Annotated in this window: 53 protein-coding genes (1 of these 53 running past the window's edge); 26 read left to right on the top strand and 27 right to left on the bottom strand. The window is 66.4% G+C overall.

Annotated elements, in window-relative coordinates; genetic code table 11:
• From NWF34_RS20305 to NWF34_RS20280, 6 genes are all read left to right on the top strand, one after another.
• Positions 1-1,182, top strand: partial view of an MlaD family protein gene (locus tag NWF34_RS20305; protein WP_258325960.1) — the 3' portion only. 90 nt of this gene lie to the left of the window's left edge; only the last 1,182 of its 1,272 coding nucleotides appear in the window; its start codon lies beyond the left edge, outside the window; it ends in the stop codon at positions 1,180-1,182.
• 54 nt (positions 1,183-1,236) lie between these two features.
• Positions 1,237-2,016 carry a hypothetical protein gene (locus NWF34_RS20300; RefSeq protein WP_258325959.1) on the top strand — a complete coding sequence of 260 codons (780 nt, stop codon included), beginning with the start codon at positions 1,237-1,239 and terminating at the stop codon, positions 2,014-2,016.
• Positions 2,017-2,117: 101 nt separating this feature from the next.
• Complete coding sequence (locus NWF34_RS20295; RefSeq protein ID WP_258325958.1) at positions 2,118-3,266, top strand: ecdysteroid 22-kinase family protein; 1,149 nt, start codon at positions 2,118-2,120, stop codon at positions 3,264-3,266.
• A gap of 260 nt (positions 3,267-3,526) precedes the next feature.
• Positions 3,527-4,513 carry an oxygenase MpaB family protein gene (locus NWF34_RS20290; protein WP_258325957.1) on the top strand — a complete coding sequence of 329 codons (987 nt, stop codon included), beginning with the start codon at positions 3,527-3,529 and terminating at the stop codon, positions 4,511-4,513.
• A 75-nt stretch (positions 4,514-4,588) separates the two neighbouring features.
• Entirely contained in the window at positions 4,589-4,897 is a 309-nt protein-coding gene (locus NWF34_RS20285; protein ID WP_258325956.1) for a helix-turn-helix transcriptional regulator, read from the top strand.
• Between the two features lies 1 nt (position 4,898).
• Complete coding sequence (locus NWF34_RS20280) at positions 4,899-5,294, top strand: VOC family protein (protein ID WP_258325955.1); 396 nt, start codon at positions 4,899-4,901, stop codon at positions 5,292-5,294.
• A gap of 63 nt (positions 5,295-5,357) precedes the next feature.
• Here the strand turns inward: NWF34_RS20280 and NWF34_RS20275 are convergent, their stop codons facing one another.
• Positions 5,358-6,491 carry a DUF2235 domain-containing protein gene (locus tag NWF34_RS20275; RefSeq protein ID WP_258325954.1) on the bottom strand — a complete coding sequence of 378 codons (1,134 nt, stop codon included), beginning with the start codon at positions 6,489-6,491 and terminating at the stop codon, positions 5,358-5,360.
• A gap of 97 nt (positions 6,492-6,588) precedes the next feature.
• On the opposite strand from NWF34_RS20275, the gene NWF34_RS20270 reads away from it, so the two are divergent.
• From NWF34_RS20270 to fadD5 (NWF34_RS20250), 5 genes are all read left to right on the top strand, one after another.
• Positions 6,589-7,107: a M15 family metallopeptidase gene (locus NWF34_RS20270; protein ID WP_258325953.1), complete on the top strand. Its 519-nt coding sequence runs from the start codon at positions 6,589-6,591 to the stop codon at positions 7,105-7,107.
• A 91-nt stretch (positions 7,108-7,198) separates the two neighbouring features.
• Positions 7,199-7,576 carry a YciI family protein gene (locus NWF34_RS20265; RefSeq protein WP_006438243.1) on the top strand — a complete coding sequence of 126 codons (378 nt, stop codon included), beginning with the start codon at positions 7,199-7,201 and terminating at the stop codon, positions 7,574-7,576.
• The gene (locus NWF34_RS20260) at positions 7,573-8,820 is read left to right on the top strand and encodes an RNA polymerase sigma factor (protein ID WP_258325952.1); all 1,248 of its coding nucleotides are present in this window, start codon (positions 7,573-7,575) and stop codon (positions 8,818-8,820) included. Before NWF34_RS20265 ends, NWF34_RS20260 begins: the two co-directional genes overlap by 4 nt.
• A gap of 165 nt (positions 8,821-8,985) precedes the next feature.
• Positions 8,986-10,590 carry a fatty-acid--CoA ligase FadD5 gene (gene fadD5 / locus NWF34_RS20255; protein ID WP_258325951.1) on the top strand — a complete coding sequence of 535 codons (1,605 nt, stop codon included), beginning with the start codon at positions 8,986-8,988 and terminating at the stop codon, positions 10,588-10,590.
• Between the two features lie 92 nt (positions 10,591-10,682).
• Positions 10,683-12,290: a fatty-acid--CoA ligase FadD5 gene (gene fadD5 / locus NWF34_RS20250; RefSeq protein WP_258325966.1), complete on the top strand. Its 1,608-nt coding sequence runs from the start codon at positions 10,683-10,685 to the stop codon at positions 12,288-12,290.
• An 82-nt stretch (positions 12,291-12,372) separates the two neighbouring features.
• Here the strand turns inward: fadD5 (NWF34_RS20250) and NWF34_RS20245 are convergent, their stop codons facing one another.
• From NWF34_RS20245 to NWF34_RS20220, 6 genes are all read right to left on the bottom strand, one after another.
• A complete protein-coding gene (locus NWF34_RS20245) occupies positions 12,373-13,038 on the bottom strand; it encodes a hypothetical protein (RefSeq protein ID WP_258325950.1) in 666 nt (221 codons plus the stop codon).
• Between the two features lie 30 nt (positions 13,039-13,068).
• Complete coding sequence (locus tag NWF34_RS20240; protein ID WP_258325949.1) at positions 13,069-14,223, bottom strand: FAD-dependent oxidoreductase; 1,155 nt, start codon at positions 14,221-14,223, stop codon at positions 13,069-13,071.
• On the bottom strand, positions 14,220-15,128 hold the full coding sequence (locus tag NWF34_RS20235; protein WP_258325948.1) for a DUF1295 domain-containing protein: 909 nt from the start codon (positions 15,126-15,128) through the stop codon (positions 14,220-14,222). Before NWF34_RS20235 ends, NWF34_RS20240 begins: the two co-directional genes overlap by 4 nt.
• A 25-nt stretch (positions 15,129-15,153) precedes the next feature.
• The gene (locus NWF34_RS20230; protein WP_258325947.1) at positions 15,154-15,630 is read right to left on the bottom strand and encodes a glutathione peroxidase; all 477 of its coding nucleotides are present in this window, start codon (positions 15,628-15,630) and stop codon (positions 15,154-15,156) included.
• A 67-nt stretch (positions 15,631-15,697) separates the two neighbouring features.
• Positions 15,698-16,414, bottom strand: coding sequence for a ferredoxin reductase (locus NWF34_RS20225; RefSeq protein WP_258325946.1), 717 nt, complete (start codon positions 16,412-16,414; stop codon positions 15,698-15,700).
• The gene (locus NWF34_RS20220; RefSeq protein ID WP_258325945.1) at positions 16,411-17,007 is read right to left on the bottom strand and encodes a sulfite oxidase-like oxidoreductase; all 597 of its coding nucleotides are present in this window, start codon (positions 17,005-17,007) and stop codon (positions 16,411-16,413) included. Before NWF34_RS20220 ends, NWF34_RS20225 begins: the two co-directional genes overlap by 4 nt.
• A 138-nt stretch (positions 17,008-17,145) precedes the next feature.
• On the opposite strand from NWF34_RS20220, the gene NWF34_RS20215 reads away from it, so the two are divergent.
• Both NWF34_RS20215 and NWF34_RS20210 read left to right on the top strand, forming a co-directional pair.
• Entirely contained in the window at positions 17,146-18,063 is a 918-nt protein-coding gene (locus NWF34_RS20215) for an ABC transporter ATP-binding protein (RefSeq protein WP_258325944.1), read from the top strand.
• Positions 18,064-18,065: 2 nt separating this feature from the next.
• The gene (locus tag NWF34_RS20210; protein ID WP_258325943.1) at positions 18,066-19,658 is read left to right on the top strand and encodes an ABC transporter permease; all 1,593 of its coding nucleotides are present in this window, start codon (positions 18,066-18,068) and stop codon (positions 19,656-19,658) included.
• A 69-nt stretch (positions 19,659-19,727) separates the two neighbouring features.
• Here the strand turns inward: NWF34_RS20210 and NWF34_RS20205 are convergent, their stop codons facing one another.
• From NWF34_RS20205 to NWF34_RS20195, 3 genes are all read right to left on the bottom strand, one after another.
• Positions 19,728-20,594 (bottom strand): LLM class F420-dependent oxidoreductase, encoded by an 867-nt coding sequence (locus tag NWF34_RS20205; protein WP_258325942.1) that lies wholly within the window; start codon positions 20,592-20,594, stop codon positions 19,728-19,730.
• Positions 20,595-20,642: 48 nt separating this feature from the next.
• A complete protein-coding gene (locus NWF34_RS20200) occupies positions 20,643-21,533 on the bottom strand; it encodes a hypothetical protein (protein ID WP_258325941.1) in 891 nt (296 codons plus the stop codon).
• 93 nt (positions 21,534-21,626) lie between these two features.
• Entirely contained in the window at positions 21,627-22,790 is a 1,164-nt protein-coding gene (locus NWF34_RS20195; RefSeq protein WP_258325940.1) for a beta-ketoacyl synthase N-terminal-like domain-containing protein, read from the bottom strand.
• Between the two features lie 320 nt (positions 22,791-23,110).
• On the opposite strand from NWF34_RS20195, the gene NWF34_RS20190 reads away from it, so the two are divergent.
• From NWF34_RS20190 to NWF34_RS20175, 4 genes are all read left to right on the top strand, one after another.
• Entirely contained in the window at positions 23,111-25,507 is a 2,397-nt protein-coding gene (locus tag NWF34_RS20190; RefSeq protein ID WP_375295694.1) for an EAL domain-containing protein, read from the top strand.
• Between the two features lie 177 nt (positions 25,508-25,684).
• On the top strand, positions 25,685-27,151 hold the full coding sequence (locus tag NWF34_RS20185; protein WP_159405094.1) for a sugar porter family MFS transporter: 1,467 nt from the start codon (positions 25,685-25,687) through the stop codon (positions 27,149-27,151).
• An 18-nt stretch (positions 27,152-27,169) separates the two neighbouring features.
• The gene (locus tag NWF34_RS20180) at positions 27,170-28,183 is read left to right on the top strand and encodes a nitronate monooxygenase family protein (protein ID WP_258325938.1); all 1,014 of its coding nucleotides are present in this window, start codon (positions 27,170-27,172) and stop codon (positions 28,181-28,183) included.
• Positions 28,184-28,344: 161 nt separating this feature from the next.
• On the top strand, positions 28,345-31,809 hold the full coding sequence (locus NWF34_RS20175) for a serine/threonine-protein kinase (RefSeq protein ID WP_258325937.1): 3,465 nt from the start codon (positions 28,345-28,347) through the stop codon (positions 31,807-31,809).
• 59 nt (positions 31,810-31,868) lie between these two features.
• Here NWF34_RS20175 and NWF34_RS20170 read toward each other — a convergent pair whose 3' ends face one another.
• Positions 31,869-32,342 (bottom strand): MarR family winged helix-turn-helix transcriptional regulator, encoded by a 474-nt coding sequence (locus NWF34_RS20170; protein ID WP_258325936.1) that lies wholly within the window; start codon positions 32,340-32,342, stop codon positions 31,869-31,871.
• A gap of 115 nt (positions 32,343-32,457) precedes the next feature.
• Between NWF34_RS20170 and NWF34_RS20165 the strand changes: the two genes are divergently transcribed.
• From NWF34_RS20165 to NWF34_RS20150, 4 genes are all read left to right on the top strand, one after another.
• On the top strand, positions 32,458-32,922 hold the full coding sequence (locus tag NWF34_RS20165; RefSeq protein WP_258325935.1) for a DoxX family protein: 465 nt from the start codon (positions 32,458-32,460) through the stop codon (positions 32,920-32,922).
• A 102-nt stretch (positions 32,923-33,024) separates the two neighbouring features.
• Entirely contained in the window at positions 33,025-33,375 is a 351-nt protein-coding gene (locus tag NWF34_RS20160) for a multidrug efflux SMR transporter (RefSeq protein ID WP_258325934.1), read from the top strand.
• Between the two features lie 2 nt (positions 33,376-33,377).
• Positions 33,378-33,698, top strand: a complete 321-nt coding sequence (locus NWF34_RS20155; RefSeq protein WP_258325933.1) for a multidrug efflux SMR transporter — start codon at positions 33,378-33,380, stop codon at positions 33,696-33,698.
• A gap of 153 nt (positions 33,699-33,851) precedes the next feature.
• Positions 33,852-35,366, top strand: a complete 1,515-nt coding sequence (locus NWF34_RS20150) for an acetyl-CoA hydrolase/transferase family protein (RefSeq protein WP_024499252.1) — start codon at positions 33,852-33,854, stop codon at positions 35,364-35,366.
• Between the two features lie 4 nt (positions 35,367-35,370).
• Here the strand turns inward: NWF34_RS20150 and NWF34_RS20145 are convergent, their stop codons facing one another.
• The 7 genes from NWF34_RS20145 to NWF34_RS20115 all read right to left on the bottom strand — a co-directional run bounded on the left by NWF34_RS20145 (position 35,371) and on the right by NWF34_RS20115 (position 42,631).
• A complete protein-coding gene (locus NWF34_RS20145; RefSeq protein ID WP_024499253.1) occupies positions 35,371-36,387 on the bottom strand; it encodes a YihY/virulence factor BrkB family protein in 1,017 nt (338 codons plus the stop codon).
• A gap of 131 nt (positions 36,388-36,518) precedes the next feature.
• Entirely contained in the window at positions 36,519-37,841 is a 1,323-nt protein-coding gene (locus NWF34_RS20140) for an NAD(P)H-binding protein (RefSeq protein ID WP_191834954.1), read from the bottom strand.
• A 141-nt stretch (positions 37,842-37,982) separates the two neighbouring features.
• A complete protein-coding gene (locus NWF34_RS20135; RefSeq protein WP_191834953.1) occupies positions 37,983-38,417 on the bottom strand; it encodes a nuclear transport factor 2 family protein in 435 nt (144 codons plus the stop codon).
• 351 nt (positions 38,418-38,768) lie between these two features.
• Complete coding sequence (locus NWF34_RS20130; RefSeq protein WP_191834952.1) at positions 38,769-39,422, bottom strand: UdgX family uracil-DNA binding protein; 654 nt, start codon at positions 39,420-39,422, stop codon at positions 38,769-38,771.
• A gap of 82 nt (positions 39,423-39,504) precedes the next feature.
• A complete protein-coding gene (locus NWF34_RS20125; protein WP_258325932.1) occupies positions 39,505-40,710 on the bottom strand; it encodes a lipase family protein in 1,206 nt (401 codons plus the stop codon).
• 180 nt (positions 40,711-40,890) lie between these two features.
• A complete protein-coding gene (locus NWF34_RS20120; RefSeq protein WP_258325931.1) occupies positions 40,891-41,472 on the bottom strand; it encodes a hypothetical protein in 582 nt (193 codons plus the stop codon).
• 10 nt (positions 41,473-41,482) lie between these two features.
• Positions 41,483-42,631 (bottom strand): zinc-dependent alcohol dehydrogenase, encoded by a 1,149-nt coding sequence (locus NWF34_RS20115; protein ID WP_024499259.1) that lies wholly within the window; start codon positions 42,629-42,631, stop codon positions 41,483-41,485.
• Positions 42,632-42,794: 163 nt separating this feature from the next.
• On the opposite strand from NWF34_RS20115, the gene NWF34_RS20110 reads away from it, so the two are divergent.
• Together NWF34_RS20110 and NWF34_RS20105 are read left to right on the top strand one after the other, a co-directional pair.
• Positions 42,795-43,589: a hydroxymethylpyrimidine/phosphomethylpyrimidine kinase gene (locus NWF34_RS20110; RefSeq protein ID WP_258325930.1), complete on the top strand. Its 795-nt coding sequence runs from the start codon at positions 42,795-42,797 to the stop codon at positions 43,587-43,589.
• A 139-nt stretch (positions 43,590-43,728) separates the two neighbouring features.
• Complete coding sequence (locus NWF34_RS20105; RefSeq protein ID WP_258325929.1) at positions 43,729-45,204, top strand: NAD(P)/FAD-dependent oxidoreductase; 1,476 nt, start codon at positions 43,729-43,731, stop codon at positions 45,202-45,204.
• Here the strand turns inward: NWF34_RS20105 and NWF34_RS20100 are convergent.
• The 4 genes from NWF34_RS20100 to NWF34_RS20085 all read right to left on the bottom strand — a co-directional run bounded on the left by NWF34_RS20100 (position 45,163) and on the right by NWF34_RS20085 (position 50,141).
• Entirely contained in the window at positions 45,163-46,485 is a 1,323-nt protein-coding gene (locus tag NWF34_RS20100; protein ID WP_258325928.1) for an LLM class flavin-dependent oxidoreductase, read from the bottom strand. The two genes, NWF34_RS20105 and NWF34_RS20100, sit on opposite strands and share 42 nt — an antisense overlap.
• Before the next feature lie 56 nt (positions 46,486-46,541).
• Positions 46,542-47,762, bottom strand: coding sequence for an oxidoreductase (locus tag NWF34_RS20095; protein WP_024499263.1), 1,221 nt, complete (start codon positions 47,760-47,762; stop codon positions 46,542-46,544).
• Positions 47,759-48,670, bottom strand: coding sequence for a haloalkane dehalogenase (locus NWF34_RS20090; RefSeq protein ID WP_258325927.1), 912 nt, complete (start codon positions 48,668-48,670; stop codon positions 47,759-47,761). The genes NWF34_RS20095 and NWF34_RS20090 overlap by 4 nt, the downstream gene beginning before the upstream one ends.
• Positions 48,671-48,926: 256 nt before the next feature.
• Positions 48,927-50,141: a sodium:proton antiporter gene (locus tag NWF34_RS20085; RefSeq protein WP_191834951.1), complete on the bottom strand. Its 1,215-nt coding sequence runs from the start codon at positions 50,139-50,141 to the stop codon at positions 48,927-48,929.
• Positions 50,142-50,312: 171 nt separating this feature from the next.
• Between NWF34_RS20085 and NWF34_RS20080 the strand changes: the two genes are divergently transcribed.
• Positions 50,313-50,741, top strand: a complete 429-nt coding sequence (locus NWF34_RS20080) for a DUF1622 domain-containing protein (protein ID WP_191834950.1) — start codon at positions 50,313-50,315, stop codon at positions 50,739-50,741.
• Between the two features lie 93 nt (positions 50,742-50,834).
• Positions 50,835-51,620: a thioesterase family protein gene (locus tag NWF34_RS20075; protein ID WP_191834949.1), complete on the top strand. Its 786-nt coding sequence runs from the start codon at positions 50,835-50,837 to the stop codon at positions 51,618-51,620.
• 4 nt (positions 51,621-51,624) lie between these two features.
• Here NWF34_RS20075 and NWF34_RS20070 read toward each other — a convergent pair whose 3' ends face one another.
• The 4 genes from NWF34_RS20070 to NWF34_RS20055 all read right to left on the bottom strand — a co-directional run bounded on the left by NWF34_RS20070 (position 51,625) and on the right by NWF34_RS20055 (position 55,267).
• Entirely contained in the window at positions 51,625-52,701 is a 1,077-nt protein-coding gene (locus tag NWF34_RS20070) for a YihY/virulence factor BrkB family protein (RefSeq protein ID WP_159404994.1), read from the bottom strand.
• A gap of 151 nt (positions 52,702-52,852) precedes the next feature.
• Positions 52,853-53,590 (bottom strand): 1-acyl-sn-glycerol-3-phosphate acyltransferase, encoded by a 738-nt coding sequence (locus tag NWF34_RS20065; RefSeq protein WP_258325926.1) that lies wholly within the window; start codon positions 53,588-53,590, stop codon positions 52,853-52,855.
• Positions 53,591-53,704: 114 nt separating this feature from the next.
• Entirely contained in the window at positions 53,705-54,748 is a 1,044-nt protein-coding gene (locus NWF34_RS20060) for an NAD(P)-dependent alcohol dehydrogenase (RefSeq protein ID WP_258325925.1), read from the bottom strand.
• Between the two features lie 147 nt (positions 54,749-54,895).
• Complete coding sequence (locus NWF34_RS20055) at positions 54,896-55,267, bottom strand: TraR/DksA C4-type zinc finger protein (protein WP_006435605.1); 372 nt, start codon at positions 55,265-55,267, stop codon at positions 54,896-54,898.
• 190 nt (positions 55,268-55,457) lie between these two features.
• On the opposite strand from NWF34_RS20055, the gene NWF34_RS25395 reads away from it, so the two are divergent.
• Positions 55,458-55,703: a hypothetical protein gene (locus NWF34_RS25395; protein WP_309148653.1), complete on the top strand. Its 246-nt coding sequence runs from the start codon at positions 55,458-55,460 to the stop codon at positions 55,701-55,703.
• A gap of 100 nt (positions 55,704-55,803) precedes the next feature.
• Here the strand turns inward: NWF34_RS25395 and NWF34_RS20045 are convergent, their stop codons facing one another.
• Positions 55,804-57,309, bottom strand: coding sequence for a YdiU family protein (locus NWF34_RS20045; protein WP_258325924.1), 1,506 nt, complete (start codon positions 57,307-57,309; stop codon positions 55,804-55,806).
• Between the last annotated feature and the right edge of the window lie 362 nt (positions 57,310-57,671).

Genomic DNA, 57,671 nt, shown 5'->3' with positions numbered 1-57,671 from the left:
ATCGCGCTCGCGCTGACTCTCGTTCTCGGTGTCGCCTATCTGCTGTTCGGCGCGTTGCGCATCAACCCGGGCGCCTCGCAGATGACGATTCGCGTCAACCTCCTCAACTCGGGGGGTCTGCTGGCGGGACAGGACGTCACGATGCGAGGTGTCTCGGTCGGTCGCGTCTCCGCTGTCGACCTGAGCGAGTCCGGCGTCGTCGCAGTGGTGCGGGTGTCGACCGACGCGAAGATCCCCGCGGACACAGCGGTCCGGGTGTCGGGACTCTCGCCGGCGGGCGAGCAGTACCTGGACTTCCGGCCCGCGAACGGCGACGGTCCCTACCTGACCGACAACGCCGTGATCGACGCAAAACGCACCACCACACCCACTCCCATCGCCGAGGTACTCGAAAGCCTCCAGGGGACGCTCGATCAGATCAACCCGGAAGAGCTGGAGATCATCGTCAAGGAACTCGGCGTCTCGCCCCAGGGTGTGAAGAAGCTCGACAACATCGTCAACGGTGGGATCTTCCTGCTGTCGACGCTGCACACCGCGCTGCCGAACACCACGTCCCTGCTCAAGTCGAGCAAGGTCATGCTCGGCACGCTGGGGGAGACCGCACCCAGGATCCGGGCGATGTCGGCCGATCTACGGAGCGTGTTCACCGGTGTGGAGAAGATGGACGGCGGATTCCGGCGACTTGTCGACCAGGGACCGGCGACCATGGGTGCGGTCGACGCCCTGTTCGCCGACAATTCGCCGACGATGGTCCAGCTGTTGGGCAATCTGGTGACCATCTCCAAGCTTTCATATTTGAGGGTGCCCGCCCTCGAGGCGATCTGGCCCGATCATCGCGGTTCGGTCCTCGAAGCCATCGGATCGACGTTCCGCGACGGCGGGACCTGGGGCATCGTCGACGTCTACGAACGCTATGTCTGCGACTACGACCTGCCGCGCAAACCGCCGTCGATCCCGGACTATCCCGAGCCCTACCTGTACACCTACTGCAACGACCCCGACCCGGCGATTCTCGTCCGAGGCGCGCGCAACGCTCCGCATCCGGCAGGGGAGGAGTACCTCTCCGGTCCGCCGCCGAACGTGGACCCGCGTGCGACCGCCGACCCGCCCCCGCGTGGGCCGCTGTCCATCCCCACGCCCTATGGAGGACCGAAGGTTCCGCTGCCACCGCCACCGCAGTGACTCGCGGCGTGACCGCACGCCCGGCGAAAACCTCCGCCTCGAGAAAGGATTCACATGAAGACCGACACATCAGCCGAGAACGACGCCGACACAACCGGAACCGGCGTCTCCGAGCAGGACGACACGGCGTCGTCGACGACCGTCGAGAAGGCCACCGACGAGAAGACCACCGACCAGACGGCGTCCGGCTCGGAGTCCGCCGCCGAGGAGTCACCGAAGAAGTCGAAGACGCTGTCGGTCAGCAAGAAGTCGAGAAAGGAAGCCGAATCCTCCGCGGACGAGACCGCCCGGGAGGACTCGACCGGGTCACCCGCCGGCGACGGCGGACGTCCGGTGGGCCGCAAGTCCGCCCGACTCGGCTGGGGCGCAGCAGGCGTGGGTTTGCTGGCGGTCATCACGATCGCGGCATCCGCGCTGGCGATCGTCTTCGGCGTGCAATTGAAGAACCGCATCGACATCGAGCACTCCGGGCAAGAGGCACTACGGACCGCGGAGAGCTATGCGGTCGCACTCACCAGCATCGACACCCGCAACCTCGACCGGGACTTCGCGCGCGTACTCGAGGGTGCCACCGGCGAATTCAAGGACATGTACTCGAGTTCGAGTTCGCAGCTGCGCCAGCTGCTCGTCGACAACCAGGCGACCGGCAAGGGAACCGTGATCGATGCGGGTATCAGGTCGCAGTCCGAGAACAAGGTCGAGGTGATGCTGTTCGTCGACCAGACGGTGACGAACACGGCGAGCCCAGATCCTCGTCTCGACCGCAGCCGCATCCTGATGACGATGGAGAAGGTCGACGGACGCTGGCTGGCCTCCAAGGTCGAATTGCCGTGATCGCTCCGACGAAACCGGTCCCCCCGACATAGGTGACGAAGTAAACTATGTTGCACCGGGGCGTCGGATGTTGACGCCTGCACACAGCGGGAGATCACACCATGCAACAGACCCTGAAGGCCCTGGCCGAGACGTCGCTCGCGATCTCGCCGTGGGCGCCGGCACCCAAACCCACCAGCGTCGGCGAGGTGGACGCTGCCTTCCTCACCAAGGTCTTCGCCGCGAAGGCACCCGGGGCGGTCGCCGAAGGCGTCACCCGACTCGACGGCACGTCGGGAACCACCGACCGCAACCGGCTCGGCATCCAGTGGAACCGCGTCGGCCTCGACGCCGGACTGCCGGCCAGCGTCTTCATCAAGTCGACGCCTCTGAACGCCAAGAACCGGACGATGGTGGCGGCACTCGACATGGCCGTCAACGAGGTGAAGTTCTACGACCAGATCCGTCCGCAACTCGCCGATTCGATCGCCCCGAAGTCGTACTTCGCACATGCCGGCCACGGTGCCCGGCATCTACTCGTCCTCGAGGACCTCGAAGCCGCGGGTGCCACCTTCCCGTTCAGCGTCGAGGAGATCACCCTGCCCGGTGTCGAGGCCATCATGCGAACGCTCGCGCGGGTGCACGCGCAGTTCTGGAACAGCCCGCGGCTCGCGTCGGAGCTGCCGTGGATCGCACCCGAATCCGCACGTCCGGGATTCCCGTTGTTGCTCTGGCAATTCCGCAAGGTGCGCAAGACGATCCTGAACGACGAGAACGTCGAGATCCCGGCCGCCGCCCGGCGGATGGCGGAGTTCGCGAACCAGAATGACAAGGCGCTGCACGCGAAGTGGGAAGAGGGTCCGCAGACGATGCTGCACGGCGACTCCCACATCGGTAACACCTACCTGAAGCCAGACGGTACGGCCGGCCTCCTGGACTGGCAGGTCATCCACCGGGGTCCGGGCCTGCGCGAGGTCAGCTACATGCTCACCCACTCGACGCCTGCGGCCATCCGCCGCGGAAACGAGGAAAAACTCCTCCGCGCGTATCTCGACACCCTCGAGGATGAAGGCGTCGAGGACGCGCCGACCTTCGATCAGGCTTGGGAAGCGCTGCGGTTCTTCGCCTTCGACGCCTGGGACTCGATCGCCATCTGCACGGTGTGGCCGGGGCTGCAACCGGCCGACCGCGTCGAACTCGCCTTCGCGGCCGCGAACTCGATGGTCGAGGATCTCGAGGTCGACAAGGCCATCAAGAAGGCGCTCGCCTGACGCCGAACACCGAATGTCGAACGCACCGTCCCGATCGGGACGGTGCGTTCGACATTCGGTCCGGCCGCCGGGTCGGCGGTGCGTCCCGTGTTCGGCGTTGACGACCCGAATGCGAACACTTGGATCAGACGCCCTGCCACCGCCCGCTGACGAAGCCGAATTCCCCTGCAGTGGAGCGATGTTCACGTTTCGGGGGTCGGCCAGGCAGCTCGCCGAAAGCGAATAGAATACGAATAGTCTGTCGCGTTATTCTCGGTGGCATGGTGATCCAAGACACAGCACGGCCCGCTGTTGAGCCGACCCCGTCGGTCGCGTCTGTTCCACACAAGCGCAGCGTCTTCGACTGGGCCGTGGACAAGTCCTTCCAGTCGATCCGGGACGAGTTCTTCCGGAACGTCCAGTTCACCGAACCGAAGGATGATCCCGGGTGGTTCGGACCCGGGAGCGCCGTCTGGTACGTCCACGAGCACCTGCCGACGGTCCAGATCGCCATGGGTGCCGCCGCGATGATGGAGACCCTGCACCCCGACATGGCCTGGATGGCGTACGAGCACACCCGCGCCCTCGAACGGATCGACGGCGTACCGACCGGCCAGTTCGACGAGAAGGCATTCTCCTCACGTTCCGGACACACCCTGTCCTTCTTCTTCGGTGTCGCCCTGGCGTCGACGCCGGTGGCCGAACGGGTGTCGAAGACGGTCCGGGGAATGCACAACCGCATCGAGGGTGTACGTCCCGACGGCCACGCCTACAAGGCCAGCGACCCCGATCTGCTGACCTGGAACTACTGCACCCAGGCGTGGGCTCTCGCAGCGTCGCACAAGGCCTTCCATCCCGACCCGCTCAGCGACGAACGTCTCGAGGAGTTCTTCCACGACTACGCACGGATGGGTAGTGAGCTGGGCGGAGCGAACGTGCCGACCACGAAGGAAGGTGTCGACAAGTATCTCGCCGACTCGCTGCCGTACCTGGCCGTGACCATGCCGACCGTCGAACTCCTCAATCCGACCGCACCGTGGCGCTACCCCTCGTGGCAGCGTCCAGTGGTGAGCCTCGTCGACTGGGCCATCCAGGATCTCCATCCGGAGTGGGCGCAGAAGCTGATGAACACCAGGCAGTACCCCAAGCCGATCGCCGCGGCTCGTCGCCGCGCGGTGAAGGCACTTCTGGGCTCGTTCCGGGACGGCAAGATGAAAGAGGTCTACGAGTCCTACGAGCGCATGGGCGTACCGTTCCCCAGGGACTGAACTGAACTACTCGACGCGGGTTCGCGGACACTGTCCACGGGCCCGCTTCGTCATCTCTGCAAGTCGGCCGTTGACATGCAAGCAGCGACTTGCCTATGGTCGGGTGTGGCCGACGTGTTCCATGCTCTCGACGATCCAACGCGACGTGCGATCCTCGACGAACTCGCCGACCGCGATGGTCAGACGCTGTTCGAGATCTGCGGACGTCTCACCGCCAACCGGGGACTGAGCCTGACCCGCCAGGCCATCTCGCAACATCTGGCCGTACTGGAGGCCGCCGGATTGGTTCACGCCGAGAAACGCGGACGCGCCAAGTTCCACTACTTCGATCCGACACCGCTGGCAGAGATCGCCAGGCGGTGGCCCGCGCCACGAAAGGCATGACATGAGAATCGCGTTGACCTCGATCTTCGTCGACGACCAGCGAAAGGCATTGGATTTCTACACCGACGTCCTCGGCTTCACCAAACACCTCGACATACCGCTGGGTGAGGACGCCTGGTGGCTCACCGTCGTGTCGCCGGAGGCGCCCGAAGGAACCGAACTCCTGTTGGAGCCGGCCGGGCATCCCGCGGTGAAGCCCTATCGGGATGCACTCGTCGAGGACGGTATCCCGTTGGCGCAGTTCGCCGTCGACGATGTGGACGCCGAGTACAACCGCCTGCGTGAACACGGTGTCGTCTTCACCCAGGAGCCCACCGACGTCGGAACGGCAATCGTGGCCGTCTTCGACGACACCTGCGGCAACCTCATCCAGATCGCCGCGGTCAAGGAGGCCTGACCCGGCCTCCCGGAGGCGTTCGCCCGCGGGTGCTGGTGTTCGGTCTCGATCCGAAGGCTGCTGTCACGCTGTGGCGAGTGGCGCCGAGAGTGGTGGGATCTCGACGACGCGGGCGCGTAACGCAACGGGGTCGCCGTCGAACATGTCGATCCACCATCCGATGTTGGGCGCCTTCCGCCTGCGCCCGTCCTGGTCGGTCTCCCATCGAGTGAGCGCGGGTTCGGCGATCAACAGCGGCGACGCCGGATCCTTCTCGACCTCGAGCCTGCGTCTCTGGCGTCGATGGCGAATTGTGGTGCCGTGCAGTCGAAATGGTCCGATTGCGAGTTTGATGAGGTTGATGACCTGGTATGCGGCGTTCATCGACTTGTTGGCGGCATACTCGGGGCACGCGGGATCGACCGGCTGTCGGATCGCCGTGAACCGGTCGTAGGAGAACTCGAGACCGCGCAGGCTCGCTTCCCGCACCATCCAGGCCAGGGTGAGTTCGGACGGTTCGACCACTTTCAGACCTCCGCCGATGTCGGAGTGCACGCCCTCGAACCAGACCTGCTTCACATCGGTCTCGGTGTTACCGGCGGTCTCCCAGACACACGGGTCGAACGTCAGCCGACACTCGTCGATCGCCAGCGCCTGACGCGCGACCTCGACCTTGTCGCCGAGCTTCACATTGTGGAAGTTGTGCTTGTACCGGGTGATACCGGGAACGCCGAGGGCTCCCACGGTGTCGAACACGCCGATGAACGCGACCGGCACCTCGCGACCGAGGGCGGATCGTTTGTTCTCGTCCCGATACGACTGCAGGGCCTTCTCGAACAGGTTGCTCGCGGGGTTCTCGGCCAGTTGGCGTGGCGTGACCAGCCCGACCTTGCTGATCATCCCGACCAGACTGCGGGCGGTGTACGCGCCTCGACTGAAACCGAAGACGAAGATCTCGTCATCGGGCTCGTAGTTCAGGACGAGAAAACGGTAGGCGTCAACGAGATTCGCGTTCAACCCGCGACCGAAGGCGCCTCCGAGGACACGGTCGGACCACGCGGAGCCCGTCCCGACACCGTTCACGTAGTGAACCAGTTGAACGGCACCGTCGGCTGCATCGGTCTTGACGGCCCGAGCGATCTTCTCCACGTTGGAGACCCGCGGATCCTTCGATGATTTCCACGTGCCATCGCAACAGATGATCAGGCGTTTCCTCATGCAGCCCCTCCATTGCGTCGACGGGCCCGACACATTCGACGGTAATGCCGCACACCGGTCCATGCAGTACACGTCAGTCGTACGGTTTACTGGTCTGATGAGCATCTTCGCGTCTGGACTCACGCGGGTCGTCCTCGCGGTGGCCGGCGCTGCGTGTGCCGTGACCGGTGCGGTGGTCGGCGTCGGCCCGGCGGTGGCAGCGCCCACCGCCCTGGCCCCCGGGACGGCCGGACTCGTACCGGGACTGGCGGCGTCGTACACGCTCGCCGCGAACGACGGCCGCGCCCAAGGGATTCAGATGTACATCACCTCCGGCAAACGGTCCGACGCCGAACAGCGACAGTTGTGGCGGAACGCCATCGCCACCTACGGCAGTCCCGCGGCGGCCCGGCGCTGGGTTCTTCCCGCGGAGGAGTCGCCGCACGTTCGCGGTGAGGCCGTCGACGTCGGCCCGTGGGAGGGCGCTGCCTGGCTGGAACGCAACGGCTATCGCTGGGGGTTGTGCCGGACATTCGTCAACGAGTGGTGGCATTTCGAACTGGCCACGACACCCGGGACAGCGTGCCCGCCGATGTGGCCCGATGCCGCGGTCCGGGCGGATCGCCGCGGAATCTGATCCATCGGCCGTAGGCTGTCGATCGACGGGTCGCACGCTCGTCATCTCCTCACACGGACCGAGAGGCGGTCCGGTGACCAGGAGGTAGACCATGCATTACTCACTTCTGCTGCACTACCCGGAGCAGGACGCCACGACGCTCGGCGAGGACGCCATCCGGTCGGGTCAGGCAGCATTCTCCGCCTACGCCCGGGCATTGCAGGACGCCGGTGTCCTGGTGAGTGCCGAGGTGCTCCAGCATTCGACCGCCACCACCACGCTGCGGAAGGTGGACGGCGAACTCGTCATCCAGGACGGTCCCTTCGCGGACACCAAGGAGCAACTCGGCGGGTCCATCGTCGTCGATGTCGAGGACCTCGACGCCGCCATCGAGTGGGCACGTCAGGCGCCCCCCATCGACTGGGGTGTCGTCGAGATCCGACCCGGGGCCACGTACACCGTGAACGGGGCGTGGACACCGAACGGATGAACCGGCCTGGAGCGCACGCCGTCGCGGAACACGCCGCTCGCGAGGCGTATTCGCGGCTGGTGGCGCTCCTGGCCGCTTCATCGGGCGACCTCGCGCTCGCGGAGGACGCGTTGTCGACCGCCTTCGAACGTGCGCTCGTCACGTGGCCGGCACGCGGCGTACCCGAGAAACCGACCGCGTGGCTGCTCACCGTTGCCCGCAACCACCAGCGCGACGTCTGGAAGTCCGCGTCACACCGGATGTCGGTCGATCTCGACGACCGCGCCGATATCGCCGGGGAGGCCAGCGTGACACCCATCGACGATCTCGACCCCGACGCGATCGGCGACAAGCGACTCGAATTGCTGTTCACCTGCGCTCACCCCGCGATCGACCCGGCCATCCGGACACCCCTGATGTTGCAGGCGGTGCTGGGATTCGAGGCCACTCACATCGCCGCGGCCTTCGCGGTGGCGCCCGCGACGATGGCGCAACGACTCGTCCGCGCCAAGCGACGCATCCGCGACGCCCGCATCCCGTTCGCCGTTCCCGACCGCACGGCGATGCCGGGACGACTGTCCGCGGTGCTCGAGGCCGTCTACGGGTGCTTCGCGATCGCCTGGGAGGACGCGACCGATCGCGGTCCCGACGCCGTCGAATCGATGACGGGGGAGGCGCTGTATCTCGCCGTGACACTCGCATCTCTCCTCGACGTCGAGCCCGAGGCATGGGGACTCGCCGCTCTCATCGCCCTGTCGTTGTCCCGTGCGCCGGCCCGGAACGGACCGTTCGTCCCGCTCGAGGAGCAGGACCCTGCGCTGTGGGACGGCGAACTGATCCGCGACGGCGAGGCGATGCTCCGACGTGCCGCGGCGCTCGGCGCACCGATGGGGCGATTCCAGCTCGAGGCCGCCATGCAGTCGGTCCACGCCGATCGCGCACGCACCGGCGTCGTCGACTGGGCCGTACTCGAGAACTTGTCGACCGCGCTCCTCACCGTCACCCCGACACTGGGTGCACGGGTCGCGCACGCAGCCATCGTGGGGCGCGCGACGTCGCCCGCCGATGGTCTGGCGCTGCTCGGGCAACTCGAGGAGCAGCACGACCTCGACGACTTCCAACCTCTCCACGCCACACGCGCAGACCTCCTGGCCCGCACCGGCGCACTCGACGAGGCACGTCGGCACTTCGAGCGCGCCGCGACGCTCGCCCACGACCCTCGCGTCCGGGAGTACTTGCGGTGCCGGGCGGACCGCATGGGGTGACTCCGTCACGGGGGACACGTGCGCAGACGCCGCCCTGGCGTCGTCCATAGGAGCCGGCTAACCCTTCCATAGGCGCAAATCATCGGCTGCACAGCGTATTCCGTGATAGTCACGACCTAGGCTGGTGAGTCGGACAACGAATGTCCGACGACACGGGAGACCGCAATGACTGCATCCGCCGAGGCCGTCACCGACGTGACCTCCGAGCCCTACCGCTCGCGCCGCAACCACTGGAACAACCATGTCCGACGACACGCCCTGACGACTCCCGACGAACCCGCGATCACCTTCCTCGGCCAGACGCGCACGTGGAGGCAGATCGACGACCGCTCCCGGGCTTTCGCCGCGGCGCTGAGCCGACGCGGTGTGGAGTTCGGCGACCGGGTCATGATGGCGCTGCTCAACCGCACCGAGTACGTCGAAGCGATTCTGGGGGCGACCCTCATCGGTGCGATCGCGGTGCCGGTGAACGTCCGCATGAGTCCCGGCGAGGTCGCCTATCTCATGACGGACAGCGGCGCCGAGGTCGTGGTCACCGAATCGGCGCTGACCGGCGTCGTGGATGCCGCGCGAGCCCTGGGAGGCACCTCCGACACCGTGGTCGTCGTCGGCAAGAGCGACAACCCCGACCATCTATCGTTCGAGGACCTCCTGACCGAGGACTCCTCGGATCTCCCGCCGGTGGACGTCCCCGAGGACGCTGTCGCGATCATCATGTACACCTCGGGCACCACGGGCCGTCTCAAAGGTGCGATGCTGACCCACCAGAACTTTCAGTCGCAGGCCGTCACGTCGATCTCCACGACGAACCCGCAGCGCGGTGACGTCGCATCGATCGTCCCGCCGATGTTCCACATCGCGGGCCTCGCGACCTTCGCGATGGTCTTCTACCGAGGAATCCGGGCGGTCATCCATCCGCTGGGATCCTTCGACCCCGACGTCATGCTCGACACGCTGGAGCGAGAGGGCTCGACATCGGTGTTCATGGTGCCCGCACAATGGCAGGCAGTGTGCGCCGCACAGCAGGCACGTCCGCGCGGCCTGCGTCTGCGTCACCTCAGCTGGGGTGGCGCCCCCGCCTCGGACACCGTGCTCAACGCCATCAACGAGACATTCCCGGGCGTTCTCAACATGACGTCGTTCGGGCAGACCGAGATGTCGCCGGTGACCTGCATCCTCGAGGGCAAGGACGCCCTGCGGAAGATCGGGTCGATCGGCAAGGTGGTGCCTGCGGTGACGGCGCGCATCGTCGACCCGCTGATGAACGACGTGAAGCCCGGCGAGGTGGGGGAGATCGTCTACCGCGGGCCGACCCTGATGAAGGGCTACTGGAACAAGCCCGAGGAGACCGCCGACGCCTTCCGCGGTGGCTGGTTCCATTCCGGTGACCTCGTCCGGGAGGATGACGAGGGATTTCTCTTCGTGGTCGACCGTGCCAAGGACATGATCATCTCCGGCGGTGAGAACATCTACTGCGCCGAGGTCGAGAACGTCCTCTACGGCCATCCCGCTGTGGCCGAGGCGGCGGTCATCGGCCGGGCGGACCAGAAGTGGGGCGAGGTGCCCGTCGCGGTCGTCGTGCTCGCCGACGGTGTAGAGGACCTGACCCTGGCGGAGCTGGGACCCCACCTGAACGACAATCTGGCGCGCTTCAAGCACCCAAAGGATCTCGTGATCATCGACGCCCTCCCGCGAAACGCCGGTGGCAAGGTCACGAAACCCATGCTGCGCCAGCGCTTTGGCAGCAAGGACGCCGGTTTGTCCGATTGACCCGGCGAAATCTGACGAGCAACCCGCCCGGTCTGCGTAGGGTGTGACGCAGACAACAATGTCGACCATCGCACGATCGACACGGGAGCATGATGACCGCAACCACCGACGCCACCGCCGACCTGACCACCGAGCCGTACCGCTCGCGCCGCAACCACTGGAACAACCAGGTCCACCGGCATGCGCTGATGACGCCGGACAACATGGCGATCACATACCTGGACAAGTCCACGACGTGGAAGCAACTCGATGACAGGTCACGAGCTTTCGGCGCAGCATTGAGCCGACTCGGAGTCGAGTTCGGCGACCGAATCCTCATGGTGCTGCTCAACCGCACCGAGTACGTCGAAGCCGTGCTGGGCGCAACGCTGATCGGAGCGATCCCGGTTCCGGTGAACATCCGGATGAGCCCCGCCGAGGTCGCTTATCTTGTCGCCGACAGCGGGGCCAAGGTCATACTGACCGAGAAGCTCCTCGTGCCGTTGGCCGATGCCGTGAGTGCGTCCACCGGCGCGATCGACACCCTCATCGTCGTCGACGGCAGTGAGAACCCCCAGCATCTCGACTATGAAGGCCTTGTCGCGCAGGGGGACTCGGATCTGCCGGCGGTCGATGTCCCGGAGGACACCGTCGCCGCGATCATGTACACCTCGGGTACCACCGGAAAGCCCAAGGGCGCCATGCTGACCCACCAGAATTTCCACGCGCAGGCCGTCACCACGATGGCGACCACCGCGTCGGCCGATGCCGAGGACGTGGCATCGGTCGTACCGCCGATGTTCCACATCGCCGGGCTAGCCGCATTCGCCCCGGTCTTCTACCGCGGCATCCGCGCGGTCATCCATCCACTCGGCGCTTTCGACCCGGACGCCATGCTCGACACCCTGGAGAGGGAAGGCACCACCTCGGTGTTCATGGTGCCCGCACAGTGGCAGGCGGTGTGCGCGGCGCAGAAAGCGCGGCCGCGGAAGCTCCGTCTGCGCAACATCAGCTGGGGGGCGGCGCCGGCGTCGGACACCGTGCTCAACGCCATGGGCGAGGCCTTCCCCGAGGCGCTGAACATGACCGCCTTCGGGCAGACCGAGATGTCTCCGGTGACGACGATCCTCGAGGGCAAGGACGCACTGCGCAAGCAGGGTTCGATCGGCAAGGTGGTGCCCGCGGTGACCGCCCGCATCGTCGACCCGCTGATGAACGATGTGAAACCCGGTGAGGTGGGGGAGATCGTCTACCGGGGCCCCAACCTGATGAAGGGCTACTGGAACAAGCCCGAAGAGACCGCGGAGGCATTCCGCGGCGGGTGGTTCCACTCGGGCGACCTCGTCCGTGAAGACGAGGACGGCTTCCTCTACGTCGTCGACCGCGCCAAGGACATGATCATCTCCGGCGGCGAGAACATCTACTGCGCCGAGGTCGAGAACGTCCTCTACGGCCACCCCGCGATCCTGGAGGCGGCCGTCATCGGTCGCGCACACGAGAAGTGGGGCGAGGTGCCGGTCGCCGTCGTGGTCCTGGCCGAGGGCGTCATCGATCTGACGCTGGCCGAGCTGGAACCGCATCTGAACGAGAATCTCGCGCGGTTCAAGCACCCCAAGGATCTCGTGATCATCGACGAGCTACCCCGGAATGCCGGCGGCAAGGTCGTGAAGCCGAAGCTGCGGGAGAGCTACGGCAGCAAGGATGCCGGCCTGGCCGACTGACCGCCTCCGCCCCCTGAACGGGTCAACCCGCCACCTGCATGAGGTAGCGGGTTGACCCGTTCGGAGTGGGTCTATCCGACCATCACTTCTTCTTGTCCTTCTTCGGGCGCGTCGCCTCGAGTTGTCGTCCACGCCGCCGATAGCGCCAGATGAACCAGCCGACGAGAATCGCGAGAAGGACACCGATGATCACGCCCCACGCGGTGGCGGCGCGGAAGCCCGGGGCTTCGACGTCGAAGATGCGTTCACCCGCATGGGCACCATTGCCGCCGCCGGCGACGACGGAGAGCGTCAACAGGTTGGGGATCGCCACGACGATGCCGGCGACGGCGAACGCGATCGCCGGGACGTTCCGCAACCGGCTGCGGCTCAGGAACGCCAGCGTGAACAACAGGAGCGGAACGAAGGTGCAGAGAACACCCAGGACGAGTCCGGTCCAGACGCCGCTGGCCATCGAACCGTCGACCCGCCTGCCGATCTGCCCGGCCCACCAGCGCGGCAGGAACGCCTCGAGGATGAAGTAGGTGATCACCAGGAGGGCGGCGATGATCAGGCCGATGACGACCTTCCTGACGATCGTGTTCGCACGTTCGGCGGCTGTCGGCTTCAGTGATGCATCGGTCGTCGCGGGGGCTCCCGGGGGTGTCGCCCCAGCCGGTGCCGACGCGGGCGGGACCGGCACGGTGTTCGAACCGGGCGGCGGGTCCACCGGGTCTGTCGGATGGGCCGAGAACTGCTCGTTGCTCATGGGCCGAGTGTAAGCGCGGAAGATGACCTTTCAGGTGCGACGCCGCCGACGATCGGTGCCGGCCGGCGAACCCGCGTCGCGAATCCCGCCGTAGATCCCCCGGCGGACGATCCACGGTTGCAGCACCGTGTCGACCGACCAGGCGGGGAAACGGAACGCGCGACCGTTCGGCGCGAACACCTGCAGACCGTCGCGTTGCACACCGAGAACCGATCCCCACCGTCGGCGGGGCGGCACGTAGCGCCGCGCCCGGTCCGGCCGGCCCGCCAGGTCGACGCGGATGTTGTGGGCGAGAAGCCGGTCGGCACGGTTACGGGCCGAACCACGGAGGGCGTCGGTGGCGGCGATGTCGCCGACGGCATAGACGAGTTCATGTCCCGGAACCCGGAGCTGCGGTGTCACGTAGACGAATCCGCCCGGATCGAGGATCTGCGGGGGCAACCACTCCGAGTTCGGGGTCACCCGACCGATCGCCCACAGCACCGCGTCGGCGTGCACGGCGTCCTGCCCGGTGGTCCAGCGCACGGATCCGCTGGTGATCTCGTCGCAGCCGAAGCCGGCGGGCACCCGGGCGCGGTGTCCGCCGTGCACACCCACACCGAGTGTGCGCAGCCGCGCCGACACGTTCTGCCAGGTCCGCCGATGGTGGCGGGGCAGTGCGCGCTCACCGGGATGGTAGAGATCGATCCGTTTATCCGGCCAGGTCGCTGCCAGGTTCGCCGCCGCGCTCACCGCGGCGGCACCCCCTCCGATCACTGCGATCGAATCCGCGACCGCCAGACGGCGGTGTGCAGCGGCCAGGTCCCGGTCGACGTCGGCCGCGGACTGGAGACCGGCACGTCGCCAGAAGCCGTTGCGGACACCTGTGGCGATGACCAGTGCGTCGAACGGTTCGATGAGATCGGTTCCGTCGGCATTGCGTACGGTGACGGTTCGTTCGACGAGGTCGGCTCCGGTCAGCGACCCGTGGACGGTGCGGACGCGGTCCAGCTTCCGGAATCGTTCGAACGGAATCCGGTAGTCGCGGGCCCAGGTGTCGGGCCGACTCACGCGAAGCCCGAGTTCCTGACCGCTGACCAGTCCGGGCTTCGACGAGATCCCGACGACGTCCGCGTGGCGGGACAGATGGATGGCGGTGAGGATGCCGGTGTCACCGAGGCCGGCGACCACAACGCGTCGAGTCATCCGGGGGTGCGTTCGGCGGAATGCGGCGGAGGGGTTCGGCGAGGTGGGCGGGGTACGAACCGGGACACCCGGTCGACGACATCGGGATAGCCGGGACGTCGGGACAGGTTGCGCTGCTCCATCATCGGAATGCTGGCGCCGAGGAACATCGCCAGCATCACCGCCACACCCACGAGCAGCCACCACCAGTCGGCGGGCGCGGCGGCGATCCCGAACAACGCCATCGCGACCCAGAAACCGAACTCGCCGAAGTAGTTCGGGTGCCGGGACCACGACCACACGCCGGAGTCCAGCACCGACCCAGGCGTGCGGTGTGCGGTGAAATGACGCAGCTGGGCGTCGGCGACGTACTCGAGGGCGATGGCGGCCGATCCGACGACCGCGGCCAGTGCGGTGAGCCAGCCGATCGTCGAATCATGCCGGGTGACTGCGACATACACCGGGACCATGCCGAGGAACACCTGAATGGTGGGGAAGACGTGGATGGCGAACAGGTCGACGACGAAAGCCGCGCCACCTGCCCGGTCCTTGAGCATGCGGTAACGCCAGTCCTCGTGCTGCAGACCCGGCCACCCGATGGCCCAGTTGGCGGTGAGCCGAACCGCCCATACTCCGAGGACGAGAGCGATGACCCAGCAGTGCACCGCGTCGATGCCGACATCACCGGCGGCCCACCAATACACCAGGAGTGCGGGCGGTATGACGCTCCAGTAGGCGTCATACATGCTCGAGTTCGAGTACAGGCGACTGAAGCCGAAGATCACCAGCGTCGCCCAGAGGTCGGCGATGAGGGTGTCGAGCCACAGGTGACCGGTGTCGGGACCCAGCCACAACCATGCGGCGGCGACACCGAACGCCACCAGGTAGGCGAGCACCACGCGCACGAACGACGCTGTCCGGCTCACGAGATCTCGTCCTATCGTCGGCGGGTCACAGCTGCTTCTCGATGGGCCCGACCAATTTCTCGGGTTTGGTGGCCGGTGCGAAGCGTTCGACGACGACTCCGTCGCGGTTCACCAGGAACTTGGTGAAGTTCCACTTGATCCGTCCGCCGAACACTCCTGACTTCTGAGTGCGTAACCACTCGAAGAGGGGATGGGCATCGGGCCCGTTCACATCGACCTTGGCGAACATCGGGAAGGTGACGTCGTAGGTGAGCGAACAGAAGTTCTTGATCTCTTCTTCGTCGCCGGGTTCCTGATGTGCGAACTGGTCGCACGGGAAACCCAGAACACGCAGTCCCTGCTCCTGGTAGTCGCGATGAAGCGTCTCGAGGCCTTGGTACTGGGGTGTGAAGCCGCACTTCGACGCGGTGTTCACGATCAGCAGCGGGTCGCCCCGGAACTGCGAGAGGTCGACCGGGTTGCCGTCGATCCCGGTCGCGGTGAAGTCGTACGCGGAAGTCATGCCGCCACGCTACTTCCGGTCCGTGCGCAACGACACGCATTGGACGGAAACCCGCACTTGTCGCAGATCAGTCGCCGAAACGTTCGGTGCGGATACGGGTCGGGTCGTGGCCGGCGTCGACCATCCACTTCGCACAGTCCTCGACGAACCGGTTGGGCCCGCAGATGTACACGGTCGGTGATCGGGAGGGATCCATGGTGAGTGCGGCCAGTTCCGCCGAGTCGAGGCGTCCGGCCGGTCGCGCCGATCCGGCAGGTGCGTCACGAGTGTGGACGAGATGGAGATCCATGCGATGGTGCTCCCTGAGTTGCCGGATCTCGTCGCGGTAGTAGACGCGTTCCGGACTGCGCACCGAGTACACCAGGGAGAAGGGTGTGAGCGGTGCGTCGACCTCGCGGCTCCGGATCATCGACATGAGCGGCGCGACCCCGGAACCACCGCCGATCAGTTGCACCGGCCGGTCGTCGCCGGAGGCCCAGGTGAAATACCAGCCATGCGGTCCACTGATCTCCAGAGGATCACCGACCTCCACGACATCGACCAGGTAAGGGGACACCTCACCGTCCTCGAGGCGTTCGACGGTGACCTCGAGCGAGCGTGTCTCCCGGGCGTCCGACACCGAGTAGGTGCGGGCGGTGGAGTAGCCGTCCTCGGCGGTGAGCCGGATGTCGACGTGCTGACCGGGCAGCACATGGACGGGTTCGGGCAGCGCGAGACGCAGTGTGCGTGCGGTCGGGGTGATGTCGACGACGGAGGTCACCGTCGTCAGCAGCCAGTCGGTCACGAGTACCGCTGCTCACGCCAGGGGTCGCCGTACATGTGGTATCCGCGTTCCTCCCAGAATCCCGGCGTGTCCTCGGGCATGAACCGAAGGCGCCGAATCCATTTCGCACTCTTCCAGAAGTACAGGTGAGGGACGAGGAGCCGGGCGGGACCGCCGTGTTCGGGTGCCAGCGGTTCCCCGTCGTAGGTGTCGGCAATCCAGCCTCGTCCACCGGTCAGATCGGCGAGCGGGACATTGGTCGTGTACCCGCCGTAGCAGTGCGCCATGACGTACGGGGCGGGTTCGAAGGGCAACGCATCGATCAGCGTGTCGAAAGAGACACCACGCCAGCGCGTCGCGAACTTCGACCACCTTGTGACGCAGTGGATGTCGGTGGTGATCTCGTCGTGGCGCAGCGCCTGGAACCGCTCCCAGGTGTATGTCGTGACCCGGTGCTCAGCCGACTGTATGGCGAGGGACCATCTGTCCAGGGGGACAGACGGTGTCGGTTCGGCCGACAACACCGGGAAGTCCAGGGTCGTGTACTGCCCGGGCGGCAGCCGGCGAGCATCGCGGTCGCGACGGCCCACGAACCCTCGGTTGACGATCGCCATGGTCGCGGAGTCTACGCCCGACCGGTCGGGTCGGCGGCGTGGCCGTAGACGGTAGTGTGACCTCTCGGCGCGTTGCGCCGACAGCGCTTCGGGCGCCATGGAACGATCGTGGCGACTCACCGAGCCCGGAGGTACGCCATGCCCGTAGGGATGCCCGATCTCGTCATCGACGCACGAGGACTACGCAAGTCGTTCGGCCGTTTCGAAGCACTGCGCGGGCTCGACCTCCGGGTCCGGCGGGGGGAGGTCCACGGATTCCTCGGTCCGAACGGAGCAGGCAAGTCGACGACGATCCGCGTGCTGCTGGGATTGTTGCGGGCCAGCGCGGGTGAGGTTCGGATACTGGGCGGCGATCCGTGGCGCGACGTCGTGGAACTCCATCGACGGCTGGCCTATGTCCCCGGTGACGTCGCCCTGTGGCCGTCGATGACCGGCGGCGAGATGATCGATCTCCTCGGTTCGATGCGCGGCGGACTCGACGAGGAGCGTCGTGCCGATCTCGTCCGGCGTTTCGAACTCGACACCACCAAGCGCGGACGCCAGTACTCGAAGGGCAACCGGCAAAAGGTGGCGATCGTCGCCGCGCTCGCATCGGAGGTGGAGCTGCTCATCCTGGACGAGCCGACGTCGGGACTGGATCCGTTGATGGAGAACGTCTTCCAGGAGGTGGTCGGCGAGGCCAAGTCCCGGGGTACCACGGTCTTGTTGTCCAGCCACATCCTCGCCGAGGTCGAGACCCTCGCCGATCGTCTCAGCATCATTCGCGACGGCGTGATCGTCGCGACGGGGACCCTGGCGGACCTACGGGGTCGCACCCGCACATCTGTACGTGCCGAGCTCGAGACCATCCCGTCCGAGGATTTGCTCGGTGAACTGCACGAGGTCGACATCGACGGTCGATGGATCAGTGCCACAGTCGATTCCGACCGCATCGGTGCGGCGATGGAGGTGTTGACATCGTGCGGGCTGCGGTCGCTCACCGTCGAACCGCCGTCGCTGGAAAGCCTGTTCCTCCGGCTCTACGGCGCCGAGGGTTCGGCGTCGGAGGAGGGGTGACCATGGCCGTCGCCTCGATCGCCGGTACGCGACCGCTGCTGACCGCGACGCTGCACCACGAGGCGAGAACGTTCGCTCCGTGGATCGTGCTGCCCACGGCGTTGTCGGTGTCGTCGGTCCTCGTGTACCCCTGGTTGTTTCCCGACCTCGTGGAAAGGCGGGCCTTCGCCGCCACGGTCGGGGCCAACCCGGCGCTGGGTTTGATCTTCGGCCCGGCCTACGACCTGTCGACTGTCGACGGCTTCAACGCCTGGCGCAGTCTCGCACTCGGCGGGTTCATCGCGGCGCTCGGCGCGATCTTCATCGTCGTCAAGGCCAGTCGTGGGCAGGAGGACTCCGGCCAGGCCGAACTGCTGGCTTCAGGTGTTCTCGGCCGGTCGGCACGCCTCCTGACGGCGCTGGTGATGGCCGTCCTGTGCTCGCTGGCGATCGGTGTCGTGGCCGCGGTGGCCACCGGACTGTGCGGCGGCGCCTGGGGGTCGTCGATGTTGCTCGGTGCCGGATTCACCGTCACGGGTTGGATGTTCGCCGCCGTCGCGGTTGTCAGCGCTCAGGTGGGCGCCGACGCCCGTGCGGCGACGACGATCTCGGTGTCGCTGCTCGGCGTGCTGTTCGTCCTGAGAGGATTTCTCTATTCGGTGAGCGCACCGACCTGGACGACGTGGGCCAACCCGCTCGGATGGGTCCAGGAGACGCGGCCGGCAACCGGAGATCACTGGTGGCCGCTGACACTCGGAGTCGCACTCGCGGTTGTTCTCGCCGGAGTCGGCTTCGCACTTCAGGTCTCACGTGATTTCGGCCAGGGACTCGTCCCGTCCAGGCCCGGACCGCCGCGGGGGCGGAACAGAACGCCGATGGACCTCGCGGTCCGCCTCAACCGAGCCCCGATCGCCTCGTGGTCGGTGGCGTTCATCGGTCTGGGCGTCGTCTTCGGTTACTTCACCAGGTCGGTGAAAGGCCTGCTGGAGGCGAATCCGGCGATGGCCGGGGTCTTCGCCTCCGGCGCCGCGTCCCCGGCCGATCTGATCTCCGCGTTCGTCACGACGATCCTCAGTCTGGTCGGGATCATCGCATCGGTCGCGGGCGTGCAGATCGTCAACCGCGTGCGTACCGAGGAACTCGAGGACCGGGCCGAAGCGGTGCTCGCGACATCGGTTGCCCGAGTGCGCTACATCGCCACCAATGTCGCTGTCGCGCTGCTGGCCACGGCGGCGTTCCTGCTGATCGCCGGGGTGGTGGTCGGTATCTTCGCGTCCACCGCAGACATCGGTATCACCTTCGGCGACGCGCTGCTCCAAGCCCTTGCGACGATCCCGGCGACCTGGACGGTCATCGCATTCGCGGTCGCCGTGATCGGCGCCCGACCGGTCGCCCGTCCGGCGATCTGGCTCGGCGTGCTGGTGTCCTTCGTGATGACCATTCTCGGCCCGAGCTTCAAATTGCCCGGGTGGGCACTCGGTTTCAGCCCGTTCCACCATGTACCCGACGTCGTTGCCGCCGGCGCGAACTGGTGGGGCCTTCTGTGGATCGGCATGGTGACCATCGGGTTCCTGGCCATCGGTTTCGCCGGGTTCCGACGGCGCGACATCCCGTGAGGTCAGCCGAATCCGTATGACATCGAGCCCGGTTTCCGGACTCGATGTCATACGGATCGCGGTTCGCGATCAGTTCTGTCGGAGAGCCGCCGCAAGCCGGCGCCACTGCTCGCGCGGGAAGCCGCGGTGGTCCTTCTGGAGCACCTGGACGCACACGTGATCGGCGCCGGCGGAGCGGTGTTCGTCGATGCGCGACAGGATCGCCGACTCGTCGCCCCAGACGATCAGTGCGTCGAACAACCGGTCGCTGACCGTGGTGAGGTCCTCGTCGGTGAAACCGAGGCGACGAAGGTTGTTGGCGTAGTTGGGCATCGCGAGATAACCCGTGAGCCACTTGGTGCCGACCGCACGCGCCTCGTCGCGGTCCGCGGCGAAGATCGCAGTCTGCTCGGGGGCGAGCAGCGGTCCGTCGCCGAGGGTCTCGCGAGCGGTGGCAGTGTGCTCGGGCGTGACCAGGTACGGGTGGGCCCCGAGTGTCCGGTCCGCCGCGAGACCGAGCATCTTCGGTCCGAGTGCCGCGAGGACCCGGCTGTCCGCTGGGACCGGCTGCGGCGCGGCGTCGAGCCCGTCGAGGAATGCGCGGGTGGTGGCGAGCGGCTTCTGGTAGCGGCCGGCCTCCTGCGCGTCGATGAGCGGAGCGTGGCTGATACCCAGGCCGAGCAGGAAGCGCGGACCGAACTCATCGGCGAAACCCGCGTGCGCGGCCGCGACATCCGCGGGTTCGTGCATCCACATGTTGAGGATTCCGGTGGCGACCACCGCCTTCTCGGTGGCACCGAGCAGGTTGCGCACCGAATCGAGAACCGGACCGCCGACGTCGGGAATCCAGAGGGCGGTGAAGCCCAACTCGTCGAGTTCGGCAGCGGCTTCCGCGGCCTCCCCGGCGTCTCCGTATCGTAGTGGCGAACTCCAGATTCCTACCCCGTCGAGATTCATGGTCACGACACTACCGACGGTCCTCGGCGGGGGGCGCGAGTACCGGGTTCATGGCCCTTTCGACGTTCCCGGCACCGTCCTGGCCAGGCGGGTGTCGAACGCAGCGGTCAGCTGACGGAAGACCTTGATTCCGACCGCCCCGACGACGATGACGCCGATCCCGACAGCTGTGCTCAGTTCTTCGGTCAGCAGACCGGCGATCCCGATCGCCAGGACATAGCCGGGCACCCACTCGAACAGGTGGAACATGCTCTGCGGTTCCTCGTCCGTCGGCCACCCCTCACGGACGGCGGCGTGATACGTGGCGTAATCGGGATAGAACTCGGTGAACGCGATGGCGAATACCGTGCCGCCGATCTGGATGATCCAGCCGGTCCAGAAGTTGTTCGGGTCGTCCAACACGATGTCCCCGACGGCGCCCGAGATCGCTGCGACGGCAAAACCGCCGACCCACGCCCAGGTGATGACGTAGTTGATCCGCAGGAACAGCGGACTGGTCCAGTATTCCGGCTCGGTGGTCTCGCGGGCGTACTGGAGGGTGAAGGGTTGCCGCACGAGGATCGAGCCCAGGGCGAAGGCCACCAACGCGACGTTGGTCATCTCGCCGCCCCATTTTTCCAGCCAGTCGATGACATCGTCCGAGGCGAAAAGAGCCAGTGCGGCCATCGTCCCGAAGTAGGCCACATCGAACAATTCGAGCAGTTTGAAGCTGCTCCCGCGGCGATGGGTCCCCACGACCAGCAACAACGAGAGCGCGAAGGCCGACGCCGCTGCCTCCTCGAAGCGGCCCGGTCCCGTCACGAGTGCCATCAGGATCCACGGCGACATACCGGCGAAGGGGGAGTCCAACAGCGCGGTCAGAACACCGCGCGCACCCGACCTCGGTCCGTGCTCCGTAGCGGGTCGGTCGGTCGCCGAGTTCTCCGGCACGTTGGACATCTCTGAATTGTGAGTCTTCGCTGGGGTTTCCGCTTGGATCTCGCCGAATACGTATGGAAAGGGTCAAATCACGCCGCGTCGGCGTGATTCGGGTCAGCGCCGGGGCGCGATCACCAGCGCCGCGTTGTGGCCTCCCATCCCCAGCGAGGTCTTCACGGTGGGTCCAGCATCGAGAGGGGACAGGCCGTCGAGCAGTTGCGGGATACCCTCGGACACCCTCGGCGTCGCCGGGATCTCGCCGCGCTCGTAGCCGAGCAGCGACGCGGCGAGCTCGACCGCACCCGCTGCTCCCTGGCAATGCCCGGCAAGTGGTTTGACGGAGAAGACCTCGCTGTTGGGCAGCATCGTCTCCGCGACCGTCGCCTCGGCGCGATCACACTGCGCGGTACCCGGACCGTGCGCGTTGAGATATCGGATCTCCTCGCCCGCGACGCCGGCGGCCGACAGCGCCTGTTCCACGCAGCCCACGACGTTGGTCAGTTCCGGATCGATCGAGGTGACGTGATAGGCGTCGTGGGACATGGCCCCGCCCAACACATCTGCATAACCGTCAATGGCGCGGTTGGTCATCGTGAAGGCGATGGCGGCCTCGCCGAAGGTGAAACCGCGGCTGCCGGTCTGGAACGGACGGCAGGCGTCGAGTGCGTCGGTGTCGGTGACGGCGACGCCCAGCTGCACGAACATGCCGACCACCTCGGGTTTCGCCGACAGGTCGGTCGCGACGACGAGCACGTCGTCGACGAGATCGGAGTCGAGCCACGACTTCGCGGTCACGATCGCCGCGGACCCCGAGGTGCACATGGCCGACACGTTCATGGCCGGACCGTGAAAGCCATACTCCTGCATGAGGAGCGAGACCGGCGTGGACGGTGTCACGGACAGGTACTGACGTCCCGTGTACTGCCCGACACCGGAGGTGACCATCGGGTACATGTCGAGATCGCCGAGCACACAGGCGTGTACCAGCCCGACGCGAGAGCCCGGACGCCAACCGCGTTCCGACGCATCCTCGATCGCCTCCCGCGCAGCACTTCGCATCGCGCGGGCGAACCGGGTGTTCCCGTCCGCCTGGTCGCCGCCCTCCGGTACTCGCACAATCCAGCCCGGGCCCCCGTGATCGTCGGAACCGAATCCGAAACCCTCGTGCAACGCGGCTGCGGACTTGCCTGAGACGAGGCCGTTCCACAGGGCCTCCCGACCCCATCCGTAGCCGGTCACAGCTCCCACACCGGAAATGGTCGATCTGTTGTTTGTCATTGGTGCACTCCCTTTTCGTGATTTGGAATTGACAGCGATTGTCGAGGTCATCGGACCGAACCCCACCCACAAGAATCCCCCAGAAAGCGGCATTCGACCCATCTCACGGCGCCGGTCGCGACGAGATTTCACGGTGCCGGTCGCGACGAATCTGACTTTGGCACGACTCTGCCGTCGTTTTCGCGCTCCATTTGTCCCCTGTGTGGGGGAATATGAACAGCGGGGGCTCGGAGCAGGGTGGGGGGAGGACTGACGCAGTGCCGGAATCGATGCCGACGGACGGTGGCCACGGTGATCTCGTCGCGCCGCACGCCGAGCCGATGACCCGATCCAGCGACGCGGCGGTGGCGGAACGCTACCGACTCCTCCTCGAACTCAGTCCGGACGCGATCGCCGTACACCAGGACGGTGTCATCGTCTATGTGAACTCCGCGGCGCTCGACTTCGCTCGTGTGACCGACCGGGGTCAGATGCTCGGCCGTCCGATCACCGACTTCGTCCATCCTGACGAACTCGCGCACATGATCGAGCGAATCGTCAGCATGGGCGAGGAGGCCGGAGCGGCGACGTATCCGGAGGAAGTCGTGATGGTCGACGCCCACGGGGTGTCACGTCCGATGGAGGTCACCTCGGTACGCACGGTGTGGCACGACAAGCCCGCCTATCAGGTGATCTTGCGCGACATCACCGCCCAGAAGGCGATCGAGGTGGCTCTACGGCGGCAGGCGGCGTTGCTCGATCACGTCAGCAACGCCGTAATCGCCGTCGACCGGGACATGACCGTGCGGTCGTGGAATCCCGCCGCCGAGCAGATGTACGGAATCAGCGCCGACAAAGCCCTCGGTCGTGAACTGGGTTCGGTCATCGGCGGCACCCTCGACATCAAGGCGGCGATGGCACTGGGTGGCACGGTGGACCAACTCCACCGCCGTGCCGACAACGATCGGACCTTCCTGGCCCACATCTCGGTGACGTCGATGGACGATGGCTTCCTGATCGTCGCCGAAGCCACTCGCAGACCGCTGATCGAACGCCTGGGCACCATCCTGGCCGCCCTGCACCAGGCAGTGATCGTGGTGCGAGGGGACGGCAGAATCGAACTGGCGAATCCGGCCGCCGCGACCATGCTCGGTCCACAAAGCGTGCCCGGTTCGCTCGTCCACGATCTGCCGCTCGACTTCGTCGACGGTGAATCGCCGGTCGTCCGTTGTCTGAGGACCGGGGTCGCGATCACCGATGCGACCGCGACGATCAACACGCCGGGCGGCGAGCGATGGCTGTCGTGCAGCTGCCGGCCGATCGACGACGACACCTCCGACGCGGTCGCACTGGTGTCCTTCGCCGATATCACCGAGCGCTATCGCGAGCGGACCCGGCTGGCGTGGGACGCGGTCCACGATCCACTCACCCAGCTGTACAACCGGGCCGGGATCCTCAAGGAGCTCGAGGCGCACATGGATGCCCTGGCCGAACACGACTCCGGTTGCGTGGCGATCTATTACATCGACCTCGACAATTTCAAACTCGTCAACGATTCGCTCGGTCATGCCGTCGGCGACGAGGTGCTCCACGCCGTCGCCCAGCGGCTCGCGGCGGCGACGCCCCCGGCGGGTGCGGTCGGGCGGATCGGGGGCGACGAGTTCGTCCTGGTCACCACCCACACGAAAGAGAGCACGACCGCCGAGATCGATCGACAGATCGAGTCGGTGCGCGCCGCGATCAGACCTCCCGTGAGGGTGAGCATCCGCAGCGAACCGCTGACGGTGCGGGTGAGCATCGGCGTGGCCACCGTTGCGGCGGGCGAACGGTACACCCCCACGGATCTCCTTCGCGATGCTGATATCGCTCTTTACCAGGCACGCAAGGCATCTCGAGAACCGTACGTCCAGTTTCGGACGCAGCACCGGGAAGAACTCCAGCGCCGCCAGCGGATCGAAGAGGAACTGCGCCGCGCCCTGGACACCGACCGCTCGCAGTTGGAGATCCACTACCAGCCGATCGTCTCCACCGACACTGGAACGCTTGTCGCGCTCGAAGCACTCCTGCGGTGGAATCACCCCGACCTCGGTTCGATCCCGCCGGCCGAGTTCATCCCTCTCGCAGAGCAATCCACGCTCATCGACAAGGTCGGCGCGCACGTCTTGGCAACGGCCTGCGCCGAGGTGGCAGCGACGCCCGAGCTGGCGCAGATCATGTTGTGCGTCAACGCCTCCCGGCGTGAACTCACCAACGGCGAATTCCTCCACCGACTCACGGCGACCTGCGAGCAGACCGGCATGAACCCGCGATCACTCTGCCTGGAGATCACCGAGAGCGCGCTCGCACCGCTCGACGGCGGCCTGCTCAACCTGCTGCGTGAGATCCGGGCACTCGGCATCCACATCGCCCTCGACGACTTCGGCACGGGCGCTTCCTCACTGAGTGAGCTGTATCGACTGCCGGTCAGCATCCTCAAAACGGCCAAGGCGTTTGTCGACGCCCTCGAGGAACGCCCGAGCGCCCGCACGATCCTCGCGGGCATCGTCGACGTCGCGCACGCGATGGGAGTCCGGGTGATCGCCGAGGGCGTCGAGACCGCCGAGCAGGCCGCCACCATCGCCGCCGTCCGGTGCGACCTCGCACAGGGCTACCACTACGGACGGCCGAAACCGCTCGCCGAGATCGTGACCGAGGGCGCGGCGAGCTCGGCCCCCCAAGACGTACGGGACGACTTCTGACCCGCCGGTCCAGACCAGATCGAGACCGACGCGTGTTCGGATGTGCGCCGCGTGGTCTCGCTCCGCGAGTAGATTGGGCGCGAAACCGTCGAAAACGACGGCCATGCAACCGGACAGCGAGGTCACGGACATGTCCCAGGATTCGTGCTGCGACACACCGGCGAGCGGGGTCATGTGATGGCCGACGCGCAACAACGCGAGATCGCCGAACAACACACGGCGAAGGTCATCGGCGTCACCGTTGCCGCGGCCGTCGGCGGATTCCTCTTCGGCTTCGACAGTTCCGTGGTCAACGGCGCCGTCGACTCGATCGAATCGAATTTCGGTCTCGGCAAGCTCATGACGGGGTTCGCCGTCGCGATCGCACTGCTCGGTTGCGCCCTCGGCGCATGGTTCGCCGGGCGACTGGCCGACGTGTGGGGCCGCAAGCGGGTGATGCTGCTCGGTTCGGCATTGTTCACCATCTCGGCGATCGGCACCGCGTACACGCAGACGATTCCGGACCTGCTGCTCTGGCGCGTGCTCGGTGGCATCGGCATCGGTATCGCCTCGGTCATCGCCCCGGCCTACATCTCCGAGATCGCGCCCGCTCGTTATCGCGGCGCACTCGCATCGATGCAGCAACTGGCCATCACCATGGGTATCTTCGCCGCCCTGCTGTCGGATGCCGTTCTCGCCGACACTGCCGGCAGTGCGTCAAACGACCTCTGGTGGGGTCTGGAGGCCTGGCGATGGATGTTCCTCGTGGGTGTCGTACCCGCCGTCGTCTACGGCGTGCTCGCCCTGATGATCCCCGAGTCACCGCGATATCTGGTGGGCCGCAACCGCGATGAGGAAGCAGCCCGCATTCTCCAGGAGGTGACCGGAGAGAACAACCCGCTCGATCGGGTGAAGGAGATCAAGCTCACCGTCAAGCGTGAGTCCAAGTCGTCCATCAAGGACATCACCGGCCCGTCGTTCGGACTTCACCCGCTGGTGTGGGTCGGCATCTGGCTCGCGGTGTTCCAGCAGTTCGTCGGCATCAACGCGATCTTCTACTATTCGACGACGCTGTGGCAGTCGGTGGGATTCTCCGAGAGCGACTCGTTCAAGACATCAGTGATCACGGCGGTCATCAACGTGGCCATGACGTTCGTGGCGATCCTGTTCGTCGACCGCATCGGACGCCGGAAACTCCTCCTGGGCGGATCCGTGGGGATGTGCATCGGACTGCTCATGGCGTGTGTCGCGTTCACCCAGCAGATCGGTGAGGGCGAGAACGTCACACTTCCCGACCCGTGGGGTGTGATCGCGCTGATCGGCGCAAACCTGTTCGTCGTCGCCTTCGCCGCCACCTGGGGACCGGTCATGTGGGTGATGCTGGGGGAGATGTTCCCCAATCGGATCCGAGGTGTCGCTCTCGGCGTGTGCACCGCGGTGAACTGGATCGCCAACTTCACGATTTCGATGCTGTTCCCGCCGATGACCGAGGCCGTGGGACTCGGAATCATCTACGGCTTCTTCGCCTTCTGTGCCGCGGCATCGTTCGTCTACGTGTTCAAGAAGGTCGAGGAGACGAAGGGTCTGGAACTCGAGGACATGGACTCGGTCGCGGAATCCAGGCTGTCCCGGATCACCGCCGCCCGAGCCCCCGAACAGGCATGAGCGGAGGAGTACCGGTCCATGGCTGATCTGCGCGACCTCGACGTGCCGGTCGTCGCGGCACCGATGGCCGGCGGTCCGACGACCCCCGAACTGGTCATCGCCGCGAGCATGGCCGGGGGACTGGGCCAGCTGGCCGCGGGATACCTGACTCCCGAGCGCCTCGCGTCGGACATCGCCGCCGTCCGCGACGGGGGCACCGACACCTTCGGGGTGAACATCTTCGTCCCCGAGGCCGAACCGGTGAATCGGGACGCCGTGGCACGCTACCGCGATCGCCTCCTCGACTACGCCGCCTCTCTCGGCGTGGAACTGCCCGCCATCGAGGAACTCGGCGACGACGACGATCGGTTCGACGCCAAGATCGCGCTGATGTGCGACGAACGAATTCCCTTCGTCTCGTTCGCTTTCGGTTGCCCATCGGCCGACACCGTCGGCGAACTGCGACGCCATGGCTGCAACGTGGGCGTCACCGTCACCACCGAGGACGACGCGAGCAGGGCCGCCGAGGCCGGCGCCGACTGGCTGTGTGTGCAGGGACCCGACGCCGGCGGTCATCGGTCGGTGTTCGACCGTCGGACCGATCCGCCCACCCAACCGCTGGACGACCTCGTCCGGGCGGTGATTGCACGCGTCGATCTTCCTCTCGTGGCGGCGGGCGGTGTGTCGACCCGTGATCGAGCCGGCGAGGTGCGATCCCTCGGTCCGGTCGCGGTGCAGGTCGGCACCGTGCTGCTGCGCACCCACGAAGCCGGAACCAAGCCGGCGCACGCGGACGCGCTGGCCGATCCGGCGCGCACCGAAACGGTGGTGACCCGCGCATTCAGCGGACGCCCCGCACGGGCGCTGCGCAACCGCTTCACCGACGAGTTCTCCGACGCCGCGGTGGCCGAGTATCCGGCGGTCAACAAGCTCACCGGTGGCATCCGGCGCGCCGCCGCCACCGACCCCGACGGCATCAACCTCTGGGCCGGGAGCGGATTCCGCGACGCCGCCGTCGAGTCCGCGGCCGACACGATCCGCCGTCTCGGCTGACCCATGCCGCGGCAATCGCCGCGCCCCGGCGCCTAGACTCTGAGACGACGAGGGGACGCCATGAATGAGCCTGCGGTGCGTCTGTCGGCCGAACCAGACATTCGGAGTTCGCCCGACCAGCCGCGATCGATGACGAAACGATCCGATCTCTAGGACCTGCGATGGCCCGTCGGACAGTCACGCGACCAGCCGATCCCCCGTCCCGGGAGATCGCGGATGATCTGAGCGCGGCGGGCTTCACCAACGCTCGGATCGCGGGGCGTGGCGGGTTCGGGGTCGTCTACCGCTGTCTCCAACCTGCGCTCGACCGTGAGGTGGCGGTCAAGGTGCTGCGGGCCGGCCGCGACGAGACCGATCGCCTCCGGTTCCTCCGCGAACAGCAGGCGATGGGCCGTCTGTCGGGTCACCCCAACATCGTCCACATTCTCGAGGCCGGCGTGACGCGGTCGGGATTCCCGTACATCGTCATGCCCTTCCACGCCCGCGGCTCGCTGGACACGCGGCTCCGTCGCCGAGGGCCTTGCGAGGTCGACGAGGTCCTCGATGTCGGGATCAAGATCGCCGGCGCCCTGGAGACCTCCCATCGGGCCAGCGTTCTGCATCGAGATCTGAAACCCTCGAACATCCTTCTCACCGAGTACGGCCAACCACAGCTGACCGACTTCGGCATCGCCCGGCTCGCCGATCGCGACGACACCACCCGCGGACTGGTCCTCGGCACACCGGCCTACACCGCGCCGGAAGTGCTGCGCGGTGAGTCACCATCGGTGCTCTCCGACGTGTACGGGCTCGGCGCCGTACTGTTCGCGGCGCTGGCCGGCCGACCGGCGTACGGGCGTCGCAAGAACGAGGACCTGGTCGCCCAGCTGTTGCGGATCACCACCGAACCGATTCCGGACCTCCGAGCGCAAGGCATACCGGAGCCCCTGTGGACGGTCATCGCGCGGGCGATGGCCCCCACACCCGCAGACCGCTATGCGACGGCACGCGAGTTCGGTGAAGCCCTGCGGCAGGCCGGCCTCGAACTCGGATATCCCGTACCCGAGGTGCCGGTACCGCTGTTCGCCGACATCGACGGTCCCGCGCCGACCGAGTCCGACTCGTCCACGGACACCTCGGAGTACCCACACCTCGACACCCGCGCCGACGGATCGGATTCGGGGCGTCCGCCCGTCATCACCGCCAAGTACCGGCCGCCGGTCCTGGCCCACGCCACGGTTCCACGCACCCGGTTGCTCGCGCGGCTGACCACCGGCAATCGGGCACGGCTGATCCTGATCCACGGACCCGCGGGATACGGGAAGACCGTGCTGGCCGCCCAGTACGTCCAGGCAGCCGAGACCACCGGCGGAAAGACGGCGTGGTTGGCGATCGACGAGGACGACAACACACCCGCATGGTTTCTGTCGCACCTCGTCGACGCGATCAGCGTGACGTTTCCCGGCCTGGGGAATGAGCTCACCCGCACCTTGGAGGAGTACGGCGAAGGCGCCGAGCGCTACGTGCTGACCACGCTGATCAATCGCGCCCACACGACCGACGAGCACATCCGCATCGTCCTCGACGACTGGCATCGGATCACCAACCCGGCGAGCCGGGCGATCGCGCAGTTCCTGATCGACAACGGTTGCCACCACCTCCAGCTCGTCGTCACCAGCCGCACACGCCGATATCTGCCGCTCAGCAGTCTTCGAGTGAAGAACGAACTCATCGAAATCGACGCCGCGGCACTGCGTTTCGACATCGACGAGTCTCGCGAGCTACTCACCGGGGGAACCGGGCTGCCGATCGACGACACCGATGTCGCCGAGCTCGAGGAGACCACCGACGGCTGGGTGGCCGCCCTGCAGCTGGCGTCCCTGGCGCTGCGCGAGCACGACGATCCCCGCGCGGCGATCCGTCAGTTCTCGGCGAACCACCGCGAACTGGGGGAGTACCTCGCCGAGAACGTCCTCGACAGCCTCGACCCGGACCTCCTCGACTTCCTCCTGGCGACCTCGGTCAGCGAACGGATCTGTGCGTCGCTGGCGGCCGCGTTGACGGGCCGACGCCACACCCAGAGCATGCTCGAGGACATCGAGGAACGTGACCTGTTCCTCACCCGACTCGACCCCGAAGGACAGTGGTTCCGCTACCACAACCTGTTCGCCCACTTCCTGCGTCGTCGACTCGAACGGCAGGAGTCCGACAGATGCGACGATCTCCACCGGCGAGCAGCCGCGTGGTTCGCCGAGCGGCGCATGTTCAGCCCGGCCGTCGACCATTTCCTCGCCGCCGGCGATGAGTCCGAGGCGGTCGACCTGGTCGAACGCGAAGGCTACGACCTGCTCGAACAGTCCAAGATGAGCACCCTGCTCGGCCTCGCCGCCAAGCTCCCGGTGACAACGCGCAGGCAGCGACCGGATCTCCAGCTGGCGCTCGCCTGGGCGCACGCGCTTCTTCACCACCGGGCACCGGCGAACACGGCGCTCGCCTCCATCGATGCCGCACTCCCGGCCGGCGCCGGCCCCGATGGCGATGTCGCCGACATCCGCGCGGAGACCGGACTCATCCGTGCCTTGATGAATGTTCTCGACGATCAACTCGAGGGCGTCGACGAGGCCGTCGGGGCCTGCATGGTGCGCGCCGAGCGCCTGCGTCCGTGGGTTCTGTCCGGCGTCGCCGCTGTCGCATCGTTCCGCGAGATCCAACGGTTCGCCTACGACGAGGCCCGGGAATGGCAGCGCTGGGCACGTCCGCACCACCGCCGGACGAAAGGACCGTTCAGCGTCATCTACGGATACATCCTCGACGGCGTGGCGGCGCGGGAAAAACTGGACTTCGACGCCGCCGAGGCATCGTTCCGGCACGCGATGGGACTCGCTCGTGCCTCCGACGAGGACCGCTCCTACGGCTCCCGGCTCAGTGGCGCGCTCCTCGGGGAGTTGCTGTACGAACGCGGGAATGTGGACGAGGCCCAGCGGCTCCTCGACGACACCTACAACCTCGGCGCCGAGGGGGGCATCGTCGAGATCATGCTCGCCACCTATGTCGTCGGCGCACGCGCGAAACACGCTCTCGGGCAAGATGACCAGGCCGCCGAGCGGCTGGACGAGGGCGAACGGCTGGCACAGGCGCTGAATCTCCCGCGGTTGGCCGCCCACATCACGGCCGAACGCATCCGTTCGGGTATCGGTGCGTCAGCGCTGTCCGCAGATTCGTTCCCGGCCGAGATGCCGCACGACCTTCCGGACGGAATCGTTCAGTTCACCGCCGAGAAGACCGAGGAGGCAGCCATCCGCGCACTCCTGGCCGTCGGTACCACCGACACCCGGAACGCCGCGTGCCGACGGGCACGCGCCCTGGCCGGGTCGATCGACGAGACGACCCGGCCGAGAGCGGAGCTCGACGCCCGGCTGCTCCTGGCCGAATGTCTGGCCGCGAGCGGGTCCCTCGCCGAGGCGGAGGAACTGCTTCTCCCGATCCTCGATCGCTGTGCCCGTCTGGGTCTCGTGCAACCCGTGCTCGATGCGGGATCCGGTGTCCAACACATCGTCCGAAGACTGGGTACAACCGCTCGCGGGGACGTGGACCCGGTGGTCGTCCCGTTCCTGGACAGACTGCACACGTCGCCCCTCACGGAGTGAAGATCGAGTTGCCCGGTGTCGTCGGCACACAGCAGCTGACCGCGAGCCGTGGACGACCGTCAGCGCCTGCCGGGTTCGTCGCTGTCGTTGACGCGTCGCCCGATCGCTGACACCTGACGCAACTGCGCACGGGTCACGCGGTCGACGACGAGCCGACGCACATTGGCGACATAACCGGGCGCAGTAGCCACGACCTTCTCCCAACCCGCTTCTGTCAGAACCGCATTCGTGAAGCGACCGTCCTCCGGGCACTGATGGCGGCGCACCCATTCTCGTTTCTCCAGCCGACCCACGACATGGGAGAGACGCGACAGGGAACCATAGGACATCTCGGCGAGCTCACTCATCCGCAACGTACGGTCGGGCGCTTCGGACAACGCGGAGAGGACCTCGTATTCGAAGTGGGTGAGCTGCGCATCCCGGAGCAGCTGAGCGTCGAGCGCATGGGGGAGCCGAGCCAGCGCCGTGGCCACCTGAATCCAGGCGTCCATCTCCTCGTCGTCGAGCCATCTGGGCTCCTGCTCACCGGACATTCGCGCAGTCTATCCGATCTCCATTACTTGAAGCTTCACTTGACTCATCAACTCATTGGTCCTAGGTTCATCAATTGACACATCAAGTGAATCCTCGAGCTCAAGGCGGTTTTCCATGTCCAGTCCCATCGTCCGCAGCGTGGGAATCCTCCTCGCACGCGTCGCATTCGGCGCCGTTTTCCTGGCCCATGGCCTGCAGAAGTTCCAGCAGAACGGGTGGGCCGGCCCCAAAGCCGGGTTCGAGATGATGGACGTTCCACTGCCCGCGATCTCGGCGTTCCTCGTCACCTGGCTCGAGATCCTCGGCGGTATCGCTCTGATCGCCGGTCTGCTCACCCCGGTCGTCGGCCTGCTGTTCTTCCTCGACATGCTGGGCGCGCTGTTCATCGCCCACATCGACAACGGCATCTGGGCCTCCGACGGCGGCTATGAACTCGTGCTGGCACTCGGCGCCGGCGCGCTTCTGCTGGCCGTGGTCGGCGCAGGCCGTCTCAGCATCGACGCGATCCTCGGCACCAAGGCACCCTGGCTCGCCGTCGACGGCAACCGTCCGGCGACGACGGTCGGCTCCGCCAACTGACCGCACACACACCCGTTTTCGGACCCGCAGCCCAGGCTGCGGGTCCGAGCGGTTGGCGGGGTAGATTTCGCGCGAAGTCCCTCAACCGTCGAAGGAACCCCATTGCCCTGGATCCTCCTCATCGGCGCGATCGTGTCCGAGGTCGCCGCGACGTTGTCTCTCAAAGGCTCGGAATCACTCCCGGTCCTCTACCTCGTGGTGGTCGTCGGCTACGCGACGGCCTTCATGCTGCTGGCCGCAGTCCTGAAGCGGGGGATGGGGATCGGCGTCGCGTACGGCGTGTGGTCGGCGGCCGGCGTCGCCCTGACGGCGGTGCTCGCCGCCCTGATCTTCGATGAGGCGTTCAGTCCCGTCATGGCGGTGGGGATCGTGTGCATCATGATCGGCGTCGTGCTCGTCGAATCCGGGTCCTCGTCCCACGCACCGGTCGCCGCGATGATCGACGAGGCCTGAACGTGGGGTACGTCTTCGTCATCCTGGCGATCGTGGCGGAGGTCAGTGCCACGCTCGCACTCCGCGTGGCCACCGACGGGCGACCGCGGTTCTACGGGATCGTGGTGGTCGGCTATCTCACCGCCTTCGTCGCACTGACAGTCGCACTTCGTCAGGGAATCCCGCTCGGCGTCGCCTATGGGATCTGGGCGGCGGCCGGCGTGGCGGCGACCGCCATCGCAGCCCACTTCCTGTTCCGGGAAAGACTCACCCCCCGGGTGCTGGCCGGCATCGGAGTCATCGTCGTGGGAGTGCTGCTCGTCGAGCTGGGCGCTGTGCACTGAGACCTACCGGACAGGTCAACCGACCAACTCACCCGAGCAACTCACCCGACGCCTCATACCATGCCGCGATCGACATGCCTCGGTCATCCGTGACCGTGATCATTTCGACCTGCGCTTATCCTGAGGGACGTGACCCCCACCGTAGGTAGTTCCGTGCCGTCGGGACGTATTCGCAGCACCGCATACGCGTCGAAGGTGATGTCCGCCGACGACGCAGTGCAGTTCATCCAGCCCGACGACACCGTGGCGATCAGCGGATTTGCCAGTGCCGGAACACCGAAGGTGATCATCCCCGCCCTCGCGGACAAGATCAGGGGAGCCCGGGCGACAGGTTCGAATTTCACCATCAACCTGCTGACCGGCGCCTCGGTCTCGACCGAGACCGAACGCCTCCTCACCGAGGTCGACGGCATCGCACTGCGGATGCCGTACCAGTCGGAGGCCACCGCCCGTAAACGCATCAACGACGGTCGGATGGACTACGTCGACATACACCTGTCCCACGTGGCCCAGCAGGTGTGGGTGGGCTACTACGGCAAAGTCGACGTCGCCGTCGTCGAGGTTGCCGGAATCACCGAATCGGGGGAGCTGATTCCGTCCGCGTCCATCGGCAACAACAAGACCTGGCTCGACGTGGCCGAGAAGGTCATCCTCGAGGTCAACTCGTGGGTACCCGCGGGCGTCGAGGGAATGCACGACGTGTACTACGGCACGGCACTTCCGCCCAACCGCAAGCCGATCCCGCTGACCCGCGTACAGGACCGGATCGGCCAGCCGACCTTCCGGGTCGACCCGGCCAAGGTCGTCGCCGTCGTGGAGACCGACCACCGCGACAGCGCCAGCCCCGTGACCCCGCCCGACGCCATCAGTGAGGCGATCGCCGGTCACGTCCTCGACTTCTTCGACTACGAGGTCCGCAACGGCCGGCTACCCGCCGACACGCTGCTTCCTCTGCAAGCAGGTATCGGCAACGTCGCCAACGCCGTGCTCGGCGGTCTGGACCGCGGCCCCTACAAGGGACTGACCTGCTATTCCGAGGTCATCCAGGACAGCATGCTGCGGCTGATCAAGGACGGGACCGTCTCACACGCGTCGTCGACCGCACTGGCACTGAGCGAGGCGGGTATCGAGGAACTGACGTCCAACATCGACTTCTACCGGAACCACATCACCCTGCGTCCGCAGGAGATCAGCAACCATCCCGAGGTCGTCCGCCGTCTCGGTGTGATCGCGATGAACGGCATGCTCGAGGCCGACATCTACGGCAACGTGAACTCGACGCACGTGATGGGCACCAGGATCATGAACGGCATCGGCGGGTCGGGTGACTTCGCCCGCAACGGTTATGTGTCGTTGTTCCTGAGTCCGTCGACGGCCCGCGACGGCGCGATCTCGTCGATCGTGCCGATGACGCCACACGTCGACCACACCGAACACGACTGCCAGGTGATCGTCACCGAACACGGGTTGGCCGACCTACGTGGCCTGTCGCCGCGACGCCGCGCGCCCCTGATCATCGAGAAATGTGCGCACCCGGAGTTCCGGCCGATGCTGAACGATTACTTCGTCCGCGCCGAGGCGATGCCGGCCGCCGGCCAGACCCCGCACATCCTCGGTGAGGCGTTCAGCTTCCATCAGCGGTACCTGGAGACCGGCTCCATGCGCTGAGGACTCAGCGCGAATCGTCTCCACCCTGACCACCCGGGGCGTCCTCCCCGTTCGTGCGGTCCTCGCGTGGGTTGTCGAAAGTCACGTCGATCGCCTGAAACCCCTTGTTCCGCTGCGCCCTGACCTGCGCCGAGTAGGCGGCCTCGTCGCCTTCGGTGAGGATGACGTTGTCGGTGAACGGTGTCAGCAGCGATCGCGGATACAGGTGATCCACTCGTACGGAATTGGCTTCGAGGCAGAACACCAGCACGATCGAGGTCACATAGAGAAACGCGAGCAGCCCGAGAACGATGGCGAAGACGCCGTTGGTGGAGCTCGCGTTGGCGATGACGCGTGCGACGTACACCGCGCCGAAGGTCTGGATCGCCTGCCAGCACGCCGCGGCCGCCAGCGCACCGGGTAGGACGTCGCGCACCGACAGGGCTCGAGCGGTACCGAAACGGAACGCCACGATGAAGACGGACGTGCTCAGCACGACAGAGCCGAGAATCGCGAACCAGCGTCCGACGACGCCCAGCTCGATACCGGCGGCGAGGCCGTTGACAACGGTCAGTCCGATGACGGCGAGGCCGACCGTCGACAGCAGCACCAGGCCGCGCAGACGCACGAAGATCGGGTCCGGTCGTTCGTTGCGTGGCACTGCCCAGATCGTGTTCATCGCATTCTGGGCCGCGACGGCGACACCCAGACCGCCGTACAGCGAGACGAGCACACCGATCACGAGGGCCGGGATCCCGCCGCTGAGCTTCTCGGGCTCTCCGAGCTGGCTCCCGATGACCGGGATCTGACTCATCGCCGAGTCCAGGATCCGCTCCTGCAGTTCCGGATTGTCGGCGAGCACGATGCCCAGGATCGTCGAGAACAACAACAGCAGCGGGAACAGGGAGATGAACGCGTAATAGGTGCAGAGTGCTGCCAGGTACGCGCCCTGATCGTCGACGAACTTGTAGATCACCGCCAGTGGGAACCCGGTCGCCGGATGACGTCGCTGGAAGTCGTCGATCCGTTCCGACAGCGACACCCGATCACCTTCTGCTCGTCGTCCGCCCGGTCGTGCTGGCACCGCCCGATCGGCGGGTCCGCTGACTGTATCCCGTGAGACGCCCGATCCCCGGTAGCCCGGTCCGTTGGTCGGCGAATCCGATCTGCGCCTCAGTGAAACGGATCCGCGGACGGCACACCGAGTGCGCGAAACGGACCTCCGAGTCGCCAGTAGGCGAGTCCGACGATCCCGTGGGGAAAGAAGCGGCAGGTGGTGGTCACCTCGGTACGTGGGGAATCGCCACCGAGGTCGCGCAACGCGTATTCGATGAACCCGTTCCCGCGTGAGTCCTCGCTCACCCGAACGCGCAGGAACTCGGGACGCTTCTCGCCGACCACCTGCCCGCGCCGCTCGAGGGAATCCCAGATCTCGTCGGCGGATCCGTTCTCGACGGTCGTCGTACTCGTCTCGAACACCTCTTCTCCGGCCCAGTCGGGGTCGGTCGGGATCGGTTCGGAAGCAGGCACATCCGCGGCGGCCTTCGCCCACGTCGCCGGTGCGGCACCACGTTCGGCCCGGTTCAGTGTCTCGGCGACTGCGCGGCTGTACGGCGTCAACCCGCCCGGTGGGCGGGGGATGATCGAGTCGATGTCGCGGTTTCGGCAGACGGCGTCGCATTCCAGCGACTCGATCAGCGGCCGGGCGATCTTTCCCCGGATAGGTGTCACGAAGCGGACCCAACGACTCGCCACCGACGGTGTGAGGAACGGAAGGACGACCATCGTCCGCGGGCGGAGCCCGGCGACCTGTGCGTAGATCCGCATCATGTCGCCGTACTCCAGCACATCCGGTCCGCCGATGTCCCAGGTTCGAGACGACGGGACCTCCGCGGTCGCGGCCTCGACGAGGTAGTGCATCGCGTCGGAGACGGCAATGGGCTGGATCTTGTTGCTGACCCACCGCGGTGTCGTCATCGCCGGCAACCGCTCGGTGAGGTGGCGGATGAGTTCGAACGACGCCGATCCGGACCCGATGAGGGTTCCGGCCTGCAGCGCGACGGCTTCGACCGGCGACTCGATGAGGATGTCGCCGACCTCGGCCCGCGATGCCAGGTGTTCGGACAGTTCGGTTCCCTCTGGATGCAACCCACCCAGATAGACGATCCGGGACACGCCGCACTCCTGTGCAGCTGCCACCACGTTCTCAGCAGAGCGTCGCTCTTCGGTTGCGAAGTCTGCGTCGGTGCTCATCGAATGAACCAGGTGATAGACGACGTCGACGCCGTCGAAGGCCGCCACCAGTGAGTCACGGTCCGACAGGTCACCCTGGACGACCTCTGCACGCGGGTCGGCCGTCCACGGCGCGTCGGCCAGCTTCGACGGTGTCCGGGCCAGCGCACGGACACGGTGACCGCGGTCGAGCAATCGGGGTGCCAGCCGGCCCCCGACGTAGCCGGTCGCTCCGGTGACCAGACAGGTTCGCGTGTCGTTCACATGACTCCTCTGTGTGCCTTCGGGCGTTACCCCTCAGGCTAGGAGCGGAAACCTCGACGCCGGGCCCGTCGCCAGGTGTTGGTGCCGGATCGTTCCCTCTGGCCACAGGTCGGTAACGCCGGACGGCGTCGCGTCGCATCGTCAGTCGTCCTGCGCAAGGGGCGAATTGACGAACCAGAGGCTCTCTTCGTGCAGGCGTTCGCTCCGCCAGCCCGTTTCGGTGCGCACCATCGAGTGGTGATAGTTCCCGCCGCACGTGCTGAGTTCGGTCATCCCCACGAACTGCATGGGGTTGTAGAACATCGCGCGGACCTGGGCGCGGTCGCCCTCGAAGGAGTATTCGATGTTGGTGATGAAGTGTTGGCTGACCGTGACGAATGCGAAGCTCTCCTCCAGCCACGCGGCGATCTCGTCGCGGCTTCCCGATCGACCGGCGGGCGCCGAGGAATAGTCGACCGTGGCGTCGGCAGTGAACACCGAGCGCCACAGATCCCAGTCCTTCGTGTCGACCGCGCGGGCATATCTGTACAGCGTGTCGGCGATCTCGAACCGGTCGGCGATCTCTGAGGTGTTCACGGCTCTCCGTTTCTGTGCGCACCGCCACGGGCGATGCGAGGTCGTGGTCAGTGGTTCGGACGGAAGCCGATCCGCGGTGGGGCAGAGGCACTTCGGTCGTCGGCCCGGCCAATCTGCCACCAGGTCAGACATCTCGAACCAATCGACGGGCGACGGCCGTTCCACCACGTCATGGCCGCACCCTGCCGACTATAGACACCTCCAGACTCCCGTCAGGGAGTTCGGCGCAACGTTCCAGGGACAGGCTTCATGGATTTCATCGTGAGGACCCGAGTTACACAGTGCTGGAGAACGTTTCGCAATAGGTACGCCGCTTCGCTCGATCGTCACCGTTCGGCCGGCGATGGAAGATCAGGGTTGCAGCAGTTCCCGCACCACCCGCAGGTCGGCGACGAACTCGTCGAAGGCCCGGTCACGTTTGTCCGACGGTCCGCGCAGGATCGACGACGGGTGGACGGTCGCCAGCACGTCCACGGCGTAGTTAGGTCCGACATCACCGTCGGCGGCCAGATCGAATCGTTCGCCCCGGTGCCGGGTCAGCCGGAACGTGCTCCCGAGCAACGCCTGGGCCGCGGTCGCGCCGAGGCACACCACGATTCGGGGTGCGACGGCGTCGAGTTCGGCCAGCAACCACGGTCGGCACGCCACCACTTCGGTTCGCGACGGCTTGTCGTGGATTCGACGTTTCTGGCCGGCCGCGCGCGTGAACTTGAAATGCTTCACCGCATTGGTGACGTAGGTGAGTTCGCGATCGATCTCGGCGGCGTCCAAGGCACGATCGAACACCCGTCCCGCCGGACCGACGAACGGTTTGCCCGCCCGATCCTCCTGATCCCCGGGTTGTTCGCCGACGAACATGATCGTCGAACCCGGAGATCCGGCTCCGAAGACGGTCTGATCAGCCGCCTTGTAGAGGTCGCAGCCGCGGCACGTGCGGGCGGCCTCGACCAGGTCGTCGAGATCGTGCGAGTCCGGCAGGAACCGTTCTGCCCCAGGGAATGCCATGACGTTCCTTCCGGCGGCTGTGCGAACGAAAGTGGACATACCCGGAGGCGTAGGACATCACACCTCGGTCATCGCACCTCGGTCACCGCGCGGGCAGGGCGGCTGCCTTGCCGTTCAGCCAGGACAGGGCCGCGAGCTCGGAGGTCAATCCGATCCCGTGTCCGAGGAAGGTCCCCGGCAACACCAGCGGGAGATTCATCGTCTCGACGGTGACGTCCGCACCCTGTGCACGCCAGGACCGCACCATCCGATCGGTACCGCGCGCATCGACCACGTCGTCGCCACGGTTCTGACTCACCAGGATCGGCATCCGCGGCGCGACACGGCCCAGACGCTGGTCGTTCACCGCCGTCCGCCACGGCTCCTTGCGCAGATGGGTGGCGATGGGACGGCCATCCCTGGTGTAGAAGGTCGTGGGCACGAACGGATTCATCCGGAGCACATCGAACACACAGTACGAGTTGACCTGTCGCAGAACGTTCCGGCCGAGGGGGTTGAACACGGAGAGGAACTCCGCACGTCGTTCGGGGTAGGCGGCCATGAAGCCGTTGACCACCCAGCCGACACCACCCCCGAGAAGGCTCCCGTCCCCGAGTCGTGCCAGATCTGCCAGATCCGGTGCCGGGGCACCGGCGAAGGCGCCGAAGATCGGGAGTTCGGGAGCGTACGACCCGGCGAGTTCGGCGGCGGAGCCGGCCGCGAAGCCTCCCTCTGAGTAGCCCCACAACGCGACCGGGGCCTGGGCGCTCACCCCGAACTTCGGGTTGCGTGCCACACGCGCCATGTCCAGCATCGACGTCCCCAGCGACCTGCGGTTGAGGTAGGGGTGATCACCGGGCGTGCCGAGTCCCTCGTAGTCGGTCAGCGCCACCGCATAACCGTTCGCGAGGAGCGCCCCGATCGCGAGCTCCTCGTACGCCTGCCCGTACCGCAACAGTCGCGAGGGCGCGCATTGATCGCCGGCACCGATGGTCCCGGACCCCACCACCACGACCGGACGCTCGCCGCGTCCGGTCCAGGGCGATCGGGGGACGAGGACACTGCCGGTCACGGCAGTCGGACGGTTCCGCGCGCCGGTACTCGCGTACATCACCGTGGTGGTCCGGGCGTCGATGTTCGCGCCGGTGAACGGGATGATCGCCGCGTACGACGGCGCCGACCGGATCAGCGATCCGGGGCGGGTGTCGAAGGCCGGTGGCGGGTCGTAGAAGCCGGGGTAGGGGTCGGCGGCCACCTGGCCGGCACCGCCGAATGCCAACGCGGAGGCCGCCGTGCACGCTGTCAGCACGGAGCGCAAGCGTCGACGCCGTGTCGGGAAACGCCTGTGATCGCGCGTCAGGACGCGGATGTGAGTGCGCGAGAAACTGCGTGGTCGACCCCCGATGGACATGAGTCCATTAGTCCGGTCTCGGCGCCTCATGTCCGGGGTTTGGGGAAATCCGTGTCGCTCCGGTGCCCGAGGGCCTGCTCAGCGACTCCGTGACCGCTCGCCCCGCAGGATCGCGCGCGACACCAGTCCGGCCGCTGCCGCGGCGGCGACCCACGGCCCGCCGACCAGGATCGGATCGAGCCAGGCATGGTTGTTGTCGACGCGTTCACGCCCCACCCGCGAACTCCAGCCGTGATGGCTGACCTCCGTCCGGATGCCGGTCTCGGTGATCGGATTGTCGGGCCGGCCGGCCGCGACCGAGCGGAGTCGCGCCTCGACCACGCCGACACGATCGGCCCCGATCAGGATCAGCCAGTGCGCCGCACGACCCTCGCTGAACCGATAAGCGGATCGCCGGATCACTCCCGACAGACCGCTGGCCGGGGTCGACGTACCGAAAACCGGTGTCAGGAAGGCATGTTCGTTAGATCGTTCCCTCGCCTCACGGTGGGGCTGATCCTCCGGTACCTCCCAGTGCACACCGGGAGCGGGCCCGACCGGCAGTTCCTCCGGGACCGCGGGCCGGGAGGCCGGATCGGCATCGACGCCCCAGCCCGGGATGCGGTTGACGAGGTCGGTGGTGTCCGGATCGTTGGGTCGGTTCGCTGGGTAGGCAGGCATGCGCTTCTCCTCAGCCGGCGTCGGCGACGATGATGGGCTTGATGCATCCGTCCAGCTTCGACGAGAAGATGTGATAGCCGTCGGCGATGTGCTCGAGCGGAATGCGGTGTGTGACTATGTCATTCGGCTTGAAGTAGCCGTTGCGGATGTGTTCGAACAGGCGCGGCCACTGGCGCTTGACCGGGCACTGGTTCATGTTGATCGTCAGGCCCTTGTTCAACGCATCGCCGAACTTCACGGCGCTGAAGATCGGGCCGTACGCGCCCATCACCGATACCGTGCCGCCCTTGCGAACGGAGTCGATGGCCCAGTTCAGGGCCACCGGTGAACCGCCCTGGAGCTTGAGCTTGGCGGCGGTGACGTGTTGCAGGAAGTTGCCGTCTGCCTCGGCCCCCACCGCGTCGATCACGCGGTCCGCACCGATGTTGTCGGTGATGTTCTTCAGATGGACGATGATGTCGTCGTAGTGGGCGAAGTTGTAGGTCTCCGCATATGCGAAGGTCTCGGCCTTGTCGAGACGGTACTGCAGGTGGTCGACGACGATGACCCGCCCGGCACCCATGAACCACGCCGACCGCGCCGCGTACAACCCGACCGGACCCGCACCGAACACGATGACCGTCTCGCCCTGTCGGATGTCGGCGAGCTGCGCGCCGAAGTATCCCGTGGACAGCGCATCTGTGAGGAGTAGTGCGTCTTCGGGGTCCATCCAGTCCGGGATCACGCTGGGACCGACGTCGGCGAAGGGAACCCGGACGAACTCGGCCTGCCCGCCGTCGTATCCGCCGCAGGTGTGCGAGTACCCGTAGATCCCACCGACCGCGGTCGCGTTGGGATTCACGTTGTGGCAGTTGGAATAGAGGCCTCGAGCGCAGAAGAAGCAGGTGCCGCAGTAGATGTTGAACGGCACCATCACGCGGTCGCCGACCTTCAGGTTCTGTACCGACCCGCCGACGGACTCGACAACACCGATGAACTCATGACCGAACGTCATGCCGGGTCGGGTGTCGGGCATCATGCCGTGATAGAGGTGCAGATCGGAGCCGCAGATGGCGGCGTGGGTGACCCGGACGATCGCGTCGTTGGGATGTTCGATGCGGGGAATGGGCTTCTGCTCGACACGAACCTTGTACGGCCCCCGATAGACCATGGCACGCATCGTGTCGGTGCTCGTCGACGCTGTCATGCGGCGTCGGATACCCGGCCGCTTTTCGGGCAAACCTCACGGCCGAGACGTCGCCACGGCCGACTCCTGTGCAGGTGGATCCGGTCGGGGGTGTAGAAAAGACCCGGTTCATCCAGAACCCCGAAAGGATCGAGCAATGTCTGTGGTGTCGTATGTGATCGCCGGTTCCGAGGCGACGGGTGGTGCGGGAATCCAGGCCGACCTCCGGACTTTCGCCCAGCTCGGCACCTACGGCGTCGGGACCATCACCTGCATCGTGTCCTTCGACCCCCAGGCCGGCTGGGGTCACCGTTTCGTCCCGATCGAGGCCGGCGTGATCGCCGACCAGATCGAGGCCGCCACCGTCGCGCACGAACCGGACGTCGTCAAGATCGGCATGCTGGGCACGCCCGCGACCATCTCGACGGTCGCCGAGGCACTGGCATCGAGGTCGTGGCGGCACGTGGTCGTCGACCCCGTCCTGATCTGCAAGGGTCAGGAACCCGGCGCCGCCCTCGACACCGACAACGCCCTGCGCGCGGAGATCCTCCCGCTGGCCACCGTCGTGACCCCCAATCTGTTCGAGGCGGCAACGCTCGCCGGCATGGACGAGCTGACCAGCATCGACGACCTCGCCGAAGCGGCTCGTCGTATCGCCGATCTCGGACCGAAGTACGTGATCGTCAAGGGCGGGGTCGGACTCGCCGGTGACGAGGCCGTCGACGTCGTCTTCGACGGTACGGACATCACCATCCTGCGCGCACCCAAGGTGGGCGACGAGCGGGTCTCCGGTGCGGGATGTGTGTTCGCCGCAGCGACGACCGCCGAGCTGACCAAGGGCGCCGATGTGCTCGACGCGGTGCGCGCGGCCAAGGAGTACACCCATGCGGGGATCGTCGGCCGCCTCGGCTCGACCGCACCGTTCGACGCCGTCTGGCACGGGCAGCAGTAGCACTCCGCGCCGTGGCGTGAACCCACCATTTTTCGGCAGAATCTCCACCCTGATAGGTGCTGGGTTTGCCGAAAAGTGGTGGGCTTGTCGGAGCTGGCATCCTGGAGACAGCACCGCGTCGGACAGCCAGGAGTGAACAGTGACCGCAGCAGACCGCGTCGACGTCCTCATCATCGGAGCCGGGATCTCGGGGATCGGCGCCGCCCACTATCTGCGGTCCGAGCAGCCGTCGAAGACGTTCACGATCGTCGAGGCCCGCGGGGCCGCCGGTGGCACCTGGGACCTCTTCCGTTATCCCGGCATTCGCTCGGACTCGGACCTGCACACGTTCGGCTACGAGTTCAAGCCATGGACGGACAAGCAGGCGATCGCCGACGCCCCGCGGATTCTCGACTACCTGCACGACACGATCGAGGACAACGACCTGGCCGGCCACATCCGGTACCACCACAAGGTCGTGTCCGCCGCCTGGTCCTCGGACGAAGCACGGTGGCTGGTCGACATCGAACGGGCCGATACCAGTGAACGGACGCAGATCAGCGCGCGGTGGATCTTCTGCGGTTCCGGCTACTACGACTACGACGAGGGGTTCAGTCCCGACTTCGCCGGACAGGATCGGTTCCGCGGTCAGATCGTTCATCCGCAACACTGGCCGGAGGATCTCGACTACGCAGGCAAGCGAGTGGTGGTGATCGGAAGCGGCGCGACCGCCGTGACGCTACTCCCCGCGATGGCCGACGAGACCGCGCATGTGACGATGCTGCAGCGCACGCCCACCTATGTCATCCCGCTGCCCCGGGAGGACGCCCTCGCCAACGCTCTGAAGCGGATCTTCGGCGACGAGCGCGGATACGCACTGACCCGGCAGAAGAACGTCGCGCAGCAGCGAATCCTGTTCGAACTGTGCCAGCGGTTCCCGCAGGTCGCCCGGCGGATGATCCGGAAGATCAACCAGTCTCAGCTGCCGGACGACTTTCCGGTCGACGTGCACTTCAATCCGCCCTACGACCCGTGGGATCAGCGGCTGTGCGTGGTGCCCGATGCCGATCTCTTCCGCACCATCCGGGCGGGCAAGGCCTCGATCGTCACCGATCGGATCGCATCCTTCACCGAGACCGGCATCCTCCTGGAGAGCGGTGCCGAACTCGAGGCCGACATCATCGTCACCGCAACAGGTCTCAACATCAAGATCATCGGCGGTATCGAGCTCACCGTCGACGGAGAGTCCGTCTCACTGCCGGACACCGTCGTGTACCGCGGGATCATGCTGTCCGGGGTGCCGAACTTCGCGCTGGCGATCGGCTACACCAATGCGTCCTGGACACTGAAGATCGGGTTGCTCTGCCAGTACTTCTGTAAGCTGCTCGGCTACATGGACTCTCACGGCCACGACGCGGTGTGGGCGGTCGCCGACCCGGACATGCCCACTCGCCCGCTGCTCGACTTCGGCGCCGGCTACGTCCAGCGTGCTCTCGACACCCTGCCGAAACAGGGACCACGCGCACCGTGGGTGATGTCGATGAGCTATTACACCGACCGTCGTCTGTTCAAAGGCGATGTCGCCGACGAGAACCTACGGTTTGCCCGGGCGCGGCAGACCGAGGTGCTCGCGTAGCGTCATGCCTTCGTAGCCCTCTCGGAACAGGCCACGGCGGCGCAGGATCGGTACCACGGTCTCGGCGAACACGTCGAACCCACCGGGGAGAAATGGCGGCATGACGTTGAAGCCGTCGGCCGCGCGGTTGTGGAACCAGTCCGTCATCGTGTCCGCGACTTGCTCGGGGGTACCGGCGACGACGCGGTGACCGCGGGCACCGGCGAGCTTGTGCAGCAACTGCCGAAGTGTCGGCTTCTCGCGACGGACGATGTCGGCGTACACCTGCGTTCGCGACTTCTTGTTGTTCGTGACGTCGCCCGCGTCGCCGAACGCCTCGATCGGTACGGGCGCGTCGAGGTCCAGATCGTCGAGGTCGACGTAGGCGAAGTCCTTGAGCTGCATGAGACCGAAAGCGGGAATCGTCAGTTCGTTGAACTCCCGCTCGAGTCGGCGAGCCTCCTCCTCGGTGCCACCGATGAACGGGCTGAGTCCCGGCAGGATCTTGATGTGGTCGGGGTTTCGGCCGAGATCGAAGGCTCTGCTCTTGACGTCCCGGTAAAAGGCCTGCGCATCCTCGATGCGTTGCTGAGCAGTGAAGATCGCCTCGGCATGTCGCGCCGCGAACACGCGGCCATGGTCGGACGAACCCGCCTGTACCAGGACGGGGTGTCCTTGCGGCGGACGCGGCGTGGTGAGCGCGCCGGCGACTTTCAGATGGGGGCCGGCGATGTTCGGATGATGGATGCGGCTCGGGTCCACGTACCGTCCGGCCGCTCGGTCGAGCACGACCGCATCGTCGTCCCATGAGTCCCACAGCGCTTCGACCGCCTCGACGAAGGCTTCCGCGCGTTCATACCGCAGCGCGGCGTCCGGATTCCCGTTCAACCCGAAATTCCGTGCGGCGTCGGGGGAGTCGGTGGTGACGATGTTCCACGCGGCACGGCCGCGAGACAGATGGTCGAGTGTCGAGAGGGCTCGGGCGAGCTGCCACGGGTAGGAGTAGGTGGTGGAGGCCGTCGCGATGAGACCGATGCGTTCGGTCCCGCCGGCGACGGTCGCCAGCGTCAGCAGCGGGTCGAGGCGGCCGGCCGCGTTGAACTCGATGTTGGCGTCGAGTTTCGGTATGTCGGCAAGGAACACCGCGTCGAGTGTCGCCGCCTCCGCTGCCCGGGCCAGACCCAGGTAGAAGTCGGGCTCGAACATCCGCTCGGGCGTCGAGGCCGGATGGCGCCAGGCCGCCTCATGATGTCCCGACGAGAGGATGAAGAGATTGAGGTTCATCTGGCGACGATCGGCCATGGCTGACGCGGTGTTCCTTGTCGTGTGGGTGCTGCGGTGAGTGTTGGCGGTTGCGATCAGAAGTACGTGTTGTCGGGGAGGGTGACGTCGTTGACGACGAGCTCGCCGATGGCACGATTCTTGAACCGAGTCGGATTGTGCGACGCCACGGTCCGGATGTTGCGCCAATGCCGGTCGAGGTTCGCCGACCGCTTCACCGCCGACGCCCCACCGACGTCGAACAGCAGGGCGGCCGCCCGCAGCGCCAGATCGTCGACGACAACCTGTACCTGAGACGCGCGCAGGGCGGCCTCGTGCACGACGCCGTCATCGGTCACGCCGTCGACCACCGTTGCGGGAATCCGGCCCAGGACGTCGGCGGCGTCGAGCACCAGCGACTCCGTGGCGTAGGCGAGGGAGTGGATCTCGCCGACCACCTCGAGCAGCACCGGATCCTCTCGCGGTAGGTCGGCCGAGCCATGGGTGAAGCTGCGTCGTCGACCACGGATGAGTTCAACGGCGTCGTCGGCGACGGCGAGAGCGTTGCCGGCGACGACGGCGTTCAGGTAATGCTGATAGAACGGTCCGAGATGCCAGCGCGGGATCGTGCTGAGGTCCTCCGGCGGGAGAGCGACCTCGTCGGCTTCGACGCGAACGCCCTGGAAACGGGTTGTGCCCGTTCCGGTGAGGGCCTGACCAAATCCGTCCCAGTCGTCCTCGACGGTGATGCCCGCACGGCTCAGCGACAGCAACGCCTGGACCGGGACGCCCTCGGAGGTCACACCCGTGACGAAAGTGTGTTCGGCGTACAGGGTTCCGGTGGAGTAGTACTTCACGCCGTCCAGTCGGTAGCCGTCACCGTCGGGCGTGAACGTCGTCGACTTGGCGAAATCACCGGCGTGCTTGTTGCCGAGTTCGTTGTTGCCGTTGCCGATCAGTTCACCGGCCGCGACCCGCTCCAACCACAGACGGCGCCGGGGCGACTCCGGCCACAGCAGGATGTCCTCGACCGTCCCGAAATGGGCACGCAGCAGGTGGCCCAGATTGGAGTCGGCCTTGCTCAGCCGGATGACGAGGTCGAACAACTCGCGGACGGTCGCACCGCCACCGCCGTCGGCGACCGGCAGCCGATACGCACCGATCCTCGCCTCTTTCAGCCACGCAACCTGCTCGTAAGGGGCGGTGTCGGTGCGTTCGCGCTCGAAGCTGCCTGCGGCGATGCGCTCGAGAAGTGCGTCGAGTTCGGCGGATCCGGGGCGTACCGCGTCGGCCGTCGTCGTGGCGTCGGTGACGGTCATTTCGCTCCCTCGACACGCGCGAGCAGGTCGACGACGCCGTCGGCGATGGCCTGGGGCTGTTCCTCCTGGACGAAGTGGACACCAGCACCCGCGGCGCGAACCTCGAGCGCTGCGATGTTCTCGGTGACCCAGGACAGGATCTCCGGGGTCAGCAGGAAGCCCGGCTCGAAGGTCAGCAGCAGCTTCGGAACGTCACTGCTGGTCTTCAGCCAGTCGACGCTGCGCTCCAGGAAGTCGACGCTCGAGGCGGGAGTGCCGTCGATGGGCAGGTTGCGCGGGAACTTGATGAGGTGGCCGCGCGACTCGGGGGTCGGGAACGGCGCCAGGTAGACGTCGAGGTCCTCCTGTGCCGGCGGGGTGAGGAAGGCACCGGGTAGCACCTGGGTCAGGAACAGGTTGTCCTCGACGACGAACTTCTCACCGTCGCCGGGCGTCCGGATCAGCTGCTGCGCCTGGACGAACGGTTCGGGCAGGTCCGCTGACGCGATGTCACGGATGACCGGCTCGGCCAGGAGGACGGCCTTGACGCGGCCGGAATGTCGTGCAGCCCAGGAGACTCCGAAGGCGGCGCCGTAGTCCTGCACGACGAGGGTCACATCGCGCAGATCGAGGGCATCGAACCAGGCGTCGAGGTACCGGATGTGGTCGTCGAGTTCGTAGGCGATGTCAGGACGTCCCGAGTCCCCGAATCCGATGAGATCCGGAACGATCAGTCGCCCGCGTCCGGTGAGACGGGTGAACACGTGACGCCAGAGGTATGAGCTGGTGGGGCTGCCGTGCAGGAAGACGATGGGGTTCCCATCGCCGTGCTCGATGTGGTGGATGTGGGAGTCGAGCACCTCGGTGTCGACGCTGCGGGCGTCGGGACCGAAGGCGTCGCGCGGGATGGCGTGGGAGGTCTGTGTCATCGGTATTCCTCTGGACGAACTGGATGAATTTCCAATAGGCCAGAAACTCTACGCATTTCTCACATCCACGAAGGCTGCTGTGAGACAGCGGAACTCTGGACATGCGACCCATACATCCACCGCAGAGATGACCACGCTGCGTCCGTCCGGACGCCCAGACCGTATGCGAGCAGCGGTGATGCTCCCAGGGGAACGGTCACGGTCCGGCAAGCGACCGGCCGCTCCGGGCGATCGACCCGCCGTGCAAGTCAAAGAATCAGTCGGACTTCAACTCCGGAGCCGGGTTCCGCCGGCCGAGACGATGAGCGATGAGAGCCGCGCCGAAGCCGTGGAACAGGACACTCGCCAGGACCGTCACCGTCATCGCGTAGAGGGTCTGGTCGGCGACCAGACCGTCGAATTCGTTGAATGCGAGTTGACCGAACACGATCGACGCGGTGCCACGCGGGCCGAGAACGCCGACCAGTAATCGATCGCGACGACCGAGGTCGGTCCGCAGGAGCGCCAGGTACACGGGAACGATCCGCAGGACCGTCAGGGCAGCGATCCCCAGAACGACCAGCTGCCAGACGAATCCGAGCTCGAAGACCAGGACGGCTGCGCAACCGAACACAAACCACATCGTGAGTGCGGCGAGGCCACTGACGTCGTCGGCCAGGCGCAGCTGCTCGTCACCGGGCCCGTCCGCCCGGGCTGCCTTGTAGGCGATACCGCAGATGAACGCCGCCACGAAGCCGTTGCCGCCGAGCTGCACCGAACATCCGTAGGCGAGTATCGGGATGAGGACGAGACTGATCCTGATCGACTGTTCCGTGGCGAGCCCGCGACGCGCCGAGATGTTCGTCAGTCGAGCCGCGACGAATCCGATGACACTGCCCGCCAGCGCGGCCCACAGGGCCGAGGGCACTGCCTGTTCCAGTGCGTCGGCAGGCGAGGAGGCGTGTTTGTGGTCGCCGGCGAGCGTGAGCGCGAAGATGAAGACCGGCGCGATGATCCCGTCGTTGTAGCCGCTTTCGATGTTCAACAGGTGACGCACCCTGGAGGGGATTCGCTGGTCGCGTACCAGCGATGAGACGGGCGTCAGGTCCATCGGGATAACAACACAGGCGATGGCCAGTGCCACACCCACCGACATGGTCGGAAGCAGTGCGAGGCCGAGGAGCGTGGCCGCCGCGATCGACAGTGGCATCGCAATCAGCAACAGCCGGAACGACGTTCGGCGTTCGCCGGCGAAGTAGCCGCCCCGGACCTCGATCGCGTCGACGAACAACAGCAACGCCAGGATCAGCTCGACCGCCGGCTCGGCATCGTCGGTGTCGAGTGCATAGCCGATCGGGTTGCTGGTGGTCAGTCCGATCACCATGCCGGTGATCACCATCAGCAACGCACCCGAGATCCTGACCCGGGACAACCCGCCCGCCACAAACGACCACCCGACGATCACCAGAATGGCGATCAAAGCGGAGGTCATCGACATCGCCCTCGTACCAACACCGACGAATCGTATCCCGACCGCTCTCGGCCATCACGCTCGCGCGGGTCGGTCAGTGGCAAGTGCACACCGAACCACACGATCGAGGCGTGACGCACGACAGGCCGTGAAATGCTCTGGAAACCCCCGGACGTGGATAGTCTGGCGCACATGGATTTCGAGGACGTCTTCACCGCCGTCGCCGTCGCCTTCGAGGCGCTCGGCGCGTTGGCGATGATCGTGGGGTTTGTGATCGCCATCGTCCTCGGCGCACGATCGCTCTCCCGCAAGGAGGGCGGCGGCGAGGCCTTCTCGGTGCTACGAACCACACTGGGGTCCGCGATCCTCCTCGGTCTCGAGATCCTGGTCGCCGCAGATCTCATCCGGACGATCACCTCGAAGCCGTCCATCGAGGACGCCGTGATCCTCGGCATCATCGTGGTCATCCGGACGGTGTTGTCGATGTCCATCCAGATCGAGATCGAAGGCACGCTGCCGTGGCGGCGTGCGGTGCTCACCAACGGGGGGCAACTCATGCGCGAGGCCATGGCGCGCGATGCTGCCGCGGCCAGGTCTGCCCGTTCGCCGGCCGAGGAGTAGCCGACCGGTCGAGTGCGGTTGCCTATGCAAACCGCCATAGCGTAGCGTTCGCCGGGTATACCGATCGTCATAATTGCGTCAGGGAGCTTCCCCGTGCCCACACTCGCCGAACTCGTTTCCCGTTTCGATCCGACCTGCGACTTCGTCGTGCCCGTCGAATGGACGCAGGGTCGTACCGCCTACGGAGGCTTGACGGCCGCACTGTCCGTGCACGCAGCGCAGCTGACCGAGGGGGGCCCGCTCCCGCCGCTCAAGTCGGCCCAGTTCCTGCTCAGCGCTCCGGTCGTCGACGCCGCGACGATCACCGCCCGCCGTCTTCGCGAGGGCCGCTCGGCAACGAGTGTCGCGGTGGAGACCGTCAGCGGGGGACAGGTCGCCGCCCACGCGTCGCTGATCTTCGCCGCCCCGCGGCCCAGCGCGATCGCGCACGATTTCGTCGTGATACCCGAGGTTCCTGGCCCGGACGACTGTCAGGCATTCTCGGAGGCGTCCTCGCTCCGGCCCGCGTTCGTGGACAACTTCGACATCCGCAAGGCGGGCGGCGCCGGCCCCATGTCCAACGACGGGCCGCCGCGATTCCTCGCCTGGGTCCGCCACCGTGGCGCCGTGGGGGTCGATCCGGCGACCGCGCTCGTCGCCCTGGCCGACGCGCTGCCGCCCGCGACAACCGCGGTGTTCACCGACTGGGCACCCATCAGCACCATGAGCTGGACATTGCACATCTGCACCGACGAGGTGCCCAAGCCAACGGAGTGGTTGTTACTCGAATCGTCGAGCACGTTCACCCGTGACGGCTACTCGCACCAGTCGATGACACTCTGGGACAGCGCATCCCGGCCGATCATCCAGGCCTCACAGACGGTCGCGGTGTTCGCCTGACCCGTCAGCCACCGCGGGAGTTCCGCAATTCGCGCCCCTTCTCGATGTACTCCTGGTGGATCTTCTCGTTCTTGTCCGAGACAGTGGTGTCGCGGGGCGGAAGTTGCAGGCGCTCTTCGGCTGCCATGCCCGCCTGGAGCTGTCGACCCCGCTCGAGTTCGGCGTCGAACTCGGCGCCGAACAGCAGGGCCAGATTCGTCAGCCACAACCACAGCAGGAACACGATGACGCCCGCCAGTGCTCCGTAGGTCTTGTTGTAGCTGCCGAAGTTCGACACGTAGAGAGCGAACGCCGCCGACGCCACGATCCAGGTGACGATCGCGAGGACCGCGCCCGCGCTGATCCAGCGGAACTTCGGTTGCTTCACATTCGGTGTGGCCCAATACAAGACCGCGACGATCACCACGACGAACAACAACACCACCGGCCAGCGGACGATGTTCCACACCGTGAGCGCGGTGCTGCCGAAACCGATGGCGTCACCGATGGACCGCGCGATCGGCCCGCTGACGGCAAGCATCAGCGCCACCGCCGCAGCCAGGACGAGGGCCAGGAGCGTCACCAACAGCATGGCGGGCCGCAGTTTCCAGATCGGCCGGCCTTCGTCGACCTCGTACATGCGGTTCATCGCCCGTCCGAACGCACCGACGTACCCCGACGCCGACCACAGGGCGCCGGCGAGACCGAGCACGAGCGCGAGACCGGCACTCGGTGCGGCCACCAGTTGCTCGACGGGCGCGCGGAGGGTGTCCACCGCGTCCGAGGGCCCGAGGTCTTCGACCATCGTCAGCACCGCGTCGACGGTCTTCTCGCCCTGCCCGAAGACACCGAGCAGAGACACCATGGCGAGGAGCGCGGGGAACAACGACAGCACCGAGTAGTAGGTGAGTGCGGCGGCGAGGTCGGTGCACTGATCGCGGGAGAACTCGCGAGCCGTCTTGCGCAGGACGAACATCAGTGACGGTTTCGTCAGGTCGGTGGGCGACTCCGGTTTGCGAGGATCGTCGGGATCGGCACGCTCCGGGTCGTCGCGGACATCGACGTCCCGGTCCGGTTCCTTGGTCTGCTCATCCTTGCTCATACCCCGGTGTAGCCGCGGGGTTCGCGGACCAAACCCTTCATGCCGCGACCAGCGAGGATTGGCGAGGTGGTCGGCGCGCTCAGCCGGCCGAAGCGACCTCACGAGACCGTAACCAGTCGTGGGAAGATCTGCCGCCCACGACGGACTGACCTCAGGCCCGGGCAGCGACCCGACTCACCTCGTCGACGACGCCCTGCAGATCCCCCTGGATGATCCTGGTCAGTGCAGCCGGCGTTTCGTCCTTGAAGCCCGCCAGGACAACGGGTTCCCCAAAGGTCACGCGTGGACGTACACGGTCGCCGTGGTCCGGGTAGGCGATCCCGGCGGACACCAGCGAGACGTCGACCCCGGCCTTCAGCGCCCGATAGGCGATGTGACCGATGCCGGTGCCGAGTTTCTGCAGACGGGTGACGTCGCCCTCGTTGCAGGTCCCCTCCGGGAAGACCGCGATGCTGTCACCGCGGACCATTCGCTCGACGCAGACGCCGAACATCTGCCGTCCGGCCTCCGCAGCCGCTCGGACGCCGTGGTCCTTCGGACGGAACACCGGGATACCGCCCAGGGTGTCGATCTTTCGTCGCTGCTCCGGATCCTCGAAGAGTTCGTCTTTCGCCAACACGCGCAGGTGGCCGATCCGGGGTCGAATGGGGGAGCGGAACCCTGCGGCCGCCAGCACCAGCGGATCGCGCTCGGAGACATGGTTGGCGGCGATCAGCAACGGCTTGCCGCTTCGGACCGCACGAACCAGACGATCGCGGGACGTGAAGCGCACGACGGGCCGAATCCTGGCGGCGAGCACCCCGTACATCAGCCTCGCGCGTACGCGGTCCTGCTGGTGATCCAGGTAGTGCGCGTATACGGCTTCCGACTGGGCGAGCTCTACATCCACGTAAGTTACGGTACCGTAGGTTAGCGGCTTCGCCCAACGAACGACGAAAGTCACCCGCGGCCTCGAGTACGAGAAACCGCAGGTGACACGTCCATGGTGACGTCCGGACGGTGTTCAGTCCGGCACCACGACCGCCCGGCCGCGCAGGTCATTCGCCGCCAGTCGTCGGTAGGCCTCGACGCCGTCGTCGAGTAAGAACTTCTCGACCGCCACCTCGAGAACACCGTCCCGCGCCAGATCGAGCACCTCGATCAGCTCATCGCGCGCCCCCCAGTACGGTGCGCGCACCGACACCTCATAGGGCTGGGTGAAGAATCCGACCTTTGCCGCCGCGACACCGTCGCCGATACCGACGATCACCACGTCGCCCATGGTGCCGACGACGCCCATCGCGATGTCGATCGTGGGCTGCAGACCGACGAAGTCGAAGACAGCGGTTGCACCCTCGCCGCCGGTGATCTTGCGGACATTGGCGACGGCGTCGGCGTCACTGAGCACCACCTCGTGGGCGCCGACCTCGCGCGCGAAGGCCAGCTTCTCGTCGTTCACGTCGAGCACGATCACCCGTGACGGGGTCAGGTGACGAAGCAGTTGGATGCCGACGTGTCCGAGGCCGCCGGCGCCGATGACCACCGCAGTCGTGCCGCCCACCAGCTTCGGAAGGCTCGATTTGATCGCGTGGTACGGCGTGAGGCCGGCGTCGGTGAGCGGTACCGCGGCCACCGGGTCCAGATCGCCGAGGGGAACCAGGTGCCGCCGGTTGTCGACGAGCAGGTACTCGGCCATCGCACCAGGGTTTCCGAGCCCCGGTGGTGCGATACCGAGTTCGCCCGCCCGGCTGCAGTAGTTCTCCAGACCCCGCGAGCAGAAGTGGCAGACGCCGCAGCCCCACGGCCCGTAGACCGCGACCGATGTGCCTTCGGAGACACCCGTGACGCCGCTGCCGACTTCGGCCACCACGCCCGCGCCCTCGTGACCGAGCGTCATGGGCAGGGGATAGGCGAAACCTTCTTCGGGCAGATTGAGCACGAAGTCGTCCGAATGGCACGCTCCGGCGGCCGTCACCTTCAGCAACACCTGGCCCGGACCCGGCACCGGCTTGTCCACTTCCCGCAATTGCGGGGGTTGACCTGGTTTGACGATCTGAATGGCCTTCATGCGCATACCTTTCGATCCGGGAGAGAGTGACCCGACCTCCGGTCTACTCGGCCAGACGCAACGGCATGTATCTTCCGGCGAACTCAACATGAACTTCTCGACCTGGCGTCGTCGGGTTCAGCGTCGTCGGGTTCAGCGTTGTCGGGTTCACCATCGGCGGGACGGATTCCGCGCCGCGCAACGCACACACTGCCGGGCCGCGGGAAGAACCTCGAGCCGCTCGGGGTCGATCACCGTGCCGCAGGTCTCACAGCGTCCATACGATCCGCGACCGACGCGTTCGAGCGCAGCGTCGATCTCGTCCAGACGAACCCGTGACCGCTCGAGCTGGGCCACCAACTGGCCTCGCTCGACGGCGAGCGTTGTCCCTTCGGGATCGTGCTCGTCGTCGGAGGCAGCGTCCGCTGTCGCCTCGATGACGGCGGCCAACCGCGCGGACATCGATTCGATGAGCGCCGTCGTGCGGGCGCGTTCGATGATCAGCGATGTTTCCGATTCGGTCGGGTCGGGTCTGTTCACCGTGACCGACCCCAGGCATCACGCATGCACGTCACGGAGACCGACCGCACCGCGCAGGCCGGAGCAATTGATGCATCCCACGCAACCGATGCAATCGGTGCACCGGATACAACCGACACACCCGACGCAACCGCGGCACAGCAGGCTCGCCACGATGCCGAGGCTTCCGGCGATCCCGAAACTGAGTGCTGTGCCCATACTTCCGGCGACGACCGCACTGGCGGCCGTCACCGCCGAACCCGCGACGATCGCACTCGCGACGGTCCCGGCCGAGGAGCTGACGCCTGCGCTGGAGGCCGTACCTGCCGAATTGGCGACAGCAGCGCTGGCGACAGTGCCCGCCGAGTTCGCCACCGCAATGCTCGACACCGTCCCGATGGAGCGGGCCACCGCCGTCGAATTCCGCGTCGCCGGCGAGTCGCCGACGCTGGTCTGATCCCTCGTGAGCGTCCACATGACGTCCATGGTCGCGCAACCGGCAGACACGTGAGCCCGTTTCGGCCCGCCGGAGTGTTCCGCGGAACACTCCTGGACGCTCAGGTCCCGCAGAACGTCTGGAACGACGAGTTGAACTCCTCGGGGGCGGGCGATGTGTACTTCACCCATTCGACGCGGCGCTCGAACGGGTTGGTCACGACGTCGAGCAGTTCCGCGAACAACGCGAGGTCACCGTCGTTCGCGGCCTGCAACGCCTCGTCGACCAGATGATTGCGCGGGATGTAGAGCGGGTTCACGCGGTCCATCGCATCGGCGGTGGCCGCCTCGTCGCGACCGTGTCGGGCCAGGGCTTCGCGCCAGCGCGCGAGCCACGGCGTCGAGGCTTCTCGCGGAAGCAGGATGTCGAGCGGGGTGCTTCGTCCACGGAGTTCCTCCGCAAGCGCCCGGAAGGCACCTGTCCAGTCGGCCCGATGGGCTGCCAGCAGCGTCAGGAGGTCGTCGATCACCTCGTGCTCGACGAAGGTGTCGGCCAGGCCCAGCTTTGCCGACAAACCGTCGTAGAGATGGCGCTCGTAGTGCGCGTCAAAGGTCGACAGCGTTGCCGTCGCGACAGCGATCGCATCGTCCGGCGTCGGACTGATCAGCGTGAGGAGCGTTTCAGCGAAACGTGCGAGGTTCCACTTCAGAACGGCGGGCTGGTTCCCGAAGGCGTAGCGTCCACCGTGGTCGATCGAACTGAACACGGCAGCGGGATCGAAGGCGTCGATGAACGCGCACGGACCGTAGTCGATAGTTTCCCCGGAGATGGTGGTGTTGTCGGTGTTCATCACACCGTGCACGAACCCGACCAGCATCCACTGGGCGACGAGCGCGGCCTGCCGCTCGACCACACCCTCCAGCAACTTCGCGTAGCGGTTCCCGCCGCCGGTCGTGGGCAATTCGGCGAGGTCGGGATAGTGGCGCGCGACTGCATAGTCGGCGAGCGGCTGCAGAACACTCCCGTTCCGCGCCGCGAACTCGAAGGTCCCCACGCGCAGGTGGCTCGCCGCGACCCGGGCGAGTACCGCTCCCGGCTCGACGCCGTTGCGATGAATCCCGCGGCCCGTTGCCACCACCGCCAGCGATCGCGTGGTGGGTACGCCGAGTGCATGCATCGCTTCGCTGACCAGGTACTCGCGAAGCATCGGCCCGACCACCGCGAAACCGTCCCCGCCGCGCGAAAACGGCGTCGGCCCCGAGCCTTTCAACTGTAGGTCGACGCGACGGCCCTCGACGTCCACGAGCTCGCCGAGCAGGAGGGCGCGTCCGTCTCCCAATAGCGGTGCATACCCACCGAACTGATGACCGCTGTACGCCGTCGCCACCGGCTTGCCGTCGGCGGGCGCGGCCGCGCCGGAGAGGATCGCTATCCCGTCTTCTGTACGCAGGGAATCGACGTCGAGACCCAGCGAGGCCGCGAGCTGGTCGTTGACGACGAGAAGGCGCGGATCGGGGACGTCGGCGCCTCGCCATTCGACGGTGAGAGGCGTCAGTTCGTCGGCGAAAGTGCTCTCGAAGCCGGTGATCGCGTCGGATGTGCGTGCAGGGGAGTCGGTGGCAGCCACTCTTCGAGCGTAACCACTTCCTCGTATCGCCTGGTCACGTCGGTGTCCGGGACGACCTCAGCGTGTGATCACGTTCAGCAGCGACTTCGTGGTCATGCGGTAGAGCCCACCGAACATTCCGTTTCGCGCGAGGGCGGCACGCGCGGCGTTGGCCCCCGGGGCCCCGTGAACAGCTCCGCCGGGATGGGCCGACGAGCCGGCGAGAAACGGCCGGTCGATGGGTGTGTCGGCCCGTCCCAGTGGCGGATTCTAGGGGTCCTCGCAACACCGGTTGGTTAGACGGGTACAAGTAAATCACGCAGACGCTCGGCTGGGGTTCTCCAGTCGAGCGTTTTGCGTGGTCGACTGTTGAGTCGTTGGGC

Source organism: Gordonia sp. GONU (assembly GCF_024733855.1).
In the GTDB taxonomy this organism is placed as follows: domain Bacteria; phylum Actinomycetota; class Actinomycetes; order Mycobacteriales; family Mycobacteriaceae; genus Gordonia; species Gordonia amicalis.
Note: the sequence above shows the minus strand (reverse complement) of the source record. Positions and strands in the feature narration are given on the sequence as shown.

Bases quoted from the DNA above. Each gene is read 5' to 3' on its own strand.
- NWF34_RS20300 (WP_258325959.1), top strand. From the start codon at position 1,237: ATGAAGACCGACACATCAGCCGAGAACGACGCCGACACAACCGGAACC.
- NWF34_RS20295 (WP_258325958.1), top strand. From the start codon at position 2,118: ATGCAACAGACCCTGAAGGCCCTGGCCGAGACGTCGCTCGCGATCTCG.
- NWF34_RS20290 (WP_258325957.1), top strand. From the start codon at position 3,527: ATGGTGATCCAAGACACAGCACGGCCCGCTGTTGAGCCGACCCCGTCG.
- NWF34_RS20285 (WP_258325956.1), top strand. From the start codon at position 4,589: ATGCAAGCAGCGACTTGCCTATGGTCGGGTGTGGCCGACGTGTTCCAT.
- NWF34_RS20280 (WP_258325955.1), top strand. From the start codon at position 4,899: ATGAGAATCGCGTTGACCTCGATCTTCGTCGACGACCAGCGAAAGGCA.
- NWF34_RS20275 (WP_258325954.1), bottom strand. From the start codon at position 6,491: ATGAGGAAACGCCTGATCATCTGTTGCGATGGCACGTGGAAATCATCG.
- NWF34_RS20270 (WP_258325953.1), top strand. From the start codon at position 6,589: ATGAGCATCTTCGCGTCTGGACTCACGCGGGTCGTCCTCGCGGTGGCC.
- NWF34_RS20265 (WP_006438243.1), top strand. From the start codon at position 7,199: ATGCATTACTCACTTCTGCTGCACTACCCGGAGCAGGACGCCACGACG.
- NWF34_RS20260 (WP_258325952.1), top strand. From the start codon at position 7,573: ATGAACCGGCCTGGAGCGCACGCCGTCGCGGAACACGCCGCTCGCGAG.
- fadD5 (WP_258325951.1), top strand. From the start codon at position 8,986: ATGACTGCATCCGCCGAGGCCGTCACCGACGTGACCTCCGAGCCCTAC.
- fadD5 (WP_258325966.1), top strand. From the start codon at position 10,683: ATGACCGCAACCACCGACGCCACCGCCGACCTGACCACCGAGCCGTAC.
- NWF34_RS20245 (WP_258325950.1), bottom strand. From the start codon at position 13,038: ATGAGCAACGAGCAGTTCTCGGCCCATCCGACAGACCCGGTGGACCCG.
- NWF34_RS20240 (WP_258325949.1), bottom strand. From the start codon at position 14,223: ATGACTCGACGCGTTGTGGTCGCCGGCCTCGGTGACACCGGCATCCTC.
- NWF34_RS20230 (WP_258325947.1), bottom strand. From the start codon at position 15,630: ATGACTTCCGCGTACGACTTCACCGCGACCGGGATCGACGGCAACCCG.
- NWF34_RS20220 (WP_258325945.1), bottom strand. From the start codon at position 17,007: ATGGCGATCGTCAACCGAGGGTTCGTGGGCCGTCGCGACCGCGATGCT.
- NWF34_RS20215 (WP_258325944.1), top strand. From the start codon at position 17,146: ATGCCCGTAGGGATGCCCGATCTCGTCATCGACGCACGAGGACTACGC.
- NWF34_RS20210 (WP_258325943.1), top strand. From the start codon at position 18,066: ATGGCCGTCGCCTCGATCGCCGGTACGCGACCGCTGCTGACCGCGACG.
- NWF34_RS20205 (WP_258325942.1), bottom strand. From the start codon at position 20,594: ATGAATCTCGACGGGGTAGGAATCTGGAGTTCGCCACTACGATACGGA.
- NWF34_RS20200 (WP_258325941.1), bottom strand. From the start codon at position 21,533: ATGTCCAACGTGCCGGAGAACTCGGCGACCGACCGACCCGCTACGGAG.
- NWF34_RS20195 (WP_258325940.1), bottom strand. From the start codon at position 22,790: ATGACAAACAACAGATCGACCATTTCCGGTGTGGGAGCTGTGACCGGC.
- NWF34_RS20190 (WP_375295694.1), top strand. From the start codon at position 23,111: ATGACCCGATCCAGCGACGCGGCGGTGGCGGAACGCTACCGACTCCTC.
- NWF34_RS20185 (WP_159405094.1), top strand. From the start codon at position 25,685: ATGGCCGACGCGCAACAACGCGAGATCGCCGAACAACACACGGCGAAG.
- NWF34_RS20180 (WP_258325938.1), top strand. From the start codon at position 27,170: ATGGCTGATCTGCGCGACCTCGACGTGCCGGTCGTCGCGGCACCGATG.
- NWF34_RS20175 (WP_258325937.1), top strand. From the start codon at position 28,345: ATGGCCCGTCGGACAGTCACGCGACCAGCCGATCCCCCGTCCCGGGAG.
- NWF34_RS20170 (WP_258325936.1), bottom strand. From the start codon at position 32,342: ATGTCCGGTGAGCAGGAGCCCAGATGGCTCGACGACGAGGAGATGGAC.
- NWF34_RS20165 (WP_258325935.1), top strand. From the start codon at position 32,458: ATGTCCAGTCCCATCGTCCGCAGCGTGGGAATCCTCCTCGCACGCGTC.
- NWF34_RS20130 (WP_191834952.1), bottom strand. From the start codon at position 39,422: ATGGCATTCCCTGGGGCAGAACGGTTCCTGCCGGACTCGCACGATCTC.
- NWF34_RS20120 (WP_258325931.1), bottom strand. From the start codon at position 41,472: ATGCCTGCCTACCCAGCGAACCGACCCAACGATCCGGACACCACCGAC.
- NWF34_RS20115 (WP_024499259.1), bottom strand. From the start codon at position 42,631: ATGCGTGCCATGGTCTATCGGGGGCCGTACAAGGTTCGTGTCGAGCAG.
- NWF34_RS20110 (WP_258325930.1), top strand. From the start codon at position 42,795: ATGTCTGTGGTGTCGTATGTGATCGCCGGTTCCGAGGCGACGGGTGGT.
- NWF34_RS20100 (WP_258325928.1), bottom strand. From the start codon at position 46,485: ATGGCCGATCGTCGCCAGATGAACCTCAATCTCTTCATCCTCTCGTCG.
- NWF34_RS20095 (WP_024499263.1), bottom strand. From the start codon at position 47,762: ATGACCGTCACCGACGCCACGACGACGGCCGACGCGGTACGCCCCGGA.
- NWF34_RS20090 (WP_258325927.1), bottom strand. From the start codon at position 48,670: ATGACACAGACCTCCCACGCCATCCCGCGCGACGCCTTCGGTCCCGAC.
- NWF34_RS20085 (WP_191834951.1), bottom strand. From the start codon at position 50,141: ATGACCTCCGCTTTGATCGCCATTCTGGTGATCGTCGGGTGGTCGTTT.
- NWF34_RS20080 (WP_191834950.1), top strand. From the start codon at position 50,313: ATGGATTTCGAGGACGTCTTCACCGCCGTCGCCGTCGCCTTCGAGGCG.
- NWF34_RS20070 (WP_159404994.1), bottom strand. From the start codon at position 52,701: ATGAGCAAGGATGAGCAGACCAAGGAACCGGACCGGGACGTCGATGTC.
- NWF34_RS20060 (WP_258325925.1), bottom strand. From the start codon at position 54,748: ATGAAGGCCATTCAGATCGTCAAACCAGGTCAACCCCCGCAATTGCGG.